The sequence below is a fragment of the Brevundimonas sp. KM4 genome, from assembly GCF_000964075.1.
Taxonomy (GTDB): Bacteria; Pseudomonadota; Alphaproteobacteria; order Caulobacterales; family Caulobacteraceae; genus Brevundimonas; species Brevundimonas huaxiensis.
On the sequence record NZ_JZRG01000003.1, the window covers coordinates 1 to 57671 of the forward strand.

At 68.0% G+C, this 57671-nt stretch carries 49 protein-coding genes (1 of these 49 running past the window's edge); 32 read left to right on the forward strand and 17 right to left on the reverse strand.

Annotated elements, in window-relative coordinates:
- Positions 1–120: 120 nt before the first annotated feature.
- Both VH88_RS00200 and VH88_RS00205 read left to right on the forward strand, forming a co-directional pair.
- Entirely contained in the window at positions 121–495 is a 375-nt protein-coding gene (locus VH88_RS00200; RefSeq protein WP_156146708.1) for a hypothetical protein, read from the forward strand.
- Positions 495–2171, forward strand: a complete 1677-nt coding sequence (locus VH88_RS00205; RefSeq protein WP_045809464.1) for a TadG family pilus assembly protein — start codon at positions 495–497, stop codon at positions 2169–2171. Before VH88_RS00200 ends, VH88_RS00205 begins: the two co-directional genes overlap by 1 nt.
- Positions 2172–2174: 3 nt before the next feature.
- Here the strand turns inward: VH88_RS00205 and VH88_RS00210 are convergent, their stop codons facing one another.
- Positions 2175–3530, reverse strand: coding sequence for a M23 family metallopeptidase (locus tag VH88_RS00210; RefSeq protein ID WP_045809465.1), 1356 nt, complete (start codon positions 3528–3530; stop codon positions 2175–2177).
- A 318-nt stretch (positions 3531–3848) separates the two neighbouring features.
- On the opposite strand from VH88_RS00210, the gene VH88_RS00215 reads away from it, so the two are divergent.
- From VH88_RS00215 to VH88_RS00225, 3 genes are all read left to right on the forward strand, one after another.
- Entirely contained in the window at positions 3849–7067 is a 3219-nt protein-coding gene (locus VH88_RS00215; RefSeq protein WP_082064311.1) for a YdbH domain-containing protein, read from the forward strand.
- Positions 7068–7144: 77 nt separating this feature from the next.
- Positions 7145–7333: a YnbE family lipoprotein gene (locus tag VH88_RS00220; protein ID WP_045809466.1), complete on the forward strand. Its 189-nt coding sequence runs from the start codon at positions 7145–7147 to the stop codon at positions 7331–7333.
- A 33-nt stretch (positions 7334–7366) separates the two neighbouring features.
- A complete protein-coding gene (locus tag VH88_RS00225; protein ID WP_045809467.1) occupies positions 7367–7726 on the forward strand; it encodes a DUF1318 domain-containing protein in 360 nt (119 codons plus the stop codon).
- A 393-nt stretch (positions 7727–8119) separates the two neighbouring features.
- Here the strand turns inward: VH88_RS00225 and VH88_RS00230 are convergent, their stop codons facing one another.
- Positions 8120–9250, reverse strand: coding sequence for a DNA cytosine methyltransferase (locus tag VH88_RS00230; protein ID WP_045809468.1), 1131 nt, complete (start codon positions 9248–9250; stop codon positions 8120–8122).
- Positions 9251–9329: 79 nt separating this feature from the next.
- Here VH88_RS00230 and VH88_RS00235 point away from each other — a divergent pair, with 79 nt between their 5' ends.
- On the forward strand, positions 9330–9806 hold the full coding sequence (locus tag VH88_RS00235; protein WP_045809469.1) for a COG3650 family protein: 477 nt from the start codon (positions 9330–9332) through the stop codon (positions 9804–9806).
- A gap of 71 nt (positions 9807–9877) precedes the next feature.
- Here VH88_RS00235 and VH88_RS00240 read toward each other — a convergent pair whose 3' ends face one another.
- The gene (locus tag VH88_RS00240) at positions 9878–10642 is read right to left on the reverse strand and encodes a LytTR family DNA-binding domain-containing protein (protein WP_045809470.1); all 765 of its coding nucleotides are present in this window, start codon (positions 10640–10642) and stop codon (positions 9878–9880) included.
- 91 nt (positions 10643–10733) lie between these two features.
- Positions 10734–11489 (reverse strand): TetR/AcrR family transcriptional regulator, encoded by a 756-nt coding sequence (locus VH88_RS00245; RefSeq protein WP_045809471.1) that lies wholly within the window; start codon positions 11487–11489, stop codon positions 10734–10736.
- Positions 11490–11666: 177 nt separating this feature from the next.
- Here VH88_RS00245 and VH88_RS00250 point away from each other — a divergent pair, with 177 nt between their 5' ends.
- From VH88_RS00250 to VH88_RS00285, 8 genes are all read left to right on the forward strand, one after another.
- Complete coding sequence (locus VH88_RS00250; RefSeq protein ID WP_045809472.1) at positions 11667–13895, forward strand: TonB-dependent receptor; 2229 nt, start codon at positions 11667–11669, stop codon at positions 13893–13895.
- Between the two features lie 142 nt (positions 13896–14037).
- Complete coding sequence (locus VH88_RS00255; RefSeq protein WP_045809473.1) at positions 14038–15564, forward strand: MFS transporter; 1527 nt, start codon at positions 14038–14040, stop codon at positions 15562–15564.
- 127 nt (positions 15565–15691) lie between these two features.
- Positions 15692–16882 (forward strand): ADP-forming succinate--CoA ligase subunit beta, encoded by a 1191-nt coding sequence (sucC, locus tag VH88_RS00260; RefSeq protein WP_045809474.1) that lies wholly within the window; start codon positions 15692–15694, stop codon positions 16880–16882.
- 57 nt (positions 16883–16939) lie between these two features.
- The gene (sucD, locus tag VH88_RS00265) at positions 16940–17842 is read left to right on the forward strand and encodes a succinate--CoA ligase subunit alpha (protein WP_045809475.1); all 903 of its coding nucleotides are present in this window, start codon (positions 16940–16942) and stop codon (positions 17840–17842) included.
- A gap of 264 nt (positions 17843–18106) precedes the next feature.
- Positions 18107–21118 carry a 2-oxoglutarate dehydrogenase E1 component gene (locus tag VH88_RS00270; protein WP_045809476.1) on the forward strand — a complete coding sequence of 1004 codons (3012 nt, stop codon included), beginning with the start codon at positions 18107–18109 and terminating at the stop codon, positions 21116–21118.
- A 41-nt stretch (positions 21119–21159) separates the two neighbouring features.
- A complete protein-coding gene (odhB, locus tag VH88_RS00275) occupies positions 21160–22728 on the forward strand; it encodes a 2-oxoglutarate dehydrogenase complex dihydrolipoyllysine-residue succinyltransferase (protein ID WP_045809477.1) in 1569 nt (522 codons plus the stop codon).
- Positions 22729–22784: 56 nt separating this feature from the next.
- Positions 22785–23396: a glutathione S-transferase family protein gene (locus VH88_RS00280; protein WP_045809579.1), complete on the forward strand. Its 612-nt coding sequence runs from the start codon at positions 22785–22787 to the stop codon at positions 23394–23396.
- 141 nt (positions 23397–23537) lie between these two features.
- Entirely contained in the window at positions 23538–23900 is a 363-nt protein-coding gene (locus VH88_RS00285; RefSeq protein WP_197070946.1) for a hypothetical protein, read from the forward strand.
- On the opposite strand, the gene prfA is transcribed toward VH88_RS00285, so the two are convergent.
- The gene (gene prfA / locus VH88_RS00290) at positions 23901–24968 is read right to left on the reverse strand and encodes a peptide chain release factor 1 (protein WP_017505440.1); all 1068 of its coding nucleotides are present in this window, start codon (positions 24966–24968) and stop codon (positions 23901–23903) included.
- A gap of 205 nt (positions 24969–25173) precedes the next feature.
- Between prfA and VH88_RS00295 the strand changes: the two genes are divergently transcribed.
- The 3 genes from VH88_RS00295 to VH88_RS00305 are packed head-to-tail and all read left to right on the forward strand — an operon-like array spanning position 25174 to position 27087.
- On the forward strand, positions 25174–25779 hold the full coding sequence (locus VH88_RS00295) for a response regulator (RefSeq protein WP_045809479.1): 606 nt from the start codon (positions 25174–25176) through the stop codon (positions 25777–25779).
- A gap of 57 nt (positions 25780–25836) precedes the next feature.
- Entirely contained in the window at positions 25837–26277 is a 441-nt protein-coding gene (locus VH88_RS00300) for an Rrf2 family transcriptional regulator (RefSeq protein ID WP_045809480.1), read from the forward strand.
- Positions 26278–26310: 33 nt separating this feature from the next.
- Positions 26311–27087, forward strand: a complete 777-nt coding sequence (locus tag VH88_RS00305; RefSeq protein WP_045809481.1) for a sulfite exporter TauE/SafE family protein — start codon at positions 26311–26313, stop codon at positions 27085–27087.
- A gap of 102 nt (positions 27088–27189) precedes the next feature.
- On the opposite strand, the gene ispG is transcribed toward VH88_RS00305, so the two are convergent.
- From ispG to VH88_RS00325, 4 genes are all read right to left on the reverse strand, one after another.
- Entirely contained in the window at positions 27190–28326 is a 1137-nt protein-coding gene (ispG, locus tag VH88_RS00310; RefSeq protein ID WP_045809482.1) for a flavodoxin-dependent (E)-4-hydroxy-3-methylbut-2-enyl-diphosphate synthase, read from the reverse strand.
- Between the two features lie 48 nt (positions 28327–28374).
- A complete protein-coding gene (locus tag VH88_RS00315) occupies positions 28375–29472 on the reverse strand; it encodes a RodZ family helix-turn-helix domain-containing protein (protein ID WP_197070947.1) in 1098 nt (365 codons plus the stop codon).
- 112 nt (positions 29473–29584) lie between these two features.
- A complete protein-coding gene (gene ptsP / locus VH88_RS00320) occupies positions 29585–31843 on the reverse strand; it encodes a phosphoenolpyruvate--protein phosphotransferase (RefSeq protein WP_369796231.1) in 2259 nt (752 codons plus the stop codon).
- A gap of 62 nt (positions 31844–31905) precedes the next feature.
- Positions 31906–33180 carry an aspartate kinase gene (locus VH88_RS00325; protein ID WP_045809484.1) on the reverse strand — a complete coding sequence of 425 codons (1275 nt, stop codon included), beginning with the start codon at positions 33178–33180 and terminating at the stop codon, positions 31906–31908.
- Positions 33181–33236: 56 nt separating this feature from the next.
- Here VH88_RS00325 and ubiG point away from each other — a divergent pair, with 56 nt between their 5' ends.
- Positions 33237–34058: a bifunctional 2-polyprenyl-6-hydroxyphenol methylase/3-demethylubiquinol 3-O-methyltransferase UbiG gene (gene ubiG / locus VH88_RS00330; RefSeq protein WP_156146710.1), complete on the forward strand. Its 822-nt coding sequence runs from the start codon at positions 33237–33239 to the stop codon at positions 34056–34058.
- A gap of 56 nt (positions 34059–34114) precedes the next feature.
- Here ubiG and VH88_RS00335 read toward each other — a convergent pair whose 3' ends face one another.
- Positions 34115–36166 carry an OPT family oligopeptide transporter gene (locus tag VH88_RS00335; protein ID WP_045809485.1) on the reverse strand — a complete coding sequence of 684 codons (2052 nt, stop codon included), beginning with the start codon at positions 36164–36166 and terminating at the stop codon, positions 34115–34117.
- A gap of 121 nt (positions 36167–36287) precedes the next feature.
- Here VH88_RS00335 and mutM point away from each other — a divergent pair, with 121 nt between their 5' ends.
- Genes mutM through VH88_RS00360 form a run of 5 tightly spaced genes read left to right on the forward strand, consistent with a single transcriptional unit; the run spans position 36288 to position 39938 of the window.
- On the forward strand, positions 36288–37151 hold the full coding sequence (gene mutM / locus VH88_RS00340) for a bifunctional DNA-formamidopyrimidine glycosylase/DNA-(apurinic or apyrimidinic site) lyase (RefSeq protein WP_045809486.1): 864 nt from the start codon (positions 36288–36290) through the stop codon (positions 37149–37151).
- 4 nt (positions 37152–37155) lie between these two features.
- Entirely contained in the window at positions 37156–37695 is a 540-nt protein-coding gene (locus tag VH88_RS00345; RefSeq protein ID WP_045809487.1) for a DUF1697 domain-containing protein, read from the forward strand.
- Between the two features lie 3 nt (positions 37696–37698).
- Positions 37699–38142, forward strand: coding sequence for a hypothetical protein (locus tag VH88_RS00350; RefSeq protein ID WP_045809488.1), 444 nt, complete (start codon positions 37699–37701; stop codon positions 38140–38142).
- Positions 38143–38201: 59 nt separating this feature from the next.
- The gene (locus tag VH88_RS00355; protein ID WP_045809489.1) at positions 38202–38990 is read left to right on the forward strand and encodes an enoyl-CoA hydratase-related protein; all 789 of its coding nucleotides are present in this window, start codon (positions 38202–38204) and stop codon (positions 38988–38990) included.
- Positions 38991–39041: 51 nt separating this feature from the next.
- Complete coding sequence (locus VH88_RS00360) at positions 39042–39938, forward strand: alpha/beta fold hydrolase (protein ID WP_197070948.1); 897 nt, start codon at positions 39042–39044, stop codon at positions 39936–39938.
- Positions 39939–39941: 3 nt separating this feature from the next.
- Here the strand turns inward: VH88_RS00360 and VH88_RS00365 are convergent, their stop codons facing one another.
- The 3 genes from VH88_RS00365 to VH88_RS00375 form a co-directional block, all read right to left on the reverse strand.
- A complete protein-coding gene (locus VH88_RS00365; RefSeq protein WP_255360384.1) occupies positions 39942–42104 on the reverse strand; it encodes a protein-disulfide reductase DsbD in 2163 nt (720 codons plus the stop codon).
- Between the two features lie 85 nt (positions 42105–42189).
- On the reverse strand, positions 42190–42630 hold the full coding sequence (locus VH88_RS00370) for an OmpA family protein (RefSeq protein WP_045809491.1): 441 nt from the start codon (positions 42628–42630) through the stop codon (positions 42190–42192).
- A gap of 119 nt (positions 42631–42749) precedes the next feature.
- Positions 42750–43100, reverse strand: a complete 351-nt coding sequence (locus tag VH88_RS00375) for a glycine zipper domain-containing protein (RefSeq protein ID WP_039245790.1) — start codon at positions 43098–43100, stop codon at positions 42750–42752.
- Between the two features lie 142 nt (positions 43101–43242).
- Between VH88_RS00375 and VH88_RS00380 the strand changes: the two genes are divergently transcribed.
- The gene (locus VH88_RS00380) at positions 43243–44181 is read left to right on the forward strand and encodes a diacylglycerol kinase family protein (RefSeq protein ID WP_052689431.1); all 939 of its coding nucleotides are present in this window, start codon (positions 43243–43245) and stop codon (positions 44179–44181) included.
- On the forward strand, positions 44181–45032 hold the full coding sequence (locus tag VH88_RS00385) for a metallophosphoesterase (protein WP_045809493.1): 852 nt from the start codon (positions 44181–44183) through the stop codon (positions 45030–45032). Before VH88_RS00380 ends, VH88_RS00385 begins: the two co-directional genes overlap by 1 nt.
- Positions 45033–45191: 159 nt before the next feature.
- Here the strand turns inward: VH88_RS00385 and VH88_RS00390 are convergent, their stop codons facing one another.
- Positions 45192–46637, reverse strand: a complete 1446-nt coding sequence (locus VH88_RS00390) for an AMP nucleosidase (protein ID WP_017505461.1) — start codon at positions 46635–46637, stop codon at positions 45192–45194.
- 128 nt (positions 46638–46765) lie between these two features.
- On the opposite strand from VH88_RS00390, the gene VH88_RS00395 reads away from it, so the two are divergent.
- A complete protein-coding gene (locus VH88_RS00395) occupies positions 46766–48016 on the forward strand; it encodes a multidrug effflux MFS transporter (protein ID WP_045809583.1) in 1251 nt (416 codons plus the stop codon).
- Between the two features lie 62 nt (positions 48017–48078).
- Complete coding sequence (locus VH88_RS00400) at positions 48079–50031, forward strand: M1 family metallopeptidase (protein WP_045809494.1); 1953 nt, start codon at positions 48079–48081, stop codon at positions 50029–50031.
- 2 nt (positions 50032–50033) lie between these two features.
- Here VH88_RS00400 and VH88_RS00405 read toward each other — a convergent pair whose 3' ends face one another.
- The gene (locus VH88_RS00405; RefSeq protein WP_045809495.1) at positions 50034–50465 is read right to left on the reverse strand and encodes a DUF488 family protein; all 432 of its coding nucleotides are present in this window, start codon (positions 50463–50465) and stop codon (positions 50034–50036) included.
- Positions 50466–50580: 115 nt separating this feature from the next.
- On the opposite strand from VH88_RS00405, the gene VH88_RS00410 reads away from it, so the two are divergent.
- Both VH88_RS00410 and recQ read left to right on the forward strand, forming a co-directional pair.
- Positions 50581–51558 carry a complex I NDUFA9 subunit family protein gene (locus VH88_RS00410; protein WP_045809496.1) on the forward strand — a complete coding sequence of 326 codons (978 nt, stop codon included), beginning with the start codon at positions 50581–50583 and terminating at the stop codon, positions 51556–51558.
- Positions 51559–51643: 85 nt separating this feature from the next.
- The gene (gene recQ, locus VH88_RS00415) at positions 51644–53521 is read left to right on the forward strand and encodes a DNA helicase RecQ (protein ID WP_045809497.1); all 1878 of its coding nucleotides are present in this window, start codon (positions 51644–51646) and stop codon (positions 53519–53521) included.
- Positions 53522–53527: 6 nt separating this feature from the next.
- Here recQ and VH88_RS00420 read toward each other — a convergent pair whose 3' ends face one another.
- Positions 53528–54004: a hypothetical protein gene (locus VH88_RS00420; RefSeq protein ID WP_039245799.1), complete on the reverse strand. Its 477-nt coding sequence runs from the start codon at positions 54002–54004 to the stop codon at positions 53528–53530.
- A gap of 99 nt (positions 54005–54103) precedes the next feature.
- Between VH88_RS00420 and pgi the strand changes: the two genes are divergently transcribed.
- Positions 54104–55711, forward strand: a complete 1608-nt coding sequence (pgi, locus tag VH88_RS00425; protein WP_039245853.1) for a glucose-6-phosphate isomerase — start codon at positions 54104–54106, stop codon at positions 55709–55711.
- 58 nt (positions 55712–55769) lie between these two features.
- Here pgi and VH88_RS00430 read toward each other — a convergent pair whose 3' ends face one another.
- The gene (locus tag VH88_RS00430; protein ID WP_039245800.1) at positions 55770–56192 is read right to left on the reverse strand and encodes a hypothetical protein; all 423 of its coding nucleotides are present in this window, start codon (positions 56190–56192) and stop codon (positions 55770–55772) included.
- 298 nt (positions 56193–56490) lie between these two features.
- Here VH88_RS00430 and groES point away from each other — a divergent pair, with 298 nt between their 5' ends.
- Positions 56491–56778, forward strand: coding sequence for a co-chaperone GroES (gene groES, locus VH88_RS00435; protein WP_017505470.1), 288 nt, complete (start codon positions 56491–56493; stop codon positions 56776–56778).
- Between the two features lie 53 nt (positions 56779–56831).
- Positions 56832–57671: the 5' portion of a chaperonin GroEL gene (groL, locus tag VH88_RS00440; protein WP_045809498.1), read on the forward strand. It continues 807 nt past the right edge of the window; 840 of the gene's 1647 nt are visible here — the first part of the coding sequence; its start codon is at positions 56832–56834; its stop codon lies beyond the right edge, outside the window.

Consider the following 57671-nt stretch of genomic DNA (forward strand, 5'->3'; position numbering starts at 1 on the left):
GAAAACTCAGGGGCACGTCAGTGGGCACGTTCGACAGGTTGGACGCGCTGACATGTGGGGCGATGGCGATCATCACGATCGTTGTTATCGCCGTCGCTCCTTTCCCCCCCCAGGATGGCCATGTCAGCCTCGTGTGATGCGCGGGATGTCGGCCGTAACCGTCAGGTCACCCGTTTCTGGCACGGAGGGCAGCGGCAGAAACATCCAGCGTTTGCCTTTGGCGCGGACCAAGCCGAGGGCGCCCGGGCGGCGATCGGAGGGCTGGACGCGGCCGAGCGCGACGGTCTGGCGCGGCGCGAGGTCAGCGAGGTGGTGCGGGGCGTGGCGCTGAACCCCGATCACACGACCATCGAGGTGAGGGAGGACGCCGGCCGACTGCGGGTCGTCGTGGTTTATGACGCCAGCGACAGCCTGATCATGGCGCTGGGCGGGATGCTGCCGCGTCCGCCGTCCGTTATTCGGCGCTCGGCGGTCATCCATGTGGGCGATTACTGATGAGCGTCCGGGCGCCTTGTCTGCGGCTCCGGTTCGGCGCCGATCGGCGCGGGGCGGTGGCGGTGATCGCGGCGGTCGCGGGCGGTCTGTTGTGTCTGTTCACGGCGGCGGTGATCGACCTGGGCGTTCTGGTCCTGCACACGCGCCGGGTTCAGGGGGCGGCGGATCTCGCGGCGCTGTCGGCGGTGCGAAACCTGGCGCAGGGCGAGGGCGCAGTCTCGCGCGCGGCCCAGGCGACGGTCGAAGCCAATGTCGCGCCCGACGTCTCGGTCACGGTGGCGACGGCGCTGGGCGTCTATACGCCCGATCCGGCCAAGGCGCGCAATGACCGGTTCATGACGGGCGGCGTGAAGCCGAACGCCGCGCGGGTCGAGGTCACCAGCCGGGCGCCGATGTTCTTCACGCCGCTGTTGCTGGGCCGCGATCAGGTGCGGGTCACCCGCCGGGCCACGGCGACGACGGGCGGGGCGACGCCCAAGGCCATGATCTCGATCGGGTCGCGTCTCGCGCGACTGGACGGCGGCGTGGCCAACCAGCTGCTCGGCGGCTTGACCGGCTCCAAGGTGTCGCTCAGCGTCATGGACTATCGTCGTCTGATCGATCTGGACGTCAATCTGCTGGGGTTCACCGACGCCCTGGCGACCGATCTGGGCGTTCAGGTCGGCGACTACGACCGGCTTCTGGCGACCCAGGTCGACGCCGGCCGTGCGCTGAGGGTGCTGGAGCGGGTGGCGGGCGGCCAGGACGGCGGGGCGCTGGGCAAGCTGGCTTCGGCCTCGGTCGGGACAAAGGTCCGGTTGGGCGACCTGATCGGGCTGGAGGCGCGCGCGCCGGACGGGATCCGCGAAGGGCTGGACGCCTCGGTCTCGGCCATGGATCTGGTCATGGCCATGCTGGAGGTCGGGGGCGGGGATCGGCAGGTCGCGCTGAACCTGGGCGTGCCGGCGGGGCTGGCCGATCTGAAGACCAGCCTGGCGATCGGCGAACGGCCCAATCGCTCCGCCTGGCTGACGGTGACGGCCGACGGCCAGCCGATCATCCGCACGGCCCAGGCGCGGCTCTATGTGCGGGCCAGGACGGCGCAATCCCTGTCGAGTCTGGCGCGGGTCGAACTGCCGATTCTGATCGAACTGGCGGCGTCCGAGGCGCGGCTGAAGTCGCTGTCCTGCGATCCGGCGCACGCGGTCGAGGTCGATGTGCGGCCGGGTCTGGCGCGCGCATCGATCGGGGTGGTGGACGAGGCCAGGCTGGGCGACTTTAAGACCCCGCTGGCGCCCCAGCGCGCGACCCTGCTGTCGGTGCTGGGTCTGGTCAGCATCACCGGCAAGGCGGATGTCGAGGCGGCGGACGCCGGTTTCAGGCCGCTGAGGTTCGACGCGGGCGACATCGACGATCAGCGCACCAAGACCATGGCCTCACGCGGTTTCGCCAGCGGGGCGGTGGCCAGCCTGCTGGCTCGGCTGGACGTGGATGTGAACGTGATCGGCCTGGGCCTGGGATTCGGCGACTTGACCAGGGCCCTGGGGCGGCTGCTGGAGCCGCTGGGGCCGGTGCTGGACGGCGCGCTCAATCCCGTGCTGGACCTGTTGGGCCTGAAGCTGGGCGAGGCCGATGTGACGGTCCACGGCCTGTCCTGCCCGACGCCGGGGCGCGCGACCCCGCGTCTGGTCGGCTGACCCTTAGCCGCGGGCGGGACGCAGGCCTTCGGCCGAGGCCTGCTGCATGGCCGGGCGCTTTTGACCGCCCGAGGCGATGATGCGGTCGATGCGGGCCTTTTCGGCGCGGAAGGCGGCGAGGTCGGCGCCGGCCAGTTCGGTGCCCTCCTGGGTCCGCACGCCGGCCGGATTGATCCGCTGGCCGTTGCGCCATAGCTCATAGTGAAGGTGCGGACCGGTCGAGGCGCCGGTCGAACCGACATAAGCGACGATCTGACCCTGGCTGACCCGCTGGCCGGCGCGGATGCCCGAGCCGTAGCGCGACAGGTGGCCGTAGCCGCTTTCCAGACCGTTGTTGTGGCGGATACGCAGCCAGTTGCCGTAACCGCCCCAGCGGCGCGCCTCGACCACCACGCCGTCGGCGGGGGCCACGACCGGCGTGCCGGTTCCGGCGGCGAAGTCGATGCCCTGGTGCATCTTCTTGTAGCCCGAGATCGGGTGCGTACGGAAACCGAAGCCCGAGGACACACGGCGGAAGTTCTGCAGCGGCGTACGCATCATGGCGGAGCGCAGGTTCTTGCCGTTGGAATCGAAGAACTGGGCCTCCTTCGCGCCGGCGGGCTTGAAACGATAGAAGGTGACGCCGCGCAGTTCGGCGTACATCAGGTCGCCCACGTCCACCGTGCGGCCGGCCTCGGTCACTTCACGGTCGAAGACCATGGTGAACTCGTCGGAGGCGCGAATGTCGCGCTGCATGTCGAACTTGGTGGCGAACAGGCGGCTGGCCGAGCGGACGATGGAGGCGGTGGCGCCCAGTTCACGCGCGCTGGCGGACAGGCTGCGCTCGACATCGCCCTTCAGGACGACGGTCTCGTGGGTGACTTTTTCTTCCAGCGAACGCAGGCGCAGGGCGCCGTCGAAGCTGCGCGACACGGTCAGTTGCGACGCCGGGCCGGTGCGCATGGTCAGGCCGATCAGACGAGCGTCGCCCCGGCCGTTGCGCGGTTTGGCGATGGCGGTTTCGAACTTCAGTCCGGCGCGCAGATCCGCCAGATCGAAGGCGTTGGCGACGGTGGCGGCGACGGCGCTGGCTTCTTCGGGGGCGACGCCGGTGCGGCGCACGGCCTGTTCAAAGGTTTCACCACGGCGGATCTGGACGTTGACGGCCTCGGGCGCGGTCAGGCCGGCGGGCGCATTGGCGGCGGCGAAGGCCTTGGCTTCCATGGCCGCCATCTGGGCCGAGGTCAGGGCGGGAACTTCTTCGGCCTGAGCGGGTTGGTAGGCTCGACCAGCGAGCATCGCCACCGAGATTGCAGCCGCCGCCGTAAGCATGTGCGGCGCGAGCCGCATCGGCTGGCGGCGTGGGTCGAACTGAGCCATCGGTCCCCGTCGTATTGCGACGCCTTCGGCGCCAAAGCTTTACTCGTTCTCGAAGATCGCGCCGTATCGCCCGTGGCGCGAAGGCGGTCCTATACCGCGCTTGTCTCATTTTGGAAAGCAGACCGTTACAAACGGTTAACGTGCGTCAGACAAAGCTCGACGGTGCAGGGATCCCGACCGGCCGATTCGCCGTTATCTGGCCCAGCTTGACCGGCAGGAGACGGGCGCCGAAGACCGACCGTCATGCTTTGATCTTGTGCTGGGGACAAGGATGACCAAGGTGGACGGCCCGCTGTTTCAATCACGCGATCGATCCGTTTGACCGACACACCGTCCAAGCCAAAGCCAAAGCCGCAGGCCAAGACCCGTCGCATCCTGCGCGCGGTCGCCGTCGGGATTCTGATCCTGGCGCTGCTGATCGGCGTGGCGGCCGCCCTGATCTATCTCAATCGCCGCGCGGTGGCCCGCAATGTCCTCGTCGGCTGGCTGGACCAGCGCGGGATTCCGGCCGATGTCGAGGTGGAGCGGATCGAGATCGACGGCTTCGTCGGCCGCATCCGCATCGGCGATCCCGACAATCCGGATGTCGTGGTCGAGCGGGCCGAGGTCGATTACGCCGTCGCCCTGCCGTGGTCCAGGTCGGGCCTGGGCGTCACCCCCAGCCGCATCCGCCTGGTGCGACCGGTCGTCCGGGCCAGCTGGAAGGGCGGAAAACTGTCGTTCGGCTCGCTGGATCCGCTGATCAAGGAGTTCACCGGCGGACCGCCGCGTCCGGATTCGCGCGGGCCCCTGGTCCTCGTCGAGGGCGGTCGCGGGCGGTTGAATACGGAATACGGACCGGTCGACCTGCTGGCTGACGCCCGGATCGACGACGGCAAGCTGATGCGGCTGGCGGGGAGGCTGCCGAAGGCCGCGCTGAAGAGCGGGGAGACGCAGGCCCAGGGCCTGACCGGCTTGCTGGATCTGACCACGACCGGCGACCGGATGGCGATCAAGCTGTCGGCCGCCGCCGACAGCTTCACGACAGCGGCGGCCCGAGGGCAGGGGGCGGCGCTGACGCTGACCGGCGACCTGCCCTATCCGGATCTGAAGACGCGGCGCGGCGACGGCCGGGCGGTTCTGGACGCTCGTCTGACGGGCGATCGCCTGGGAACCCCGACGCTAAGCGCCCGCAGCGCCGATGTCGCCGCCCGGTTCGACGGCGTCGTCTCCGGCTGGATCGAAACCTTCCGGCTGGACGGCGAAGTCACCACCGCGCTGGAGGCGGCGGCCGTCGAGGGCGCGGACCTGCGCATCGCCGATGTCGCCGCGACGGCGACGCGCGGCAAGCTGACGGTATCGCGCGACGACGCCGTGCGCTGGCGCATGCAGGGGCCGCTGGCCCTGACCGCCGGTTCGGGACGGACGGGTCAGACGACGATCGGCGGACTGTCGTTGACGTCGCGCGACCTGGCCTTGGGCGGCAAGGACGCGGCCTTCGAGGCGACTGGGCCTTTGAGCGCGACCTTCGACCGTTTCGGTTTCGGCGACCTGGCGCTGAAGCGCGGTCGCGCCGATGTGGACTTGGACGTGGTCAGCGACGGCGGGATTCAGATCGCGGCGAACGGATCGCTTCGCGCCGCGGACGGCGCCTGGCCCCTTTTCGGCGCGGTGGGCGCCGACGACATCGCCGAGCTGGCCGAGATGAAGCGCGCGCTGGGACGCTTCGCCCTGAATGCGCCCGCCGTCCGCTTCGCCACGGGCGCGGCCGGCACGACCGTATCCCTGCCGCGTCCCGTGACCCTGACGCCCGCCAACGGCGGCGTCCTGACGGTGGCTCAGGGTCAGGGCGGCGCCTATCAGGCCGAGCCGGGACGGCTCGGCGGCGGGGCGCTGACCCTTACCGCAACGCGCGGCAAGGGCCTGCCGGAAATGTCCGTCGCGGTCCCGAACTGGCGCCTGACCGACGGCGGGTTCGAAGCGACGCTGGACGGTCGCGCCCGACTGGATTTCGACCTGGCGCGCGGCATCGACGCCCGGACGCGCGGCGTCCTGGCCCTGAACGCCGGCCGGCTGACCTATGCGACATCGGACTGCGTCGACCTGACCGTCGAGCGGCTGGAGCTTGACGAGAACGACGTCCACCAGGTCGCCGGCAAACTGTGTCCCCAGGGCGGTCCGCTATTGACGTCCAAGGACGGCGTCTGGCGCATCGCGGGCGGGTTCAGCCAAGTGTCGGCCGAGGCGCCCTTCCTCGGCATGCGGTTCGCCGACGCCGCGGGCCGTGTCACGGTCGACGGGACCAAGGCGGGCATCGGCCTGACCGCCAATGTGGCCGCCGCCCGTGTCATCGACGCCCTGACGCCGGAACGGTTCGAACCGCTTTCGGCCACAGGATCTGCGACGCTGGCCAACGAACGCTGGAGCGGCGCCTTCGATCTGAAGGGCACGGGCGCGGCCGCCGCCTATGGTCTCGGTCGCCTGACCCTGGCGCACGACGGTCGCACCGGGTCGGGCGGCATCGTCATCACCGCCCCGAACGTGACCTTCGCCGAGCATGGGCTTCAGCCGGCGATGCTCAGCCCGCTCGCCGCCGACTTCCTGCAGTCGCCGGTCGAAGGCGCCGTCAGCTTCGACGGGCGTTTCGACTGGACCAAGGACGCCGAACCGACATCCAGCGGCCATCTGGTCACGCCGGGCCTGGATTTCATCAGTCCGGTCGGGGCGGTGAAGGGGCTGCGCGGCGACATCGTCTTCAGCAGCCTGACACCCCTGATCACCGCGTCGAACCAGAAGCTGACGGCCGACAGCCTGGCCGTCGGCACGGCGGTCACGGCGCTGGATGTGACCTTCTCGATCAACGAGGCCGGGGTGCTGATCGACGGCGCTCAGGTCGTCGCCGGCGGCGGGACCGTCTCGGTCGAGCCCTTCACCGTCCCGCTGGACGCGACCCAGCCCTACAGCGGCGTGATCGTGCTGGACCGGGTGCAGCTTGGCGATATTGTCGCCGACACCGGCTTTGACGACAAGGTTCAGCTGGACGCCGTCGTCTCGGGCCGCCTGCCCTTCATCATGGACCCCAAGCGCGGGCTCAAGATCACCGCCGGCAAGCTGGAGGCCGTGCAGCCGGGCCGCCTGTCGATCAAGCGGGACGTCCTGACCGACGTCGCCGCCAGCGGCGGGGGCGGCGAGGTGTCGGAAAACGTCGTCGAGGACCTGGCCTATCAGGCGATGGAAAACCTGTCCTTCGATCAGCTCAGCGCCGATGTGAACAGCCTGGACGGCGGGCGTCTGGCGGTCCTGTTCCATATTCGCGGCCGCCACGATCCGCCCAAACGCCAGGAGCTTCGCCTGACGATCGGCGAACTGATCAGCCGCCAGTTCCTGAACCGCAAACTGCCGCTGCCGTCCAACACCCAGATCGACCTGACGCTGGACACGACCCTGAACGCCAACCAGCTGATCTCGGATCTGCTGGCCGTCAATCGCGCCCGTCAGGGTCAGCAGGAGGCGACGCCCGCGCCCGTCCCGGCGCCCATTCCCGCGTCTGGCGATTGAACTTCACCATTCAGCGCGCGTTCATTGGGCGGCGTGCTATTAGAGACATCACCCTCGGCCGAACCGGAGCCCATGTCATGATCCACAAGCGCCAACTGGCCGGCCTCGGTTTGGGAGCCGTCGTCGTCGCTCTCGCGGCCTGCGCCCCGACCATCCGTCTTGAGGTCGCGCCGATCCAGATCTACGCCAAGCTGAACGCCGACGTGCGCGTTCGTCTGGACCAGGAGCTGCAGCAGCTGTTGCAGCAGAACCCCAACCTCTTCTGATTTCCCGCTTCTCTCTGAAAGGGACAGGCTGACATGACCTTCCGCAAACTCTTCGTCATCGGCGCCGCCCTCGCGGCCCTGGGCGTCGCGGGCGCCGCCCTCGCCCAGACCAGCGCCCAGAAGGCGCAGATCGACCAGGCCAAGGCCGCCGGCGTCGTGGGCGAACAGGCCGACGGTTATCTGGGCTTCCGCACCCCGACCTCGGACGCCAGCCTGCGCGCCGCCGTGGACGCCACCAATTCCGGCCGCCGCGCCGCCTACGCCCGCAGCGCCGCCGACGCCGGCACCTCGGCGGATGTCGCCGGCGCCCGGATGTTTGAGGCCCAGTTGCTGCCCCGCATCTCCTCAGGCCAATGGTACCGCAACGCCCAGGGCCAGTGGGTCCAGCGCTAAGGCAAAAAAGACCGTCACCCTCGGGCTTGTCCCGAGGGTCCACGGCGGGTCAGGCACGATCTGCGAGGCCTCAAGCCTTCTCGGACAGCCCACCCGTCCTATTGTGCGAAAAGAAACGCGGCCTTTTCAGTTCATTAGGCCGCTGGATCGTCATCTTCCTTCGCGCGACCCCAGACCGGGTTATGATGCCGGCCCGGTCTTTGAAATCGCCATCCGCACGACTTGGACTCGTTGGGCTGTTTTTCGGAGTCCAACTTCACTGAGGGAATTGCACTTTCTTATAGGGGTGCAATTAAACGCCGAGTTTTATTCCATCAAAAACAATATGCTGACGTGAGATTGCACGCATTGCACCCTTTTTCGTCGGGGTGCAATTCCGCCGCCGTCGCCCGATTAGGCCGCCGCGCGCCGATCCAGCAGCGCGGGCAGCAACAGCCCCTCCGCCAGCGCCCTGACCACCGGGACGGCTACCGCATCGCCCATCAGCTTCAGTGCCGCACTTTCGCTCGACGGCAACCGATAGTCGTCAGACACGCCCATCAGCCGCGCGGCCTCGCGCCCGGTCAGACGCCGAACCCGCGCCAAGCCCCGATCGCACACCACCACATATTGCCGCGACGAGCCGCCGGCCGGCGTCCTCAGGCATCCGGCCAGACCATCGAACCGGATTTCCAGCCGCTGGACCTTGCGGCCGTTCTCGGTCCGCACCCGGCGATAGGCGGCGCCGACGCAGCGCTGGCCAGACGCCAGGGCCGACGCGATCCGGGCGCGGTGCAGCGGCGCGGTCAGGGCCAGGATGGCGTCCGCATCATCTAGCCAGCAGACGGCGTCGTCGGGCTCCAGCATGGCCGCCAGGTCCAGATTGCGCTGCGACGGCGCAGGCAGCGACCACCACGCCCAGGCCGCCTTCACCGCCTCGGGCAGCCGCGCGTGGGCGGCGACCAGACGCGCTGAATGGAAGGGCTGGGTCGGACCGGCCGCGCGCGGGGCCTCGCCCTGACTGGCCACGACGAAAAGACGCGGGCGCGACTGGGGCAGCCAATGGGCGGCGTCCATCTCCAGCGCGCCGACCGTATAGCCCGCCTCGACCATCGCCGTGCAGACGGCCGCGAAATCTCGCCCCACTTCGGTCCCGGGCCCTGAGGTCAGCAGGCCGATGACGTTCTCCAGCACGATCACGCGCGGGCCGCGTCCCTCGGCCGCCAGCCCCTGCATCAGCCGCCAGAAGCCCCAGAAGGCGCCGGACCGCCCAGCCTCCAGCCCGCGGCGCGCGCCTGCCAAGCTGACATCCTGACAGGGCGACGAGGCCCAGGCCATGTCCGGCCGCCCCGGCAGATCGTCGACGGTCAGGCTCCAGACATCGCCCTGACGAAACGGGGTATGCGGATGATTGGCTTTGAAGGCGCGCGCCTTGGCCGCGTCCATGTCGTTGGCGAAGACGGTGTCGATGCCGGCGGCGGACAGTCCCAGCCCCGCCAGACCGCCCCCGGCGAAGAACTCGAATGCGGTGGGGCGAATCGACATGGGATCAGCATAACCCAGCCGCGCCCCTTGACCGAGGGCGGCGGGGACCTCACCTGCGCCCGAACCAAAAGGAGCCGTCATGCGCCTCATTCCGCTCGCCGCCGCCCCGTTCGCCATCGCCCCAATTGTCATCGCCCTTGCCGGCCTCTCGCTCAGCGCCTGTTACGACCGCGAGGAGTCCAAGCCCAAGCCGGCGCCGCAGCCCCAGGCCGCCGTCACCCTGGGCGGCGTCGATCTGGGCCAGCCGGTGCGGGCGCTGGGGACCGAACCCTTCTGGGGCGTGGAGATCACGCCGGACGCCCTGATCTACACCCGCGTCGATCAGCCGACCCAGCGCGCGCCGAACCATGGCGCGACGGTCCAGGGCACGGTCGCAACCTTCGCCAGCTCGACCAATCTGAACAAGGCGCTGAACGTCGTGCTGATCGCCACCGAATGTTCGGATGGCATGAGCGACCGAACCTATCCGCTGACGGCCAAGGTCGAGATCGGCGACGACGAACTGACCGGCTGCGCGGCGCCCGCGTCGATGCTGACCACCCAGCCCGCGCCCTAGCGCGTGATCGTTTCGGATCGGGGCGCAACGCGGCCCCGTCCGAAGCGTGAATCATGCGCTCAAAGAGAGCGTCACCACCATTCGGCGTCGCGCAGCATCCGGGCGTAGCGGCGGCTGACCGGGGCCGACAGGCCGCCGTCCAGCGTCAGGGTCGCGCGCCCGTCGCCGCGTTCGACGGCGCGCACCGCCTCACGCGCCACCCACCAGCTGCGGTGCGTCTGGGCGCCCTCCAGCCCCTCCAGCTCTTCCACCGCGTCGGACAGCCGCATCAGGATCAGGTCCGATCCCCGGTCGGTGTGGATGCGCAGATAATGGTCCTCGGCCTGCACCGCTCGGATCGTCGCGCCTTTCAGCTTGATCGGCAGACGGTCCAGAAACCGAACCGGGCGGGACGCTGTCTCGGGCGGCGCCGCATGGGTCTGGACCGGCACGGCCCGCCCCAGAAAGACGTTCAACGTCGTCACCGCCGCCGTGATGACCACGACGGGCACGACCAGTTCCGGCAGCACCGCCAGCGGATAGAGTCTCTGGGCGAAGAACAGGCCCGTCGCCGCCCAGACCAGCACGCACAGCGGCCCGGTGATGATTACGACCATGACCGCGATGCTCAGCCACGGCCGCTCGTCCGAATCCAGAAATCGGCTGACCACGACGCCGCACAGATGCCCCCACAGTCCGCCCAGCACCATGACCAGCACCCAATAGGCCAGCCGCACGGGCAGCGACGCGCCTGCGCTGCCGAAGGCGCCGGTCACCGCCAGAAAGACGCCTGCCAAAACGGCGACGATGAGACCGCGCAAAAAGGTGCGGCGGCGGTCGGCGGCAGGGGCGGTCATCGGGGCTTTCACGGTCGGAAGATCGCGCCTTGAAACCACGATTTTCGGCCGGGCGAAAGTCGGGCGCGCGATAGCGCCCCGGCGTGACCGATCAGCCCTGGCGCGGGGTCATTCCCGCCACGGCGCGGAAACCGGCCGCCGCGAACCGGACCATATAGTCGCCGGCCGTCTCAAGATCGCCGGACCGCGCCCGCCCGTTCGACAGCCGGTCCAGCCGCCCCGTCTCGCCCAGCGTCAGGGTCAGGGCGCCCGACAGATTGTGATAGCCCCAGTACAGATCGACCTCGCTGGCGCCCGGCAGCACCTTGGCGATCAGCTCGATCAGCCGGTGGATGGCCGGGTCGAAATAGCGCGCCATCGTCTCGCCGCCGAAGCTGGGGTTGGCGTTGGTCTGGGCCACCAGGGCGGAATAGTGTTTCCAGCCCGGTCCGCCCTTCAGCGACCATTCGAACGGCGGCCGCAGGAAGGCTTCCAGCAAGCCCTCCAGCGTCATGTCGTCGCCCGCCGTCTCGGCATAGCGATCAATGGCGGCGACACGGTCGTCGTTCCAGACCTCGGCCCGGCGCAGGAAGACCGCGTCGAACAGCTCGCGCTTGGCCCCGAAATAGTAGTGAACCAGGGCCGTATCGACGCCCGCCTCGCGCGCCACCTCGCGGATGGTGACGCCGTAGAAGCCGTGTTTGGAAAACAGGTCCTCGGCCGCATCCAGGATCAGATCACGCGTCTCGCCCGCCGCCTTGGCCTCGGTCTTGGGCGGCCGGCCGCGCCGCGCCGGGGCAGCACCCGCCGCCTTGCGGCGCGCGGCGGCGACGGGGCGGGGAAGGGTGGCGGCGTCCGGCTTGCTCATCCGGCAAGGCTAGGCGCACGACCGCGACGGTGCAACGGCGCCACGGTCGGCGAGGCAAGTGACGCTGCGTCAGTCCAGTGTTTGACAGACGGCCGAAACCGGGTAGGTTCCGTGAAAATCATTGAACGCTGAATAAAAGCGTCCATCGGGCTGGAAACGACAAAGGGGTCTAGGATCATGAACCGTCATGTGAAGTGCGCGCTGCTGGCCGGCGCGGCGTGGGGCGTGCTTGCGGGGGCCACGGTCGCCCAGGACGCGGAGGCCGCAGCCCAGGCGGCGAATGCAGATCAGAGCGCGGCGACCGTCGACGACATCGTCGTCACCGCCCGCCGGCGCGACGAGCAGCTGAAGGACGTGCCGATCGCCGTCTCGGCGCTCAGCGCTGAACGGCTCGAACAGACGGGCGCCGTCAACATCACGGCTCTGCAGCAGCAGACGCCGAACGCCACGGTCCAGATCGCGCGCGGCTCCAACTCCACCCTGATCAGCTTCATCCGCGGCGTCGGCCAGCAGGATCCGCTCTGGGGCTTTGAGCCGGGCGTGGGTCTATACGTCGACGACGTCTATGTCGCCCGTCCTCAGGGCGCGGTACTGGACATCTTCGACATCTCGCGTATCGAGGTGCTGCGCGGACCGCAGGGCACTCTGTACGGCCGCAACACCATCGGCGGCGCGATCAAGTACGTCACCAAACGTCTGGGGCAGGACCCCAGCCTGACCGCCCGCGCCGAGGTCGGCGCCTATAACGAGCACAACTTCCTGCTGTCGGGCTCGGTGCCGGTTGGCCAGACCTTCGCCATCGGCGGCGCCGTCGCCACCTACAATCACGACGGCTACGGCAAGAATCTGAACACGGGTCAGGACCAGTACGACAAGGACGTCACCGCCTATCGCGCCAGCGCGGAATGGACGCCCAACGACAAACTGTTCTTCCGCCTGGCCTGGGACCGGGTCGAAGACAACTCCAGCCCCCGCCACGGCCACCGCGAGGTCACCTCGACCGATGGCCTGTGGCGCGCACCGGCCGGCAAATACGACACCTACGCCGGCATCACCGGCGAACAGAAGGTCGTGACCGAGGGCGTGGCCCTGACCGGCGAATACCGGGTCAACGACATGCTGACCCTCAAGTCGATCTCGGCCTATCGTTCGGGCGACACGGCCACCATCATCGACTTCGACCAGACGCCGAACCCGACCCTGGATGTGCCGGCTATCTACGCCGACCATCAGTTCAGCCAGGAGTTTCAGGCCCTATTCACCGGCGAGCGCTGGTCCGGCGTGGCCGGCGTCTATTATCTGGACGGCACGTCGTCAGGCGTCTTCGACACCATCGCCGGCAACCTGGGCCTGTCGATTGCAGCGGCGGGATCGGTGGACACCAAGTCCTTCTCGATCTTTGGCGACTTCAGCTATGATCTGACCGATCGTCTGCACCTGTCGCTGGGCGGCCGTTACACCCGCGACGACAAGGACGCCGCCGTCCTGCGCCAGTTCTATCTCGGCGCCACGCGCAGCCCGCTGACCGGCGGCACGCCGCGCGCGGTCTTTGCGACCCGCACCAACTATACGGCCTCGGACACCTTTGAGAAGTTCACGCCGCGCGCCAGCATCTCGTACGATTTCAGCGACGAGATGACCGGCTACGCCTCCGTCAGCCAGGGCTTCAAGTCGGGCGGCTGGGACATGCGCGGCGACGCCGCCCTGGTGCCCCAGACGGTCAACGGCTATCAGCCCGAGACGGTCACCACCTATGAAGTCGGCCTGAAGGGCTCGGCCTTCGACCGCCGCATGAACTTCGCCTCGGCGATCTTCTATTCGGACTACAAGGACCAGCAGATCACGACCCAGCAGGTGGCCACGCCGCCCGCCGTCGGCATCGCCTCGGTCGTCGACAACGCCGGCGCCTCGACCATCTACGGCTTCGAGCTGGAAGGCTCGGCCTATCTGACCAGCGACATCACCGCCAACTTCTCGGTCGGCTATCTGAAGAACGAGTTCGACGAGTTCATCACCCGCATCACCGGCACCCCGGTCGATATCTCGAACACGCGCGAGCCGCAGAACTCGCCGGAATGGTCGGCCTATTACGGCATGACCTGGCGCGGCGACATCCTGGGTGGTGAAATCCGCGTCACCCCGTCGCTGTCCTACCGTTCGGACTACCACCTGTTCGACACCCCCGATCCCATCCTGGATCAGAAGGGTTACGTCCTGGCCGACGCCAGCGTGGTCTGGACGGCGCCGAGCAAGCGCTGGGAGGTCGGCCTGTTCGGTCGCAACCTGACCGACGTTCGCTACAAGGTCGGCGGCTACAGCTTCCCGGGCGCGACCTACAACAACTCGATCAGCGCCTTCTACGGCCCGCCGACCACCTATTCGGCGCGCCTGACCTATCGCTTCTGATCTCCATTCCTAACGCCTGACGACGAGGGGCGGCGGTCTCCGGGCCGCCGCCCCTTTTCGCTCCGCCAGGCCTATTTTGCACAGGGCGGACTTGCGGCTAGGCTCGCCTCAACAAACAACAAGACGCCGAGGGGAAACGCCGATGACGACGGAGACGCTGACGGTCCAGGAGGCGCGGCCCGAGCGGCCTGAGCGGCCCGGCTATCGCTACTATGTGCTGGCGGTGCTGATCCTGATCTACATGCTGAACTTCCTGGATCGCCAGATCATCGGCATACTGGCCGCGCCGTTGAAGGAAGAGTTCGGCATGTCCGACAGCCAGTTCGGCCTGTTGGGCGGCATCGCCTTCGCCTCGGTCTATTCGACATTGGCCATTCCCCTGGCCTGGCTGGCGGATCGGTTCAGCCGGGTCTGGATCATGACCGGCGCCCTGGCCGTCTGGTCGGGCTTTACCGCCCTGTGCGGCATGGCCGGCTCGTTCGGCCAACTGTTCCTGTGCCGGATGGGCGTGGGCATCGGCGAGGCGGGCGGCGTGGCTCCGGCCTATTCGCTGATCGCCGACTACTTCCCGCCCCATCAGCGCGCGCGCGCCATGGCGGCCTTCGCCTTCGGCATTCCGCTGGGCATGGCGGCGGGAACCCTGGTCGGCGGCCTGCTGGCGGCGACCTACGGCTGGCGCACCGCCTTCATCGTCGTCGGCCTGCTGGGCGTGCTGGTCGCGCCCCTGCTGCGTCTGACGGTGCGTGATCCCAGGCGGGGCGGCGCAGACGCCATCAAGACCGAGGCTCAGGTCGCGGCCCTGACAGCCGCGCCGGTCGGCACGGACCGGGCCGGCAAGATCGCCGCCCAAATCATGCTGGGCCTCGGCGCCGGTCTGCTGATCCTCGGCGCCTTGAGCTGGCTGATGGGCATGTCGCTCGGCAATCCGCTGGTGCTGGCGTTCGGCGGCCTGCTGGCGGTGGTGATCGGCGTTTCTCTGATGATCGCGCGTCGCACCGCTTCGGTGGTGATCAGGAAGCCCAGTTTCTGGCTCCTGGGCCTGGGCGCGGCCTCATCGTCGGTCTGCGGCTATGGCGTCGCCGGCTGGCTGCCGCTGTTCTTCATGCGCAGCTTCGACCTGACCCTGAAACAGACCAGCATTTATTATTCCGGCATCGCCCTGATCGGCGGCATCCTGGGCATCTGGCTGGGCGGCATGATCGCCGACAAGCTGTCCAAGAAGGGCAAGGGCGCCTATCCGCTGACGCCCGCCGTCGCCTTCCTGATCTCGGCGCCGTGCTTCATCCTGGCGATGAACTCGCCCTGGCTGATCGGCCTGGTTCTGCCCGGCGGCGGCAGCCACGTTCAGCAGCTGACCCTGGCCTTCCTGATCTTCCTGTTGCCGACCGGATTGAACCTAGCCTGGCTGGGCCCGATCACGGCGGCGGTCCAGCATCTGGTGCCGGCGGCCATGCGCTCGACGGCCTCGGCCCTGTTCCTGCTGCTGAACAATCTGCTCGGGATCGCGGTCGGCTTCTACTATTTCGGCTGGATGAGCGACCTGCTGGCGCCGCGCTTCGGCGAGGAGAGCCTGCGCTGGGCCATCTATACCGGCATGGGGTTCTATGTGCTGGCCGCGATCCTGCTGATCGGGGCGTCGCGCACCCTCAAGAAGGACTGGGTCGACTAAAGGGGGGCTGTGGACGCTTGCACCTGCGAAGGCGAAGCGCTCAAGCAGGCCGAAGGCCGGTAGCGCAATGCAAAAGAGCGGCCTATAAGCCCCGCAACTCTCCCAGCAGCGGTTGCGACGGTCCCCCATGAACATTCACGAATATCAGGCCAAGCAGGTCCTCAAAGGCTTCGGTGCCCCGGTCGCCGAAGGCGTCGCGGTGACGTCGGTCGATCAGGTCGAGGCGGCCGCCAAGTCGCTGCCCGGCCCGCTCTATGTCGTGAAGTCGCAAATCCACGCCGGCGGCCGCGGCAAGGGCAAGTTCAAGGAACTGCCGGCCGACGCCAAGGGCGGCGTTCGCCTGGCCTTCTCGGCCGAGGAAGCCGTCGCCCACGCCAAGGAAATGCTGGGCAACACCCTGGTCACCGCCCAGACGGGCGACGCTGGCAAGCAGGTCAACCGCCTCTACATCGAGGACGGCGCCGACATCGAGCGTGAATTGTACTGCTCGCTGCTGGTCGACCGCGCCTATGGCCGCATCGCCTTCGTCGTCTCGACCGAAGGCGGCATGGACATCGAAACCGTCGCCCACGACACGCCCGAGAAGATCCAGAACATCGTCATCGACCCGAGCGCGGGCGTAACCGACGCCGACGTCGCCGCCATCGTCGCCGCCTACGGCCTGACCGGCGCCGCGGCCGAAGACGCCAAGTCGCTGTTCCCCGCCCTGTACAAGGCCTTCGTCGAGAAGGACATGGACATGCTGGAGGTGAACCCCCTGATCGTGATGAAGGACGGCCACCTGCGCGTTCTGGACGCCAAGGTCAGCTTCGACGGCAACGCCCTGTTCCGCCACGATGACATCAAGGAACTGCGCGACGAAACCGAAGAAGACGCCAAGGAAATCGAAGCGTCCAAGTGGGACCTCGCCTACGTCTCGCTGGACGGCAACATCGGCTGCATGGTCAATGGCGCCGGGCTCGCCATGGCGACGATGGACATCATCAAGCTGTACGGCAAGGAGCCGGCCAACTTTTGCGACGTCGGCGGCGGCGCCGGCAAGGAGAAGGTCGCGGCGGCTTTCAAGATCATCACCGCCGACCCGAACGTCCAGGGCATCCTGGTCAACATCTTCGGTGGCATCATGAAGTGCGACGTCATCGCCGAGGGTGTGGTCGCGGCCGTGAAGGAAGTGGGCCTGAAGGTGCCGCTGGTGGTGCGTCTGGAAGGCACCAACGCCGAACTGGGCAAGAAAATCCTGAACGAGTCGGGCTTGACCATCCAGGCCGCCGACGACCTCGACGACGCCGCCCAGAAGATCGTCGCGGCGGTCGGCTAAGGCTTCGGCCTTACTCGCCACCGCCCCGCTGACACATCGAATTCAGAGCACAGACCCATGTCCATTCTCGTCGACAAGAACACCAAGATCATCGTCCAGGGCCTGACCGGCAAGACCGGCGGCTTCCACACCGAACAGGCGCTGGCCTATCACGGCACCCAGATGGTCGCCGGCGTGCACCCCTCCAAGGGCGGCACGAACTGGACCGGATCGCACGGTGAGAGCCTGCCGATCTACGCCTCGGTCGCCGAAGCCAAGGACGCCACGGGCGCCGACGCCTCGGTGATCTACGTCCCGCCGTCGGGCGCGGCCGCCGCGATCATCGAAGCCATCGACGCCGAAATCCCCTTCATCACCTGCATCACCGAGGGCATCCCGGTGATGGACATGGTCAAGGTCAAGCGTCGCCTGGAAGGCTCCAAGTCGCGCCTGCTGGGCCCGAACTGCCCCGGCATCCTGACGCCGGACGAGTGCAAGATCGGCATCATGCCGGGCAACATCTTCAAGAAGGGCTCGGTCGGCATCGTGTCGCGTTCGGGCACCCTGACCTATGAAGCCGTGTTCCAGACCACCAACGAAGGCCTGGGCCAGACTACGGCTGTCGGCATCGGCGGCGACCCGGTCAAGGGCACCGAATTCATCGACGTGCTTGAGCTGTTCCTGGCCGACGAGGAAACCACCTCGATCATCATGATCGGCGAAATCGGCGGCGGCGCGGAAGAAGACGCCGCCCAGTTCCTGATCGACGAGGCCAAGAAGGGCCGCAAGAAGCCGATGGCCGGCTTCATCGCGGGCCGCACGGCGCCCAAGGGTCGCACCATGGGCCACGCCGGCGCCGTCGTCTCGGGCGGCAAGGGCGATGCGGAATCCAAGATCGCGGCGATGGAAGCCGCCGGCATCCGCATGTCGGAATCGCCCGCGCGCCTCGGCAAGACCTTGGTCGAAGTCCTGAAGGGTTAAGCCTTTCCAAGTGCGCGCTGCGCGCGGGCGCTATCGCTTGCCGCGCGGCGGCTCGCTGCTTGAGCGCCTTTTCGGCATCAAAAATGCCGTGTGACGCATCGATGGACGCCCTCGGCTCAGGCCGGGGGCGTTTTTTCTTGGGCCTGCGACCAATTTCCTACCAAATTGCCCCGTTTCGGTCATGACCCGTCAGGAAACGACGCCTATATGACAGGCGCGCCCCTCACGGAGATGTGTCCGTCGGGGCCCAGGGATTGCGAAACGATGGCGGACGATGCCGGTCGGCTGAACCAGGTCTTTGCCGAGACCTCATTCCTTTACGGGTCCAATGCGGCCTACGTCGAGGAGCTTCAGGAGAAGTGGGCGAAAGACCCCGGCTCCGTCTCCGCCGAATGGAAAGCCTTCTTCGACCAGCTGCGCGACAACGCCGCCGTGGTGACCGCCTCGGCCGGCGCCGGCAGCTGGGGTCGCGGCACAGCGACCGAACCCACGGAGGAGACCGGCGTCTTCGACGGTCGCTGGCCGGCGCCGAAGCCCGATCCCAAAAAGCCCGGCGCTGCGCCGGCTGCTGCGCCCAAGGCCGCGCCCGCCGACGTCTCGGCCGATGCGATCCGCGCCGCCGCCCACGATTCCATCCGCGCCCTGATGCTGATCCGCAGCTATCGCGTGCGCGGGCACCTGCAGGCCAAGCTGGACCCGCTGGGTATCGAACAGCCGGTCGAGAACCCCGAGCTGACGCCCGAGTTCTATGGCTTCACCGGCGCCGATCTGGACCGCCCGATCTTCCTGGACGGCGTGCTTGGTCTTCAGACCGGCACGATCCGCGAAGTGCTGGAGATTCTGAAGCGCACCTACTGCGGCAACATCGGCATTCAGTTCATGCACATCGCTGAGCCCGAGGAGAAATCCTGGCTGCAGCAGCGGTTCGAAGGCGCCGACAAGTTCGAGCAGAACGCCTTCTCCAAGGAAGGCAAGCTGGCCATCCTGTCCAAGCTGATCGAGGCCGAAGGTTTCGAACGCTTCCTGCACAAGCGCTTCCCCGGCACCAAGCGGTTCGGCCTGGACGGCGGCGAGGCCATGGTCCCCGCGCTGGAGCAGGTCATCAAGCGCGGCGGTTCGCTGGGAGTCGATGAAGTCGTGCTGGGCATGGCCCACCGCGGCCGCCTGAACGTGCTCGCCGCCGTGATGGGCAAGCCCTACAAGGTCATCTTCCACGAGTTCCAGGGCGGCTCGGCCGTGCCGAGCGACATCGAGGGTTCGGGCGACGTCAAATATCACATGGGCGCCTCGTCGAACCGCGAGTTCGACGGCAACCACGTCCACCTGTCGCTGACCGCCAACCCGTCCCACCTCGAGATCGTCAACCCGGTCGTGCTGGGCAAGGCGCGCGCCAAACAGGCGTTCGACATTCGCGAGGCCAACGAGGGCGTGCCCGAGGGGCAGTGGGCGCTGGACCGTTCCAAGGTCGTGCCGCTGCTGATCCACGGCGACGCCGCCTTCGCCGGCCAGGGCGTGGTCGCGGAGTGCTTCGCCCTGATGGGGCTGAAGGGCTACCGCACCGGCGGCACGCTGCACTTCGTCATCAACAACCAGATCGGCTTCACCACCAGCCCGCGCAACTCGCGCTCGTCGCCCTATCCGTCGGATGTGGCCCTGATGGTCCAGGCGCCGATCTTCCACGTCAACGGCGACGATCCCGAGGCGGTCGTCTTCGCCGCCAAGGTGGCCACCGAATACCGCCAAAAGTTCCACAAGGACGTGGTGGTGGACATGTTCTGCTACCGCCGCTTCGGCCACAACGAAGGGGACGACCCCACCTTCACCCAGCCGCTGATGTATTCGAAGATCCGCGCCCAGCCCTCGACGCGCGAACTGTATTCGCAGCGTCTGGTCGCCGAAGGCGTGATCAGCCAGGCCGAGGTGGACGCCGAGGTCGAGCGGTTCGAGAAATTCCTCGACGAGCAGTTCGAGGCCGGCAAGACCTGGTCCGCCGAAAAGGCCGACTGGCTGGACGGCCAATGGCAGGGCTTCCAGTCGCCCAAGGACGAGCTGCGCGGCGACACCGCCGTGCCGCTGGCCAAGCTGACCGACCTGGGCCATCGCCTGACCACGATCCCCAACAGCGTCGACATGCACAAGACGCTGAAGCGCGTCATCGACGGTCGCCGCGAAGCCGTCACCTCGGGCCAGGGCCTGGACTGGGCCACGGCCGAGAGCCTGGCCTTCGCCTCGCTGGTCGATGAAGGTTTCCCGATCCGTCTGTCGGGTCAGGATTCGGTGCGCGGCACCTTCTCGCAGCGTCACTCGGGCATCATCGATCAGACGACCGAAGAGCGCTACATCCCGCTGAACAACCTGCGCGAAGGCCAGGCCAATTTCGAGGTCATCGACTCGGCCCTGTCCGAAGAGGCGGTGCTGGGCTTCGAGTACGGCTATTCGCTGGCCGACCCCAATACGCTGGTCATGTGGGAAGCCCAGTTCGGCGACTTCGTGAACGGCGCCCAGGTGGTGATCGACCAGTTCATCAGCTCTGGCGAACGCAAGTGGCTGCGCATGAGCGGCCTGACCATGCTGCTGCCGCACGGCTATGAAGGCCAGGGACCCGAACACTCCTCGGCCCGTCTGGAGCGCTTCCTGCAGGCCTGCGCCGAAGACAATATGCAGGTCGCCAACTGCACCACTCCGGCCAACTATTTCCACATCCTGCGTCGCCAGATGCACCGGCCGTTCCGCAAGCCGCTGATCCTGATGACGCCCAAGTCGCTGCTGCGCCACAAGAAGGCGGTATCCAGCCTGGCCGATCTGGCCGAAGGCTCGTCCTTCCACCGCGTCCTGCACGACGACGCCCAGACGCGGCCCGAGATCGCCGGCATCACGATCAAGGCGGACAAGGACATCCGCCGCGTCATCCTGTGCTCGGGCAAGGTCTATTACGACCTGCTGGACGCGCGCGAGAAGAAGGCCAAGGACGGCCAAGCGGTGGACGACGTCTACATCCTGCGTCTGGAACAGTTCTATCCGTGGCCGATCCAGTCGCTGCGCAAGGAACTGGCCCGCTTCCCCAACGCCGAACTGGTCTGGTGCCAGGAAGAGCCGAAGAACATGGGCGGCTGGACCTTCGTGGATCCGTGGCTGGAGCTGACGCTGGACAAGCTGGACGTGAAGGCCAAGCGCGCCCGCTACGTCGGCCGTCCCGGCTCGGCCTCGACCGCCGCCGGTCTGATGAGCCGGCATCTGAAGGAACTCGAAGCCTTCACGACCGAAGCCTTCGCCTGATACACGTACAAAAGACCGACTAGAGACGAGCTGGACCTGACATGGCCGACATCCTGACCCCCGCCCTCGGTGAATCCGTCACCGAAGCCACCATCGCAAAGTGGACCAAGAAGGTCGGTGATCCGGTCAAGAAGGACGAACTGCTGGTCGAGCTGGAGACCGACAAGGTCTCGCTGGAGGTCGTCTCGCCCGCCGACGGCGTGCTGGGCGACATCAAGGCGGCCGAGGGCGACAATGTCGTTCCCGGCACGGTCCTGGGTTCGGTGACGGAAGGCGCGTCCGCCGGCGCCGCTCCGGCCGCTGCGCCGGCCCCCGCTCCTGCTAAGGCCGCCAAGCCTGACGCCAAGGCCGCGCCGGCCGCCGCTGCTCCGGCCGCCGCCGCCGCGATCGACATCACCGTGCCGGTCATGGGCGAGAGCGTCGCCGAAGGCTCGATGGGCAAGTGGGTCAAGAAGAACGGCGACACGGTCAAGAAGGACGAACTGCTGGTCGAGATCGAGACCGACAAGGTCGCGGTCGAAGTCTCCGCCCCGGCTGACGGCGTTCTAACCATCGCCGCCGACGAAGGCGCGACCGTCACGCCGGGCCAGAAGATCGGCTCAATCTCAGGGTCGGGCTCGGGTTCGGGTGCTGCGAGCGCGCCCGCCGCCGCCTCGGCTCCCGCCGCAGCCGCTCCGGCTCCCGCCGCCGCCCCGGCCAACACCGGCTCGGCCCAAGTCTCGGCCGCCAAGAACGAAACCCTGTCGCCCGCCGTCCAGCGCGTGGTCGGCGAGCACAATCTGGATCCCAAGGCCATCAACGCCACGGGACCGAAGGGCAACATCACCAAGGCCGACGCCATCGCCGCCATCGGCCAGGCCTCGGCTCCGGCCCCTGCCGCCGCTGCGCCGGCCGCCCCGCGCGCCGACCAGCCGCGCGAAGAGCGGGTGAAGATGACGCGCTTGCGTCAGACCATCGCCCGTCGCCTGAAGGAATCGCAGAACACGGCCGCCCAGCTGACCACCTTCAACGAGGTGGACATGACCAACGTCATGGCCCTGCGCGCCCAGTACAAGGACGTGTTCGAAAAGCGCCACGGCGTGAAGCTGGGCTTCATGTCCTTCTTCACCAAGGCCGTCGTCGCGGCCCTGCATGAGATCCCGGCCGTCAACGCTGAGATCGACGGCACCGACATCATCTACAAGAACCACTACGACATCGGCGTCGCCGTCGGCACCGACAAGGGTCTGGTGGTTCCTGTACTGCGTGACGCCGACACCCTGTCGCTCGCCGGCATCGAAAAGGGCATCGGCGCCCTGGGCAAGGCCGCGCGTGACGGCTCGCTGACCATGGATCAGATGCAGGGCGGCACCTTCACCATCACCAACGGCGGCACCTATGGCTCGCTGATGTCGACGCCGATCCTGAATGCGCCTCAGTCGGGCATCCTGGGCATGCACAACATCGTCCAGCGCCCGATGGCCATCAACGGCGAGGTCAAGATCCGCCCGATGATGTATCTGGCCCTCAGCTACGATCACCGCATCGTGGACGGCAAGGAAGCCGTGACCTTCCTGGTCCGGGTCAAGGAACTGCTGGAAGATCCGGCGCGGGCCCTGCTGGACCTCTGATTTCCTGAAAGGCGGCGATGATTTCGTCGCCTTTTTCTTTGGTGCGAGGCGCGACCATGCTGACCCTCTACGCCGCGACCGGATCCTGCAGCCGGGCCAGCCATATTGCGCTGGAAGAGTCGGGGCTGGCCTATGAGGTTCGTCTGGTCGATTTCGCCAAGGCCGAGCAGCGCGAGACGGCCTATCTGGCGATCAATCCCAAGGGGCGCGTTCCTGCGCTCGCGACCGATCAGGGCGTCCTGACCGAGAGCCCGGCCATTCTGGCGCACATCGCAGCCCTGTCGCCGCCCGGCCTCTTGGCGCCGAGCGATCCCTTCGCCTTTGCGCGGATGCAGGCGTTCAACCTCTTTCTGGCCACCACCATCCACGTCGCCCACGCCCACGGTCGTCGCGCCGCGCGCTGGAGCGACGATGCCGCCGCCCAGGCGTCGATGGCGGCCAAGGTCACGCAGAACATGCGCGACGGCTTCGCCCGGATCGAGGCGGACCTGACCGGCGAATGGGCGATGGGCGACGCCTATACGGTCGCGGACCCCTATCTGTTCACCTTCGCCGGCTGGCTGGAAAGCGACGGCGTGGACATCGCCGCGTTCCCACGCGTCCAAGCGCATTTCGAGCACATGAAGGCGCGTCCGGCGGTTCAGCGCGCCCTGGCCGCCAAAGCTTAGCGGGCGCGCTCGCAGACCAACGGTTGTGTCTAATTTGCGCCGGTCGTTAACGATCCGAATCGGCGCCGCATTTTCCCTGATTACAAGCGCCGAAAATGGCGCCTTATTTCGGACATGGAGTGGGCGGCGCGCGCGATAGGGATGTTCTACGTCTTGGGCGGACTGATGCTTTTGTATCAGGCCTGGCTCAACTGGCGTCTGCAACGGGCCTTGGCCGGCGTCATCGCCGTTCCCGCTAACGATCAGATCGCAGACGGCGTGATCGCCCTGGGCGGCGTGGTGGTGCTGATGTCGGGCGTCGCGCTGGCGGCGCTCAGCGCTTGGGCCGTGGTCGCCTTCCTCGCCGGTTGGGCGATCCAGGCCGCCTATCTGCTGTGGGTCAACCGCGCCGATCTCGACAGCCCGCTGGCCAGCGGCCGGTTGAAGTCAGTGCATGCCTTCGCCGCCTACACCGCCGTCACCGGCGTGGTGCTGTGGCTGCCGCTGACCGGCGTCCTGGGCTGATCAGCCGAACTCGGCTTCCAGGTCGGCCAGACGCGCCGCCTGGTCCTCGGCGATCAGGGCGTTCAGCAGCGGATCGATATCGCCTTCCATGATCTGGGGCAGGCTGTGCAGGGTCAGGTTTATGCGGTGATCGCTGACCCGCCCTTGCGGATAGTTGTAGGTGCGGATCCGTTCCGACCGGTCGCCCGAACCGACCTGGGACTTGCGGCTGTCCGAGCGGGCCAGGTCCTTGGCCTGGCGCTGCATGTCGTACAGGCGCACGCGCAGGTTCTTCATCGCCTTGTCGCGATTGACGTGCTGGGACTTCTCCGACGACGTCACCATGATGCCGGTGGGCAGGTGGGTGATGCGCACGGCGGAATCGGTCGTATTGACGTGCTGACCGCCCGAGCCCGACGCGCGGAAGGTGTCGATGCGGATGTCCTTGTCGTGGATTTCGATCTCCACGTCCTCGACCTCGGGCAGGACCGCCACCGTCGCCGCAGAGGTGTGGATGCGTCCCTGCGACTCGGTCGTCGGCACGCGCTGCACCCGGTGAACGCCGCTCTCGAACTTCAGCCGGCCGAACACGCCTTCGCCCGTCACCGTGGCGATGATCTCCTTATAGCCGCCGGCGTCGCCCTCGGTCGCGGAATCCAGCTCGATCCGCCAGCCGCGCGTTGAGGCGTAGCGCGAATACATGCGGAACAGATCACCTGCGAACAGGGCCGCCTCGTCCCCGCCGGTGCCGGCGCGCACTTCCAGAACGGCCGAGGCGTTCTCGTCGGCGTCGCGCGGGGCCAGCAGCAGGGCGACCTCGCGTTCCAGCTCGGGCAGCCTGTCGGTCAGCGCCCGCAGCTCCTCCTCGGCCATCGCCGCCATTTCCGGGTCGGCCGTCATGGCCTCCAGGTCCGCCATTTCGGCGCGCGCCCGGGCCAGGCCCTGGACCGCATCGACGACGGGCTTCAACTCGGCGTGCTCCTTGGACAGCCGCACGATCTCGGCGCCGTCGGTCGCCGAACCCATGCGCGCCTCCACCTCGTGGAAACGGTCGAGCACCTGATCGAGACGGGCCTGGGGCAGTCGCAAGAGGGAAAGGTCCTGAGAAAAAGCGGAGCGCCGTCCTTACCCGCCGGGGGCCGTCGTGTCGATTGCAAGCCGTGTCGGGGCGTGGACCGGCGCCGGCGCCGCGCTTGTGATCGGCGATAACGGCCGGGTCACGATGGCGTCAGTCGCGGTGACGCAATCGGCTCAAAGCCATTAGTTGAGGCCGAACAACCTTAAGGAGGACGCCATGTTCGATCGCCCGCCCCCGTCGCACCCCGACGCCGCCGAGGTCGCCGAAAGCGTCGATCGCCTGTGCCGCCTGTACGACAGCCGTCTGGCCGAGACCGGCGGCGACCTGTCGCCCGAGGACGCCCGCGAACTGAGGGCCATGGCCGCCATCTATGATCTGGACACCGACCGCCCCTCGACCGATGTCTGGCGCGACCTTCGCGCCGTCGTCACCCGCCAGGTGCCGCTTGACGCCACGGCGCCGGCCGAGGTCGAGCTCCTGACCCTGCTGGTGGTCGAGGACGATCCCGACGCCGCCGCCTCGCTGACCGAACTGTTGACCGAGGCGGGTCACAATGTCGTCGGCCCGTTCCACAGCGCCGCCGCCGCCGAGGCCGCCGCTGCGCTGCACAGCATCGATGCGGCCTTGCTGGACATCAACCTGTCGGGCGAGATGACCGGGGTGGAACTGGCCCGCGTCCTGACGGATCGCTGGGCCGTACGGGTCATCTTCATCTCCGGCGATGTCGCCGCCGCCGCGAAGAATGCGGACATGGCCGAGGCCCTGGTGCTGAAACCCTATAACGGCGCGCAGATTCTGGAGGCGGTGGCGCGCCTCGCCTGAGGGCCGGATCCAGATCCCCCAGCTTGCGTCGGCGGCTCAGCCGGGCGATCACGGATCATGCTGTCGAACCGGTCTCGCTATGCTCTGCGCGCCATGGTGCATCTGGCCGGTCTGCCGGACGGTGGTCCCGCAACCATCGCCGAGATTGCCGAGGCGGCGGCGGCTCCGCGAAAGTTCCTGGAGGCCATTCTGCTGGATCTGCGCCGTCGGGGTCTGCTGGCCTCGAAGCGGGGCAGGGCGGGCGGCTATGCGCTGGGCGCGCCCGCCGACGCCATCAGCTTCGCCGATGTCATCCGCGCGCTGGAAGGCCCGCTGGCCCTCGCGCCCTGCGCCTCGCGCACCGCCTATGGTCCATGCGAAACCTGCCCGGATGTCGAGACCTGTCCGTTGCAGCCTGTGCTTCAGGACGGGCGCGACGCGATCGCCGCCGTCTTCGAGGCGCGAACCCTTCTGCAAGCCGCCGTCACTTCTTCTCCTATTGACCGACTAGGGAAATAGCCCGCACCGTTCCCCCACGTTTCAGAGGCCGTCATGCAAGATTTCCTGCTCTTCCTCGCCGTCGGTTTTCTGGCCCAGATCGTGGATGGGGCGCTGGGCATGGCCTATGGCGTGATCTCCTCCACCGTCCTGCTGTCGTTCGGTGTGCCGCCCGCGACGGCGTCCGCCAGCGTCCACGCCGCCGAGGTCTTCACCACGGCGGCCTCGGCCGGGTCCCATACGGTCAACAAGAATGTGAACTGGAAACTGTTCGTGCCGCTGGCGCTGGGCGGCGTCGTCGGCGGCGGCTTCGGCGCCTTCGTCCTGACCAGCATCGACGGCGATCTGCTGAAGCCCTTCATAACCACCTATCTGGCCGTCATGGGCATGGTGATCATCTGGCGCGCCACGCGTCAGACGCGCGAGCGGATCTTCCCGCGCAAGTTCGCCGGCCCTCTGGGTCTGGTCGGCGGCTTCTTCGACGCCATCGGCGGCGGCGGCTGGGGACCCACGGTCACCACCACCCTGGTCGGCACGGGCCAGGATCCGCGCGTCTCGATCGGCACCACCAATACGGCGGAGTTCTTCGTCACCTCCGCCATTTCCGCCACCTTCCTGGTCGCCCTGCTGACCGGACATTGGCAGGAGGCCGAGGGCTTCTCGACCCACGCCATGGCGGTGCTGGGCCTGATCCTCGGCGGCCTGATCGCCGCCCCCTTCGCCGGTGTCATCGCCCGCATCGCCCCGCGCCGCGCCCTGACCTACGGCGTTGGCGCCGTGGTGCTCCTGTCCGCCGGCTATCAGGCTCTGCGTCTGTTCAAGGTGATCTGAAACGCAAAACGGCGGCGGGCTCGCACCCGCCGCCGATCCGATTTCGACTTTGATTTAAGAATACCGTCGGCATCGCCACCCCGCATAGGCGGCTTCCGCAGCCTACTCCGCCGCCTGAAGCGCCGCCGCGCGGGCGGCGTCCAGTTCGGCGGCCTTCTGTTCGACCAGATCGACGATGTGGTCGATCATGCCGTCATTGGCCTGTTTGTGGGCGATCTTGCCATTCAGATAGATCATGCCCGCGCCCTTGCCGCCGCCGGTGAAGCCGATGTCGGTATAGAGGGCCTCGCCCGGTCCGTTCACGACGCAGCCGATCACCGACAGGCTCATCGGCGTCGAGATATGGGCCAGCTTCTCTTCCAGCAGCGCCACCGTCTCGATGACGTTGAAGCCCTGACGCGCGCAGGACGGGCAGGCGATGATGTTGACGCCCCGGTGGCGCAGGCCCAGCGACTTCAGGATGTCGAAGCCGACCTTGATCTCCTCCACCGGATCGGCGGCGAGCGAGACGCGGATGGTGTCGCCGATCCCCGCCCACAACATCGACCCCAGGCCGATGGCGGACTTGATGGTGCCGGTGCGCAACGGCCCCGCCTCGGTCACGCCCAGATGAAGCGGGCAGTCGATCGCCTCGGCCAGCTGCTGATAGGCGGCGACGGTCAGGAAGGGGTCGGACGCCTTCACCGAGATCTTGAACTCGTGGAAGTCGTGGTCCTGCAGGATGCGCGCGTGGTTCAGGGCGCTCTCGACCATGGCGTCGGGGCAGGGCTCGCCGTATTTTTCCAGCAGTTCCTTCTCCAGCGAGCCGGCGTTGACGCCGATCCGCATCGAACAGCCGTTATCCTTGGCTGCCTGGATCACGTCGCGGACGCGGTCGGCCGAACCGATGTTGCCCGGATTGATGCGCAGGCAGGCGGCGCCCGCCTCGGCGGCCTCGATGCCGCGCTTGTAGTGGAAGTGGATGTCGGCGACCAAGGGAACCTTGGCCTCGCGCACGATGGTCTTGAAGGCGGCGGTCGATTCCACGTCGGGGCAGGAGACGCGCACGATGTCGGCGCCGGCCTCTTCCAACTGACGGATCTGGTCGATGGTCGCCGCCGCATCCGTCGTCGGCGTATTGGTCATCGACTGGACGCTGATCGGGGCGTCGCCGCCCACAAGAACGGAGCCGACGCGGATCTGGCGGCTCTTGCGACGCTCGATGTGGCGCCAGGGTCGGACGTGGGTGTGGTCGCTCATGGGAGCATCATATAGGCCGATGATGACGGCGGGACCACGGCCGACGCATCAGTTCGGCGCAGGGGCGGGTGAAGAGGGCGCTGGCGCGGGGGAGGGCGTCGCCCCTGGCGTCGCGGTCGCCTGGGTCCGGGCCTGGGCGGCCTGGGCCTGGGCGCGCGCTTGCGTGGCGGCCAGAGCCTTGGCCGCCTGGTCCGCGCGGCTGTTCAACTGGGCCAATGGCGTCAGCACGCCGGCCAGGGGTCCGCCGTATTCGCCGTTCAGGAAGACGTCGAAGGCGGCCGGGTCGGACACGTCCACCGTCGCCGCCACGCCGATGGGCGCGCGCCAGGCCTCGCCCGGCGCCATCTGGCGCGCGAACAGGGCCTGTCCGTCGCCCAGCCGCACGACCAAGGCGCCGGCCGTCTTGGCCTGGATCACCACCATCGAGGCGTTGGCCGCGGCGCCATAGACCGCCCCGCGTGGGTTGAACGCCTTCTGCACCGGCTCCGGATTGGCGGCGGCGGCGATCACGGCCGGATCGGTCGGATCGACCCCGGTCAGTTCGGCTTCCAGCCCTGGTGTGATGTACAACGCCGGCGTCGTCTGGTCGGGCGGGGCGGACATGGGCGCGCTGAGCGCGACCTGCGGATCGGGATCGGCCGCCCCGGTCCAGGCCGTGGGCACGGCGGCGATATCGGACGGATGGGCGGTCCGATGCAGGCTGGCGCGCTGGAACACGTTCCAGCCGATGACGGCGACCACAACGGCGGCGATGCCGGCGACGATGCGCGGCGAATGGCGTTTAACGTCCTCGAAGGCGATGCCGATGGGCGCCTTCAGCGGCACGGAGGTGTCCGGGCTCTCGCGCTTGAACCGCTCGACGGCGGTCTGTTCGTCCAGCGCCAGAGCCGAGGCGTAGGCCCGGACATAGCCCAGGGCGAAGACGCGCGAGGGCAGGGACGACCAGTCGTTCTGCTCCAGGGCGGTCAGGAACCGGCGATGCACCTTGGTCTCGGCGGCCAGCTCGGCCGGCGATTTGCCCGACCGCTCGCGGGCGGCGCGAAAGCCGTCGCCCAGGGTCGCGGCGTCGACGAAGGCGGCCGTCGGATCGGGCCGGTCCGCAAGGCTTTCGATCGCCTCGGGGGCGACCCCCGCATTCCGCGCCATGACGCCTGACCCCATGTCCGGGAAACACAGCGCCGACGCGCCGTCTACAGGGCCCGAGATAGACGATTGCGCGCCGACCAGCAACGCCGCCTATTCGTCCAGACGCCTGCGATCAGACGGCGACGTTCAGCTTGCGGGCCAGGGATTCGATCTCGTTTCGGACCGAGCCGGTGGACAGGTTCAGCAGATTGGCCATGCCGCGCCGGGCCGCATTCAGGTCCGCCGACAGGATCATCCGCTTGACCGGCCCGACACCGCCCGCCGGCGCCGACAGTCGGGTGAAGCCCAGCACGATCAGGGCGAAGGCCTCCAGCGGCCGCCCCGCCAGCTCGCCGCAGATCGAGACCGGCGTGCCGGTGTCGGCGCAGGCCTTCTGGATGGTCTGGAGCGCCCGCAGGGTCGGCGGCGACAGCGGGTCATAGCGGTCCGACACCAGCGGATTGGTCCGGTCGGCCGCGTACATATACTGGAACAGGTCGTTGGTGCCGATGGAGACGAAATCCGTCAGCCCCAGCAAGGCGTCCAGATGCCACAACAAGGACGGGCATTCGACCATCGCCCCGACGCGCAGCAGGGCGGGCAAGGCGCGCCCGCGACGCCGCGCCCAGGCGCATTCGATATCCACCAGCTCGCGCGCGGCCCGGAACTCGTCCACCGTCGCGATCATCGGGAACATGACGCGCAGCTCGCGCCCGGCCCCCGCCGCCAGCAGCGCCCGAAGCTGCATCCGCAACAGCGACGGCCGATCCAGACCCAAACGGATGGCGCGACGGCCCAGCGCGGGGTTCTCTTCGCGCTCGGCCTCCAGATACGGCAGGACCTTGTCGCCGCCGATGTCCAGGGTGCGGAAGGTGACGGGTTTGTCGCCCGCCGCATCCAGCACCAGCTTGTAGAGCGCCGTCTGGGCGTCCAGCCGGGGCAGTTCGTCCGAGACCATGAACTGGAACTCGGTGCGGAACAGGCCGATGCCCTCGGCGCCCGTCTCGATCATGTTTTCCAGATCGACCGCTAGGCCGGCATTGGTCAGGACCGTGATCCGCTGCCCGTCCAGGGTCACGGCCGGCACGTCGCGCAGCTGGGCGAACTCGGCTTGGCGCTGTTCGCGCACGGCCATGCGCGACTGCACCGCCTCAAGCATGTCGGGGCGGGGACGCAGATAGGTCTCGCCGGTCTCGCCGTCGGCGATGACCATGTCGCCTTCCGACAGCCTGTCGCGCAGGCCCATCAGACGGCCGACGCACGGTATCTGCAGCGCGCGCGCGACGATGGCGGCGTGGCTGGCGGCCGAGCCCTCTTCCAGCAACAGCCCCTTCAGCTTGTCGCGCGGATATTCCAAAAGGTCGGCGGGGCCCAGGTTGCGCGCCACCAGGATGGCGTCGTCGGGCAGTTCGCGCTCGCCCGGCTTGTCGCCCGCCAGCACCCGCAGCAGCCGGTTGGCCAGGTCCTCGAAGTCGTGCAGCCGCTCGCGGATATAGGGGTCGCGCGCCTGGGCGAAGCGGGCGCGGTGTTCATTCCTGACCCGGTCCACCGCCGCCTCGGCCGTCAGACCGTTCCGCACCGCCTCTTCCAGCGACCGGTTCCAGCCCCGGTCGTCGGCGAACATCCGATAGGTTTCCAGCACCTCGAACGACGGACCGGCCAGACCCTGACCCTTGTCCAGCATGACGTCCAGACCGCTCTTCAGCGTGGCCAGCGCCAGCTTCAGCCGCGCCTCCTCCATCGCCGGGTCGTCGGACAGCAGGCGTTCGGGCGCCAGCGGCGCCTCGTGCAGAACCACATGGCCGAAGGCCAGGCCGTCGGCGAACTTCTGGCCCTTCAGCCGTTCGGGCCGGTGCGGCGCCAGCTCCACGTCGCGCAGCTCGTCCAGCGCCAGCAGCTCGCCGGAAGACACCGTTTCGGACAGGACCATGGCGATGGTCTGAATGTCCTCGACCTCTTCCTCGTCATAGCGCCGCTCGGTGCGGTTCTGAACGACGAGGACGCCGATGGCCCGGCCGCCGCGCAGTAGGGGGGCGCCTAGGAAGGCGTGATAGGGGTCTTCGCCCGTCTCGGGACGATAGGAGAAGGAGGGATGCGACGGGGCGTCCGACAGGCTGATGGGCTGGGCCATCCGCGCCACCTCGCCGACCAAGCCCTCGCCGGGCCGCAGCCGGGTGTTGTGCACGGCGTCGGGATTCAGACCCTCGGTGGCGAACAGCTCGAGCTCGCCCGACGCGCGACGCAGATAGATGGAGCAGACTTCGGCGACCATGGACCGGGCGATGATCTTGACGACCATGTTCAGCCGGTCCTGCGCCGGCGTCACGCCCGCGCCGGCCCCGCCCAGAGCCTCGCGGATCTGGCGCAGGAGGATCCGGGGTCCTCTGGTCATCGCGCCGCCTGCCGGCATCATGTCTCCCGCGCCCCGGCGCCTAGGCGCCTTCTGAAATCACCCTATACCGCGTCCAGCCCATATGCCGAATGCAGGGCGCGAACGGCCAGCTCGGCATAGGCGGCGTCGATCAGCACGCTGATCTTGATCTCGGAGGTCGAGATCGCCTGGAACTTCACGCCCTTGTCGGCCAAGGCCTTGAACATGGTCTGGGCGACGCCCGCATGGCTGCGCATGCCCACGCCGACGACCGAAACCTTGGCCACGTCCTCGTCGACGCGGATTTCCTCGAAGCCGAGCTGCTCCTTGGCGGCGGTCATCAGGTCGGCGGCGCGCACGGCGTCGCGACGGCCGGTCGTGAAGGTCAGGTTGACGGTTCCGGCGGTGCGCGACTGACTCTGCACGATCATGTCGACGTTGACGTTGGCCTCGGCCAGGCGCGTGAAGACGTCGGCGGGGGCGTCCACCCGGTCGGACAGGCCCAGCAGGGTGATGCGGGCCTCGTCACGGCTCATGGTCACACCGGACACGATACGTTTTTCCACGATCTCCTCCTCGTCGCAGATCAGGGTTCCACCCTTGTCGGGCATGACGCCATTCGCGTCGGGTTCGATAAAGCTTGAAAGGACGCGGACCGGGACCTGTTTGGCCATGGCCAGCTCGACCGAGCGGGTCTGCAGCACCTTGGCGCCCAGGGACGCCATTTCCAGCATCTCTTCGTAGGACACCTTGGCCAGACGGCGCGCACGGTTCTCGATGCGCGGATCGGTCGTATAGACGCCGTCCACGTCGGTATAGATGTCGCAGGGGCAGCCCAGGGCCGCCGCCACGGCGACCGCTGAGGTGTCCGAACCGCCGCGCCCCAGGGTCGTGATCTTGCCGTCCGACGTCACGCCCTGGAAGCCGGGCACGATGGCGATCTCGCCGGCGTCGACCGCGGCGCCCAGTTTTTCGCCAGGAATGTCGATGATGCGGGCGCGGGCGTGGGCGTCGTCGGTCAGGATCGGCACCTGCCAGCCCATCCACGAGCGCGCGTTGAAGCCCATGTTGCGCAGCGTCGCGGCCAGCAGGCCCGAGGTCACCTGTTCGCCCGAGGCGACCACCACGTCGTATTCGTCGTCGCTGAGCGGCAGACCCGCAGCGGCCGGTCCGGCGCCGTCGGTCCAGGCGACCAGTTCGTTGGTCTTGCCCGCCATGGCGGAGACGACGACGGCGACCTGTTTGCCCGCCGACACTTCGGCCGCGACGATCCGCGCCGCACGGCGAATGCGTTCGAGGTCGCCCATTGAGGTGCCGCCGAACTTCATCACCAGTCGTGTCGTATCGGGCCGCGTCATCGTGGCGTTCCGCCCCCTGCTTGCGTGAAAGGGCGCGAAGGTTCATCCCTCGCGTCATGACCGCTTCTAACGGCGCCGCTCCGTCTCGCCTACCCCAACAGGGGCATGGTTTTTCGCAAAATTCGCCCGAAACGGCGTTCGGCGCATCGATCGACCCCGCCGACGTGGCGCGCTTCTCGGCCCAGGCGGCCGAATGGTGGGATGCGCACGGGCCGTTCGCGCCGCTGCACCGCTTCAACCCGGCGCGGCTGGCCTTGATCCGCGACCAGCTTTGCACGCGGCTGGGCCGCGATTCCAGGGCGCGGGCGCCCTTCGAAGGTCTGACCCTGCTGGACGTGGGGTGCGGCGGCGGACTTATCGCCGAGCCGATGCGGCGGATGGGCTTTGACGTCACCGCCATCGACGCCTCGTCCGAGAACATCGGCACCGCCCGCGCCCACGCCGACATGGTCGGCCTCGATATCGCCTATCGCGCCGCCACGGTCGAACAGATCGAGGCGGAAGGGGCGGGGCCGTTCGACGTGGTCCTGACGATGGAGGTGATCGAACACGTCGCCGATCCCGAAGGCTTCGTGCGCGCCTGTTCGCGCCTGGTCCGGCCGGGCGGGGTGATGATGGTCGCTACCCTGAACCGCACGCTGAAGTCGCTGGCCCTGGGCAAGGTGGCGGCGGAATACATCCTGCGCTGGGTTCCCGCCGGCACCCACGACTGGCGCCAGTTCCTCAAGCCCGACGAAATCCGCACGATGCTGGCCGCCGAGCCGGTGTCGGTCGAGGGACCCTATGGCTTGAACTACGACCCGCTTCACGACCGATGGAGCCAGACCGACGATGCGGGCATCAACTATATGATGGTCGCGACGCGGAGCGCCGCCTGAAATGCAAAAGGCCGCCCGAAGGGCGGCCTTTCTTTCTTTTTGATTGGGCTTTGCCCCTAGACCTTCGAAGCCCGGCTGCGGGTCCAGGCGTACAGGCCGAACACCGCGACGGCAAAGCCGACGATGCCTGCCAGCATGGCCGGCCAGGCCGAACCCTCGGGCAGCATGGCGAAGGGCGCGTCGTCCCTGGTCGCCACGATGACGCCGGCGGTGAAGACGCCGAACAGACTCTCGCCCACGATCAGGCCCGAGGCCAGCAGCACGCCCATCCGCCGCGCCACGTCGGCGTAGCGCGTGGACGAGACCGCCTTGTCGTAGATCCATCCGGCGACGGCGCCGATGACCAACATGGTCGTCACCGCAGCCGGCAGATAGAAGCCGATGCCGACGGCCAGCGGCGGCAGCTTGACCTTGCCCTTGGTCGCCTTCGACACCACGGCGTCCAGCACGATGATGACCACGCCGATCGCCGCGCCCAGACCGATCAGGTCCCAGCGCAGATCGCCGCCGATGACGCCGCGCGCCAGGGCCGAGATCAGGGTCGCCTGGGGCGCCGCCAGGGTCTTGGCGCCTTCCACGATGGCGGGCGGGCCGCCTTCGAAGCCGAAGGCCTGGTTCAGCAGGTTCAGGATGAAGGGGATCACCAAGGCGCCGGCGCCGACGCCGACGATCAGCGCGACCTGCTGGCGCCACGGCGTGGCCTCGACCAACTGGCCCGTCTTCAGGTCCTGAAGGTTGTCATTGGCGATGACGGCGACGGCGAAGACGACCGCCGTCACGATCAGGGCGAAGGCGATGATCGACGGATCGGCCGGCACGCCGGCGACGGCCATGACGCCCAGCATCAGCAGCGAGGCGATGACGATGGCCAGGATGCCGACGCCCGACACGGGGCTGTTCGACGAGCCGATCAGACCGGCCATGTACCCGCAGATGGCCGCCACGGCGAAACCGGTCAGCACCACATAGACCAGGCCGCCGATCACCAGGAGCGGCGTCGAGCCCGCCAGCGCCGGGGCGCTCTGGGCGAACCAGGCCAGAAGGCCGGCGATGCCGACCAGGCAGGCGACCGACACGCCGCCCACCAGTTTGATCGGCAAATCTTGTTCGGTGCGCTCAAGCACCTCGCCGTGGGCGCGTTTGGCGTTGGCGGCCAGCGCCGAGGTCAGGCCGCCGATCAGCGGACCGGCCAGTTTGATCAGGGTCCAGATGGCGGCGACCCCGATGACGCCCGCGCCCATGAAGCGGACCTCGCGCGCCCAGACGGTGGTCGCCAGCTCCTCGGCCGGCGCGCCGGCGGGCAGGGTCGAGGCGATCGACGGAATGCCGTGCGCCGTCAGCCAGGCGACTGTGTCCGGACTGGTCAGGATCGGCACGGCGATGGCCCAGGCCAGCACCAGGCCGAACAGTTGCGCCAGACCGACCGTCAGGCCGATCAGGTGACCGGCCCCTAGCAGGGCGAACTGCATGCCGAAGCCCATGCCCGTGGCCCCGCCGCCCAGCGCGGCCGGCAGCTTGAAGAACTTCGCCGCCTCGCCCGCAAAGACCCGACCCGCGACCAGCAGGGCGTAGCCGGCCGACACCACGGCGCCGGCGACCACGACCCACAGGCCCGACTTGTTCTCGCGCACCGCGCTTTCGGTCTGTTCGGCCCCGCGCGAGCCGACCTTCAGCACCTCGGCGGCGGCGACGCCTTCGGGGTAGGGCAGGCCGCCGCCCGTGACCAGCGCCCGGCGCAGCGGGATCGAGAAGGTGACGCCCAGCACGCCGCCCAGAATGCAGATCGCCACCGACTGCCAGAACGGAAACTCCAGCCACCAGCCGATCATCACCAGGCCCGGCAGGACGAAGATGATCGAGCTCATGGCCCCGCCGACCGAGGCCACGGTCTGGACGGTCATATTCTCCCAGATGGTCGAGGTGCGGAACGCCCGCAGCACCGCCATCGAGATCACCGCCGCCGGAATGGCCGAGGCGAAGGTCAGGCCGACCAGCAGGCCCAGATAGGTGTTGGCGGCGGTGAAGATCACCGCCAGCAGGCAGCCCAGCACCAGGGCGCGGAGCGTAAGTTCTAGCCGGCCCTTCGGGGCGGCGGCGGCGTCTGTCATATGCGCGGTCCCACGTTTGCGCGGACGTAAGCGCATTCTGTCGCAGGCGGCAACTGGTCGCGGTCAGATGCGAGCGCCCCCGCCGCTTGGCCCCGCGACCCTGACGGGCTAGGACCGGCCCATGCCCGAACTTCCCGAGGTCGAAACCGTCCGACGCGGCCTGACGCCGGTGCTGGAGAGCGCGCGGCTCTCGCGGGTCCGGATCAACCGGCCCGACCTGCGATTTCCCTTCCCCGCGCGGTTCGTCGAACGACTGGAGGGGGCGACGGTCCTGCGGGTGGACCGGCGGGCCAAATATCTGCTCATGCCGCTCTCGACCGGCGAGACCTGGATCACCCACCTGGGCATGACCGGCCGGTTCACTCTGGACGGCACCCTGCTGGGCGAGTTCGAGGAGGCCGCGCCGATCGCCGGCAAGCACGAACATTTCAGCGGCTGCGCCATCCGCGATAGGGCGGCGACCCGCATCGGGTACGCCGACGCGCGCCGGTTCGGCTTCATGGGCCTGATCTCCACCGATCAGATCGAGACCCATCCCTGGTTCGCCGGCCTGGGGCCAGAGCCGCTGGGCAACGGCTTTTCCGGCGCCCATCTGGTCGAGGCCTTCGCCGGCAAGAAGCAGAACATCAAGGTCAGTCTGCTGGATCAGCGGATCGTCGCCGGTCTGGGCAATATCTATGTGTGCGAGGCCCTGTACCGCGCCCGCATCTCGCCCCTGGTCGCGGCCGGATCGGTGTCGAAGGCCCGGCTGGAGCGTCTGGCGACCGAGGTCCGCAATGTGCTGAACGACGCCATCGAGGCGGGCGGCTCGACCCTGCGCGACTTCGCCAACGCCGAGGGCGGCCAGGGCTATTTCCAGCACCGCTTCGACGTCTATAGCCGCGAGGGCGAGCCTTGCCGTGGTGAGAAATGCACCGGCGTGGTCGCCCGCATCGTCCAGGGCGGCCGCTCCACCTTCTACTGCCCCTCCTGCCAGAAACGATAGGCCCATGAGCGAACGCATCTGCCTGTTGCGCGGCGTCAATGTGGGCGGGGTTAAGGTCCCGATGGCCGAGCTGAAGGCCATCGCCGTCGAGGCCGGTTTCGCCAACCCGCGCACCCTGCTGGCCAGCGGCAATCTGGTGATCGAGAGCGACGCCGACCCAACCGATGTCGAGGCTCAGCTGGAAGAAGGCATCGCCGCCCACTTCGGTCGCCCCATCGAGGTGATCGTGCGCACGCCGCCGCAATGGGCGGCGCTGATGGCCGCCAATCCGTTCGCGGATCAGGCCAGGATCGACAGCTCCAAACTGCTGGTCATGGTGATGAAGGCCGGGATCAAGGACGGGGCGGTCGAGGCCCTGCGCGGCTTCGCGGCCGGCGCCGAGCGAGTCGAGCCGGTCGGCGGAGACCTGTTTTTCTGGCACCCCGACGGCCTGGGCCGCTCGAAGATGGCGGAAAAGGCCCAGCCGCGCCTGATCGGCGTCGGCACCGGCCGCAACTGGAACACAGTGCGGAAACTGGCCGCCATGGTCGGGCTGGAGGACTGAACGATGCGCAAAATCCACCTGTGGATCAGTCTGATCGTCGGCGTCCTGGTCTGGGGCGCCTATTTCGTCCACTTCGTCCAGGGTTTGCGCGCCGGCGATCTCGGCGACCTGATCTGGTGGTTCGTCGCCGCCCTGGTCGTCGCCGCCGTCGCCGAGGCCGCCGCCACCGGCCTGATCGCGCGTCTGTTGCGCCGTCGCGCCCGCGTGCTGGACGAGGGGCCGACGCTTCAGGCGGCGCTGAAGGCGGGCCATATCGCCCTGATGCTGCTGGTGGGCCTGGTCCTGATCTCGGCGCTGGTCCTGGCCCTGTCGTCCGTCTTCGGCTGGACGCTGGACCTGTCGGGCGCGCGGGGTCAGGTGATCGCCGCCAATCTTCTGCTGGGCATGGTCGTCGTGGTCGAACTGGTCCGCGCCGCCCTGACCTTGGCGCTGATGCCCCGACGATAGCGCCTGCGCTAGCGGGCCCCGCCGCGCGCCTGTATGACCGCCGTCAAAGGAGACCAACCATGGCCGACGCCTATTCCAACCTGCTGATCGAACGCCACGCCGACGGCTATGCGGTGGTGACCCTGAACCGGCCCGAGGCTCTGAACGCGCTGAACGCGGCCCTGTTCAAGGATCTGGCCGACTTCCTGGACAGCGTCGAGCATGACGACAGCGTGCGCTGCCTGATCCTGACCGGCGCGGGCGAAAAGGCCTTCGCCGCCGGCGCCGACATCAAGGAGATGGCGGACCAGACGTATGCCCAGATGTACACGGGCAACTATTTCGCCCTCGGTCACGACCGCATCACCCGGTTCAGAAAGCCGATCATCGCCGCGGTGAACGGCTTCGCCCTGGGCGGCGGCTGCGAACTGGCCATGCTGTGCGACTTCATCGTCGCCTCGGACAAGGCGAAGTTCGGCCAGCCCGAGATCAACCTGGGCGTCGCGCCGGGCATCGGCGGGTCCCAGCGCCTGACCCGACTGGTGGGCAAGTCCAAGGCCATGGACATGGTCCTGACCGCCCGGATGATGGATGCGGCGGAAGCGGAACGCGCCGGCCTGGCCTCGCGCGTCTTCCCGCACGACACCCTGCTGGACGAAACGCGCAAGATCGCCGCCAAAATCGCCTCGCAAAGCCCGCTGGCGATCATTGCCAATAAGGAGATGGTCAACGCCGCGCTGGAGACGACCTTGACGCAAGGAGTCCAGTTCGAACGCCGCCTGTTCCACTCCCTGTTCGCCTTCGAGGACCAGAAGGAAGGCATGTCCGCCTTCGTCGAAAAGCGCAAACCCGAGTTCAAGGGGCGATAGGTCGCACGCACGCGTCAACCGATCGCCGTGATCGGGCGTTAGGGGCGGATGATGATCCGCCTTCTCGCCTCGCTGCTTGCAACCCTGTTCGTCCTCGCCCCGGTCGCCGTCCAGGCCAAGGTGCAGTCACAGGCCGCCCCGGCCTTCAGCTCCAGCCGCATCATCGTCGAGACGCGCGGGCGGGGGCCGGACATCATCTTCATTCCCGGCCTGGGTTCGACCGGCTCGGCCTGGCGGTCGACGGCGGATCGGCTCGATAACCGCTACCGGGTGCATCTGGTCACCCTGCGCGGCTTTGGCGAGACCCAGATCGGCGACAATGTCAGCGGCGGTCTGGCCGGCCCCGCCGCCAGCGAGATCGAACGCTACATCCGCGAACAGCGCATCGATCGTCCCGCCGTGATCGGCCATTCGCTGGGCGGCCAGATCGCCCTGCGCGTCGCCGCCGATATGGGCGACCGGATCGGGCGCGTCATGGTGGTCGATTCCTCGCCCTTCTTCCCGTCCCTGATCGATGCCCGCACCACATCCGATCAGGTCGAGCCCCTGGCCCGTCTGGGCTATCAGGCCCTGCTCCTGTTCGGCGATCAGGCGCTGAAGTCCCAGGTCGCGGCCTTTGGCGTGGACATGGGTCTGGCCGGCGACATGGTGTTCGAGGGGCTGGGGCTTCAGGGCGGCGACCGGCGCGTCCTGGCTCAGGGTCTGTATGAGGCCCTGACCGTCGATCTGCGCCCCCGCCTGTCTGAGATCACCGCCCCGGTCACCGTCGTCTATGGCTGGACCCGCAATCCCGAGGCACCGCGCAACCGGCTGGAGGGGCTGTATCGCTACGGCTTCGAAGGCTTGCCGCGCACGGCCCGGTTCGAGCGGATCGAAGGCGCCGAACACCAGGTGATGATGCAGCAGCCGCAGCGGTTTCTGGCGGCGGTGCAGCGGTTCCTGAGCTGACGCTCAATCCTTCAGCGCATCCACGACCACGCCCTCGGTCAACAGCTGCGGCAGGATTTCCGGATCGGCCCGGCCCGGTCGATACAGCAGATACAGCGGCACGCCTGAACGCCCATGCGCCTGAAGCTCGCGGGTGATGGCGTCGTCGCGCCGGGTCCAGTCGCCGACCAGATAGGCGGCGTTCGCTTCGCGCATCGCCTTGGCGACACGCGGCGAAGACAGGGCCGCGCGTTCGTTGATCTTGCACGTCACGCACCAGTCGGCGGTCAGATTGACCAGCACGGGTCGCCCCGACGCGGTCGCTGCATTCACCGCCGCCGCCGACCAGGGCTGGGCCGCCAGCGGGCCGCTGTCGCCTTGAGGCGCGGCGTCCATATCTCGCGCCGCACCGGCCGCAACGCCTGCCAGGCCCAGCGCCAGAACGCCGATGACGATCGCGCAGATCGTGGTCAGCATCGACCGTTCATCACGCTGGCGCGCCGCTTGCGCCAGGCCCGTCAACCAGGCCGCCAGAGCCAGCAGCAGCGCCGCTGTCAGCAGCAGGCCCAGGGCGTCGACGCCGCCCTGCCGCGTGAACACCCACAACAGCCACAGCGCCGCCCCATACATGGGAAAGGCCAGCAGACCCTTCAGCCGCTCCATCCAGACGCCGGGTCGCGGCAGGCGCGACAGCAGGCCGGGCGACAGGCTGACCGCCAGATAGGGCAGGGCCAGACCCAGCCCCAGCACCAGGAACACGGCCAGCGCCATCGGCCAGGACAGGACCAGGGCCGCGCCGAGCGCTGCGGCCATGAAGGGCGCGGTGCAGGGCGCTGCGACGACCACGGCCAGAACTCCGGTGAAGAAGGCGCCTACCGCACCGGGCAGGCGCGACAGGGGGCCGGACCCCGCGTTCTGCAATCCGGCGCCCACATGGAAGACTCCCGACAGGTTCAGCCCGACCAGCAGCATGACCAGGGCCAGGGCCGCGACCACGCCCGGCGACTGAAGCTGGAAACCCCAGCCGATCGCCTGACCCGCCGCCCTCAGCGCCAGCAGGGCGCCGGCCAGAACCAGGAAGCTGACCAGCACCCCGGCGGTGAAGGCCAGGCCGTCGCGCCGCGCCCGCGCCGGATCATGCGCCGCCGCCGACAGCGACGCCGCCTTCATCGCCAGAACCGGGAAGACGCACGGCATCAGGTTCAGCACCAGCCCGCCCAACAGCGCCAGACCCAGCGTCTGAAGGAAGACCAGAGCGCCGGTTCTCGCCGGCGTGGGCGTGGTCTCGTCCAGCGGCTTCAGCGCCGCGCCGCCTTGGGCGCCCGCCAGAGGCGCGCCCGGCTCCGCCGTGACCTCCCAGGCGCCCTTGTCGGTGGCCAGGACCCCGCTCAGCGCCGTCTGCGTGGCATCCTTGCCGGCCGTCAGCGTCAGGGTCAGGCCGTTCGGTCCCCGCTGGCCCGACTGGGTCGCCGCATGGTCGATGCGCCCGCCGTCGAAAGGATAGAAATAGACCTGTCCGATGTCGGCCCCAATCAGCGGCCCGCCGGTGGCGGTCAGAATCAGTTGGCCGCCCTGACGCGTGACGCGCGCCTCGATCCCGGCCGGGCGCGGCGCGGTTTCGACCAGCCGCTCGATCTCTTCACCCCAGGGCTTGGCCAGGGGCGCTGCGCCCTCGCGCACCGGCAGGGCCAGCGACAGGGTCATCGGCTCGGGCACGCACATCTGGTCGCTGCACACCAGGAACAGCACATCCGTCGTCAGGGTCAGCACTTCGCCCGGCCGCTCCGTCGGCGGCACATGGATCGGTACGGGCAAGAGCACCGCGCCCGAATAGCCGTAGTTCATCAGGCTCATCAGCCGCTGGCGGCTGGGCAGGGGCCACAGGATCGGATCGGCGCTCACCCCGGCGGGCAGGGTCCAGATCAGGCTGGTCGCACCGCCGCTGTCGCCCGGATTGCGCCAATAGGTGTGCCAGCCGGGCGCAATCTTCTGGCGCACCGCCACCACGGTCGTCGAACCGGGCGCGACCCATTGCGACATCGGGACCAGTTCGGCCTCGATCCGCTCGGTCCGCTGCGGCCCGAAGGCGACGACGCCCGTTGGCTGGCTCTGCACCGGCTGGGCGACGGCCGCCGAAATGCCCGTCAAACTGAACAGTAGGCCGAGGAGAAGGGCGAAGAGGCGCAAACGCGTGTTCCGGCAGGCGAGGGGAGCGCCGCAACCTAATGCGTCACGCGTCCCCGCGCCATCGCTGCGCCCGCCCCCGCGTCGATCAGCGCGGATAGGCCTCGTAGATCACCTCCGCACGGCGCCGCAGCGGTTCGTCATTGCCGGCTGCGGTCGTGGCGCCCGCGTCGCCTGCGGCGTTCAGCTCGAAGATCGGCGCCGGCATGCCCGCCTGGGTCAGCGCCTCGACCACCGTCCGGGCGCGCCGCTGCGAAAGGTTCAGATTGGCTTCGGGCGTCCCCGTGGCGTCGGCTAGGCCCACCACGCGCACCTTGCGCACGTCGCAATCCTTGGCCTTGCTCGCCGCCGCCTTCAGCACCATCGCCGCCGGCTCGGTCAGCCGCGCCTGGTTCTCCAGGAAATAGATATCGAAACGCCCCGGCGCGCACAGCGATTCGCCCACCACCAGCGCCTCGCGTTTGGGCATCGGCGCGCACGCCGCCAGCACGCCCACGGCCGCCACGGCCAGACCCATTGATCGCTTCATCTCAGCCCTCCTCCGGCTCGGCCGGCCCATTACGCAAAAGAGGCGGCCCGTCGTCTGACAGGCCGCCTCTTCAACCTAACGCCGGTCGCGGACCTTCGCGACCGGCATTTGATCACTGATCAATAACGGCGCTGACCGTTGTCCCAGTAGCACTCGTCCTGACGGTTGTCGTAGCAGTAGTAGTAGCGACCTTGGCTGTCGCGATAACGCTGCTGGTTGTTGCGGTCCTGGTTCGAGCCGCGGATGGCGCCTGCGGTGCCGCCCAGGGCGCCGCCGATCAGGGCGCCGGTCGCAGCGTTGCCGCCGCCGACGTTGTTGCCGATGATGGCGCCGGCGACGGCGCCCAGGCCGGCGCCGGTGGCGCCTTGGCGGACGGTCTCGTTCGAGCCGTTGTTATAGCCGTACGGGTCGCTGGCGCAGGCCGAAGCCAGCAGGCCGGCGCCGGCAATCGCGATAATCGCCTTTTTCATGATGAATTCCTTTGTCCCTGGGTGTTGGCCCCTGTGGGCAGCAAACGTGTCCTCGCGGCATAGGTTCCGCGTCGACAAACTGCATCGGCAACTATGGTGACGCTTGGGCGGAACGACGGCGTCTGCGGGGCGTTCGGCCGCCATGACTGATGTCGCTGCTCCCGATACGCCCGAAACAGACGTGCGCTGCGCGCCGTCCACTCGCTCTCAGATCCGGCACGTCGTGATGCTGGTCAATCCGCTGTCCGGCAGCGTCGGACCGCGTGCGGCGGGCGAGGCCGAGGCGATCCTGGCCGACTATGATCTGAAGGCCGAGGTGATGACGCTGGGCGGCGGCGACTTCGACAAGACGATCGCCGAAGCCTTTGACGCCAAGCCGGATGTGATCTTCGTTCTGGCCGGCGACGGCACGGCGCGCTCGGTGGCGTCCAAGGCCAAGCCGGACGGTCCGATGATCGCGCCCCTGCCGGGCGGCACGATGAACATGTTGCCCAAGGCGCTTTACGGCACCGCCGACTGGAAGCTGGCGCTGAAGCGGGCGCTGGAGGAGGGCGAGCCCCAGGCCGTTTCCGGCGGCGAGGTTCAGGGCGAATACTTCTATTGCGCCGCCATTCTGGGATCGCCCGCGCTGTGGGCCCCGGCGCGCGAGGCGATGAGGACCGGCAAGATCAAGCTGGCCTGGCAATATGGCCGTCGCGCCCTGAAACGCGCCTTCTCGGGTCGCCTGCGCTTCACCCTGGATGGCGGCGAGAAACGCCGCACCGAGGCGCTGGTGCTGATCAGCCCGATGATCTCCAAGGCGATGGAGGATCCCATTGGACTGGAGGCCGCGGCCATGGACCCCAGCGACACGACCCAGGCCTTCCGCCTGGCCGCGACGGCGCTGTTCAGCGACTGGCGTCAGGACCCGGCCGTCTCGACCCGCCCGGCGAAACGGATCGAGGTGCGCGCCCGCTCCAAGATTCCGGCCGTGATCGACGGCGAGCCGTTGCTGCTGAAGCCCGAGGCCGTGATCCGTTTCGTGCCCAAGGCTTTCAAGGCGCTGGCGCCCAAACCGCCCTCGGCCGAGGACAGCGTCTGATGGGACGCGTTCTTCAGTTCTCCGACGTCCATTTCGGCTGCGAACACAAACACGCTTGCGCCGCCGCCCTGGAATACGCCCACGCCACGCCGAACGATCTGGTGCTGATCACTGGCGACATCACCCAGAAGGGGTTTCCCGACGAGTTCAAGGCGGCCGGCGAATGGATGCGGGCCATGCCCGAGCCGCGCTTCGTCATCGTCGGCAATCACGACGTGCCCTATTGGGACGCCATCGCGCGGGTCTTCCATCCCTGGCGGGCGTTCGAGACCGCGACCGGCTTTCCAGCCCACGACGGCCAGTTCTGCAGCGATGCGGTCATGGTGCGCGGCGTCGTCACCGCGCGCGGCTGGCAGGCGCGGCCCAACTGGTCAAAGGGCGTCATCGATCTGGATCAGACGCGGCGTGCGGCCGAGGCCCTGCGTCAGGCGCCGATCGGCGCGCTGCGGATCCTGGCCTGCCACCATCCGCTGATCGAGATGGTCGGCACGCCCATGACCGGCGACGTCAAGCGCGGCGACGAGGCGGCGCTGATCTTCGCGGAGGCCGGCGTCGATCTGATCATGACCGGCCACGTCCATGTGCCGTTCGCCATGCCGATCCCGCTGGCGGACCGCTGCTCCTACGCCGTCGGCTGCGGGACGCTGTCGCACCGCGAGCGCGGCGCGCCGCCCGGCTTCAACCAGATCGACTGGGACGCCAAGACCATCACCGTGACGGCTCTGGCCTGGGATGGAACCAGCTATCGCTCGCACCAGGTCTGGCGCCTGCCGCGCCGTCAGGACACCCGCAAGGCGAACACCGCGCCCAGCCCGGTCGAGCCCGGCGAACTGGAGAAGGCGGCGGTCTGAGCTTGTCTCCTCCCCATTTTATGGGGAGGTGGCTCGAAGCGTAGCGCAGAGACGGAGGGGTTCTTTGCCGCCTCACAAACGCCGGCCGGATTTCAAGAGCCCCTCCACCACGCTTCGCGCGGTCCCCCTCCCCACGCTGTGGGGAGGAGACGGTTGGGATCACCGGAACGGCGGCTCGTCGAAGGCGCGCAGTTTGCGCGAGTGCAACTTTGAGCCTTCGCTGCGCATCAGATCGACCGCCTGGATGCCGATCTGCAGGTGTTCGGAGATCGAGCCTTCGTAGAAGCGGTTGGCCTGACCCGGCAGTTTGATCTCGCCGTGCAGCGGCTTGTCCGACACGCAAAGCAGCGTGCCGTAGGGTACGCGGAAGCGATAGCCCTGGGCCGCGATGGTGGCGCTTTCCATGTCGATGGCGACGGCTCTGGACTGGTTGAAGCGCAGGGCCGACTTGGAATAGCGCAGCTCCCAGTTCCGGTCGTCGGTGGTGACGACGGTTCCGGTGCGCAGGCGCAGCTTGACCTCGTCGCCCGGCATGCCGCTGACCGACTTGGTGGCGTCATAGAGCGCGCGCTGAACCTCGGCGATCGACGGGATCGGAATGTCGGGCGGCAACACCGCGTCCAGCACGTGATCGTCGCGCAGATAGGCGTGAGCCAGCACATAGTCGCCGATGGTCTGGCTGGCGCGCAGACCGCCGCAGTGACCGATCATCAGCCAGACGTGCGGGCGGGTGACGGCCAGGTGATCCGTGATCGTCTTGGCGTTGGACGGGCCGACGCCGATGTTGACCAGGGTCACGCCCTTATGGCCCGGCGCGGTCAGGTGGTAGGCCGGCATCTGGTGCTTCTTCCAGGCCGTGTCGCTGATCGCCGCTTCGGGATTGGGCGTATCGCGCGTGATCACCACGCCGCCGGCGCAGGACAGGGTCTGATACGGCGAGCCGGGCGTCCGAAGCTGTTCGATGGCCCAGCGCACGAACTCGTCGACGTAACGATTGTAGTTGGTGAACAGGACATAGGACTGAACGTCGTCCACCGGCGTGCCGGTGTAGTGTTTCAGCCGCGCCAGTGAGAAGTCGGTCCGCAGGCCGTCGAAGTGCGACAGGGGGAAGTCGCCGCCCATCTCGAACAAGCCGTCGGCGATTTCGTCGCCGATATGGGCCAGGTCCGTGGTGGGGAACCAGCGTGCCAGGGCCGCCGTCATCGACCGGTCCAGCGCGACCTCCAGCCCGTCGGTTACATAGGGGAAGGGGATCTCCTGGCGCGACACGCCGACCTCGAAGGTCGCATTGTATTCCTGCTCCAGCAGGCCCAGCTGTTCGGTCAGATAGGGGCGGAACAGGTCCGGTCGCGTGACCGTGGTCGAATAGCTGCCCTGTCTCGACAGCCGGGCGTAGGCGCGCGGCTCCAGATCCTGGGGGCGATCCCCGTCCCAGCGGATGCGAAGTTCGGGATAGGCGAACACCCCTTCGGCGCGTTTGACTGGATCGGGCCGCGCGCCGGTGTTGACGAAATCCCGCACGGCGTCGCGCAGATTGGTCACGGATTGGGTGTAGAGGGTTTCGAGGCGGTCCAGCGCCGCCTGTGCTGTCATCTGTTCTGTCATGACTTCCTCTAGCGAAGCTTCGCGGCTTTGGCGAGGCGCCGCCCGTTTAAACCCGATTTCGCTGCATTGCAGCAATTTATGACGGGCGTGCGGTTGCGGATCGGAGCGTGACGGCGCATCTGGCCCGGATGTCTTCTTCCCTTGCGTCAGCGCCCGCCAAGAAGGAGCTCGGCTTCGTCGAGTTCGTCTGTCTCATCGCCCTGATGATGGCGCTGAATGCGCTGGCCATCGATTCCATGCTGCCGGCTCTGCCGCACATCGGCGCCGACCTGAAGGTGGCGACCGACAATGACCGGCAATGGGTGGTGACGGCCTATCTGCTGGGCTTCGGCGGGGCGCAGCTGTTCTACGGTCCGTTGGCGGATCGGTTCGGCCGAAAACCCGTCCTGCTGTTCGGCGTCGGCGTCTATGTGATGTTCAGTCTGCTGGCGACCCTGGCGCCGACCTTCGAGACGCTGATCATGGCCCGCGTCGGTCAGGGTCTGGGCAGCGCCTGCACCCGCGTGCTGGCCGTCTCCATCGTACGCGATCGGTACGAGGGGCGCACAATGGCGCGGGTCATGTCTTTCAGCTTCCTGGTCTTTCTGGGCGTGCCGATCCTGGCGCCGTCGCTGGGTCAGATGATCATGCTGGTCGGGCCGTGGCGCTGGATCTTCGCCGGGCTGGGCCTGATCGGGGTCGGCCTGATCGTCTGGGCGTCGGTGCGTCTGCCCGAGACGCTGAAGCCCGAGGATCGGCTGCCAATCCAGGTCAAGCGGCTGGCCTCGGCCTACAGGATCGCCCTGACCGATCGCACGGCCGTCGGCTACACCCTGGCCATGACGGCGATCACCGGGGCCCTCTTCGGCTTCATCAACTCGTCGCAGCAGATCTTCGCCGACGTCTTCCACGCCGAGGCGGCGTTTCCGGCCATCTTCGCCCTGATCGCGGGCGGCATCGCCGTGGCCTCGATCGTCAATGCGCGACTGGTGGTGAAGCTGGGCTCGCGCAGGATTTCGCATACGGCCCTGATCGGCTTCACCAGCATCGCGGCCATCCATGCGGTGGTGGCGATCAGCGGTTATGAATCGATCTGGACCTTTGCGGTGCTGCAGACGCTAACCATGTTCTGTTTCGGCCTGATCGCAGGCAATTTCGGATCGATGGCCATGGAGACGATGGGCAAGATCGCGGGCACGGCGGCCTCGATCCAAGGCTTCATCTCCACCATCGTCGGCTCGCTGCTGGGCTTTGCGGTGGGTCAACAGTTCAACGGCACCACCATTCCGATGTCGGTCGGCTTCACTCTCTTCGGCTTGGTCGCCCTGGGCTGGGTGCTGTTCGCCGAGCGGGGACGGCTGTTCCGGGCCCATCACGCGCCGGTCGCCGCCAAGGCTTGATCTTTTTCGCGTTTCCGCGCGTTCTCCGGGCCAATCGTCAAGATCAGCCCAGGAAAACCTCGATGACGCGCAAAGCGCTCGGTCTCGTCTCCGCCCTCGCCCTGGCCGCCGCCATGGGTCTGAGCGCCTGCTCCACCACGACGGGAGGGTCGGCCATGACCCCGCCCGCCATCGCCCCGGCGCCCGGTCCCGAGGCGGTGGACGTCCACACCCATGCCCGGCCCGAGATCGCCCGTGTCGTCGATGTGGCCTTGGACCTGACCGCCGACTTCAACGCCAGGACCCTGGCGGGCACGGCGACCCTGGACATCCTGGCGATCCCGGGCGCCAATGAGATCGTGCTGGATATCCGCGACCTGGACATTCAGGACGTGCGCGATGCGGCGGGCCAGCCGCTGCGCTATGTGGTGGGCGACAACGACCCGATCCTGGGCCAGCCGCTGACGGTCTATTTCCCGGCTTTCGCCGCCAATGAGCGGCGCAAGATCACCATCCGCTATTCGACCCGCCCGAATGCGGCGGCGCTGCAATGGCTGAGCCCCAGCCAGACGGCGGGCGGACAGAAGCCCTATCTGTTCAGCCAGGGCCAGGCGATCCTGACCCGCACCTGGGTGCCGACCCAGGACAGCCCCGGCATCCGCCAGACCTATTCGGCCCGCATCACCGCGCCTGAAGACCTGACGGTGGTCATGAGCGCCGATCATCTGACGCCGAACGGCGAGCGAGCTGCAAACGGCATGAAGACCTGGCGCTTCCGGATGGATAATCCGATCCCGCCCTATCTGATCGCGCTGGGCGTCGGCGATATCGCCTTTGCGCCGTTCGACGGCCGCACCGGAGTCTGGACCGAGCCCAGCCGCCTGCGCGCCGCCCAGTGGGAACTGGAACCGACCGCCCAGATGGTGACGGCGGCCGAGAAGCTGTACGGCCCCTATCGCTGGGGCCGCTACGACCTGCTGGTCCTGCCGCCCTCCTTCCCGTTCGGCGGGATGGAGAACCCGAAGCTGACCTTCGCCACCCCGACCATCATCGCCGGCGATCGCTCGCTGGTGTCGCTGGTCGCGCACGAACTGGCGCACTCCTGGTCGGGCAATCTGGTCACCAATGCGACCTGGAACGACTTCTGGCTGAACGAGGGCTTCACCGTCTATTTCGAGAACCGGATCATGGAGTCGGTCTATGGTCATGACCGCGCCATGCAGGAGCAGGTGCTGGGCTGGGACAGCCTTCAGGACACGCTGAAGTCCCTGCCGGCGGCGGACACCCGCCTGCATCTGGACCTGAAGGGCCGCGATCCCGACGACGGCATGAACGACATCGCCTATGAGAAGGGCGCCCTGTTCCTGCGGACCATCGAACGCACCGTCGGGCGGGATCGGTTCGACGCCTGGCTGCGCGGCTATTTCGACCGCAACGCCTATCGCCCGATGACCACGGCCATGTTCCTGCAGGACATCCGCGACAATCTGATCAAGGGCGACGCGGCGCTGGAAAGCCAGTTGCAGATGGACGCCTGGGTCTATCAGCCCGGTCTGCCGTCCAACGCCGTCGCGCCGATGTCCCACGCCTTTGAGCCGGTCGATGCGGCCGCCGTCGCCTTCTTCAAGGACAAGGGACTGGCCTCGGCCATTCCGTGGGCGGACTGGAACACCCAGCAGCGCCAGCGCTTCCTGGGCTGGCGTCCCGAGGGCCTGCGGACGGGCGCCGACTGGCTGACGAATGCGCAGCTGGCCGATCTGGAGCGCACGCTGAACCTGGCGAACGAAGGCAACGCCGAACTGACCTTCGCCTGGCTGCAGATCGCCCTGGCGCATCGCTATCAGCCGTCGGTCGCCACGGCCGAGAAGTTCCTGACCAGCCAGGGCCGTCGCAAGTTCGTCCTGCCGCTGTTCCAGACCCTCTGGAACGAGGGCGACTGGGGGCGCGGCAATGCGCGACGCATCTACGCCGAGGCCCGGCCGCTGTATCACCCGGTCACCAGCGGTTCGGTCGATCAGTTGGTCGGACGGCCGTAAGCCTAGAGGTCCACGACCGCCACGCCGGTTTCTTCCGACAGTCGTTCCGCCAGGACGGCGCGGTGGCAGCCGGCGTGGTCGGCCTCGAAGCAGAGCAGGGCGACGGGTTTGTCGGCCGCCAGCGCCTTCAGTCGCTCGTACTCGATCTGCGCCTGGGGTTCGGCCAGGTGATCGGCGAAGATGGCGCGCATCTCGTCGACACGGCCCTTGCGCGCCGCGTCACGTCCCGTCTTGGGCGTGCCAAGCCCGCGCAGGTGGACATAGTCGATCCCTTCGGCCTTCAGGCTCTCGCCCAGGATCGTCTTGGAAAAGCCGGCGCGGCGGGATGCGGCGACCGCGCGGACATCGACCAGGGTTTGCACGCCGGCCGTCTTCAACCGCGCGATGACGGCGGCCTGGGTCGCGCCCTCGTAGCCAATGGTGAAAAGCTTCATCCGCCTCAGATGGGCGGCCGCGCGTCGAACGCCAGCGTGACCGTGAAGGCCCGCGTTGCGGTGCGGCGCCCTATCGTCTATCCCGCCGAAACGGATTTCGACTGGAGCTTTCCCCATGGCTGACCTCGCCCCCGGCGTCGTGACCCTCTTCGGAGGTTCGGGCTTTATCGGGTCGCAGGCGGTGCGCGCCCTGGCGCGTCGCGGCTGGCGCATTCGGGTCGCGGTGCGCAACCCGGTCCTGGCGATCGAGATCCAACCGCTGGGCGATCCCGGACAGATCCAGTTCATGCGCTGCGACATCACCAACCCGGCGGATGTGGCGCAGGCCGTGCGCGGCGCGGACGCCGTCGTCAATCTGGTCGGCGTGCTGCATGACGCAGGCGGCAAGCGCGGCTTCGACGCCGTTCACACCGAGGCGGCCAAGACCATCGCCGAGGCCGCCAAGGCGGCGGGCGTTGAGCGCCTGGTCCAGATCTCCGCCATCGGCGCCGACGCCGCCAGCCCCTCGGCCTATGGTCGCACCAAGGCCCAGGCCGAGGCGGCCGTTCGCGCCGTCTATCCGGATGCGGTGATCCTGCGTCCGTCGCTGGTCTTCGGCGCGGGCGACAGCTTCCTCAATCGCTTCGCCGCCATGGCGACGATGGCGCCGGCCCTGCCGCTGATCGGCGGCGGCGAGACCCGGTTCCAGCCGGTCTATGTCGGCGATGTCGCCGAGGCCATCGCGCGCGGCGTGACCCGCGCGGACGCCGCTGGCCGCACCTACGAACTGGGCGGGCCGAGCCTCTACACCTTCCGCGAGGTGCTGGAGCTGGTGCGTCGCGAGACGGGCCGCGACCGGATGCTGGTTTCGGTGCCCTTCATCGTCGCCAAGCCCCTGGGTTCGCTGCTGCAACTGAGCCGCTTCGTCGGCCTGACCCCGCCGCTGACGCGCGATCAGGTGTTGATGCTGGAGAAGGACAATGTGGTCGCCGCCGATGCGTTCGGCCTCAGCGATCTGGGCATCGACCATCCGGCCGGCATGGCGGCGATCGCCCCGTCCTATCTGTGGCGCTACCGCGTCGGCGGCCAGTTCGCCGAAGCGCCCGCCCACTAAAACCCCTTCCCTCTGACGCCGCCGCTGGTCGCCTTCGCGGCCGGCGGCGTCTTCTGTTTGGGAACAAAGAGTGCACAGCTTAAGGATGCCGGCCACGCGCCCCCCGTTCTCCACCACCGACACGCCTGACCTGAACGACGCGCGGGCGCTGCTGGCGCGCGTCTGGGGGCACGCCGACTTCCGGGGACTGCAAGGGCGGGTTGTCGAGCAAATCCTGTCGGGCGGTGATGTGCTGGCGGTCCTGCCGACCGGCGGCGGCAAGAGCGTCTGCTATCAGATCCCCGCCATCCTGCGCCCCGGACTGGGGCTGGTGGTGTCGCCGCTGATCGCCCTGATGACCGATCAGGTCGAGGCGTTGAAGCAGCAGGGCGTCGCGGCGGCGCGGCTGGATTCCGGGGTGTCGCTGGACGAGCGTTCGGCCATCTGGGCGGCGGCGCGGTCGGGGGAGCTGGACCTGCTCTATGTCTCGCCCGAAGGCCTGGCGGCGGGCGCCATGATGGACCGGCTGGCCGAACTGCCGCTGAGCCTGATCGCCATCGACGAGGCCCACTGCGTCTCGCAATGGGGTCACGACTTCCGGCCCGACTATCGCAACCTGGGTCTGCTGGCAGAGCGGTTCCCCGACGTGCCGCGCATCGCCGTCACCGCCACCGCCGACGCCCGCACCCGCGACGACATCCTGCGCTCGCTGCGGCTGGAAGAGGCGACGGTCTTCGTCGACAGTTTCGCGCGTCCGAACCTGCAATTGTCAGCCGAGCGCAAGGAGAGCGCGTCTCGGGCCAAGACCGATGCGCGGGTCATCGAACTGGTGCGCGAACGGCGGGGCAAGTCGGGCGTCGTCTATTGCGGCAGCCGCGACGGCTGCGACCGCGTCGCCCAGGCGCTGCGCGACGCCGGGACCAACGCCATCGCCTATCACGCCGGCATGGACACTAAGGAGCGCGACCGCCGGCTGGAACGCTTCCTGGCCGAGGAGGGCGCCGTCATGGTCGCCACCATCGCCTTCGGCATGGGCGTGGACAAGGCCGACGTCCGCTTCGTCATCCACGCCGATCCGCCGGGCAGCCTGGAGGCCTATTGGCAGGAAATCGGGCGCGGCGGTCGCGACGGCGAACCGGCCGAGGGCATCACCCTGTATGGCCCCTCCGACATCGCCTGGTCCCTGCGTCGTCTCGACAGCCGCCCGATGGCCGAGGAGGTCAAATCGGTTCAGGTGCGCAAAACCCGTCAGCTGTTCGCCATGCTGGACGGCGCCGTCTGTCGCGCCCAGGCCGTGCGGCGATACTTCGGCGAGCATGACGCCCAGCCTTGCGGCGTCTGCGACATCTGCGGCGACCCGCCCCAGCTTTATGACGCGACCGTCCCGGCCCAGAAGGCGCTGGCGGCGGTGCAGCGGCTGGGCGGCCGGTTTGGGAGGGGCCGCGTCGTCGATCACCTGACCGCCCGCACCAAGGACGTGCAGCCGTGGGAGCAGCAACTGTCCACCTGGGGCATCGGGCGCGAGATTTCGCTGAACAGCTGGCGCGAGATCGTCGATCACCTGCTGTTCGAAGGTCTGCTGGTCGAGGATCCCAACGACGGCAAGCCGCTGGTCGGGCTGGGCGATCCCGAGGCGGTGCGCGCCGTCTATCGCGGCGAGCGCCAGATCGAGGTGCGTCGCGCGCCGCTGAGGGCCGATACCGCCCCGCGTCGTCGTGATCGATCGGGCGAGGGGCGCAATGCGGCGCTGGAGACGATGGACGCCGATGTCCGCGCGCGGTTCGAGGCCTTGCGCGCCTGGCGCCGCGACCGCGCCTCGGAACAGCACGTCCCGCCCTATGTCATCTTCCAGGACCGGACGTTGCTGGAGATCGCCCACGCCGAGCCGGGCGACCTGAACAGTCTGGGCGCCATTTCCGGCGTCGGTCAGTCCAAGCTGGATCGCTACGGCAAGGGCGTGCTGGAGGCGCTGGCCGCCCTCTAGAAGGCGTCAGACTTCCGGCTTGGGCGGGGCGGTGATGACTTCGACGTTGTCGTTCAGCAGATAGGACAGTTCCGACAGGGCGACCGCGCGTTCGGCCGGGTTGGCGGCGGCCTGAACGGCCTGAACCTTCTTGGGCATGTCCTCGGAAATGCCGCGCAGGATGCATTTCAGATCGCCGTCGGTGCCGCGTTCCTTCAGGATCAGGTGGCCCTGCATGTCCAGGGCGGCCAACTGTTCGGCCTGGGCCTTGAAGCCGGTGAAGGCCTGGCTGGTGAAGAAGGCGGCGTCGTCGGCGGCCTTGGCGGCGGCCCAACCATCGACCACGGCCTTCAGGCTGGCCGAGCGCGAGATGATGTCGGCGAACAGCGGCTCACCCGCCACCGAGACCGGCGCGCCGGGCGCGGCGGCCGGCTGTTCGGCGGCCAGGGCGACGGACGGATTGGACATCGCCAGGGCGATCGTGAGAGCAAGGCCGCAGGACATGGAGGTGACTTCCTGTTTCAGCGTCCGCTGGGACGTTGAACCTGAATACGCCCCAGCCGTAAACGAGTGTTTACCCTGTCATTCCCGATGGAGACGACGATGACCCGCGACGCCGCCTGGACCGCCTTCGACCAAGCCGCCGCCGAGGCTGCCTCCGCGCGGATCGTGGATCAGTTCGCCGCCGATCCCGACCGGCTGGCGCGGATGTCGGTCGAGGCGGCGGGGCTCTATCTGGACCTGTCGAAACAGAGCTGGACCAAGGCCGCCTTCGACGCCTGCCTCGATCTGGCGAGGGCATCAGACGTCGAGGGACGTCGCGCGGCCCTGTTCGCCGGCGAGGCCGTCAATCTGACGGAAGGGCGGGCGGTGCTGCACCCGGCCCTGCGCGCCGCCCCGGGCGCCGACTTCAAGGCCCTGGGCGAGCCGGTCTCGGCCGAGGTGGACGCGGTGCGGGCGGACATGAAGGCCTATGCCGACGCCGTGCGCTCGGGCGCCGAGGCGGGCGCGACGGGCAAGACATTCGAGGCGATCGTCCATGTCGGCATCGGCGGGTCGGACCTGGGGCCGCGCGTGGTCTGGGACGCGCTGCGCCCGCTGGACCCGGCCATCGACCTTCGCTTCGTCGCCAATATCGACCCGCGCGATATGGCCGAGGCGCTGACGGGTCTCGATCCCGAGACCACCCTGGTGGTGGTCGTGTCCAAGACGTTCACGACGCAGGAAACCCTGGCCAACGCCGAGGCCGCCAAGGCCTGGCTGGCGGCGTCGCTGCCGGCCGAGGGGATGACCAGACACTTCATCGGGGTGACGGCGGCGCCGGACAAGGCGGCGGCCTTCGGCTGCGGTCGGACCTTCGCCTTCCGGGACTGGGTCGGCGGGCGCTATTCCCTGTGGTCGGCGGTCAGCCTGTCGTGCGGCATCGCCCTGGGCTGGGACGTGTTCGAACGGATGCTGGCGGGCGCCGCAGAAATGGACGCCCATTTCGTCTCGGCGCCGCTGCAGCGGAACGCGCCGATCCTGCTGGCCCTGGCCCAGGTGTTCAACGTCGACGGCCTGAACCGGCCCGCCCGCACCGTCGCCCCCTACGCCCATGCCCTGCGTCGTCTGCCGTCCTTCCTGCAGCAGCTGGAGATGGAGTCGAACGGCAAGCGGGTGCATCGCGACGGTACGCCGGTGACGCGCCAGACCTGTCCCGTCGTCTTCGGCGAGCCCGGCACCAACGGCCAGCACGCCTTCTTCCAGCAGATCCATCAGGGGCCGGAGGTCGTGCCGGCCGAGTTCGTGATCGTCGCCAAGACGCATGCGGACGCGCCGGAATCGCCGCTATGGTCCAACGCGCTCGCCCAGGGGCAGGCCCTGATGCTGGGCAAGACGACCGAGGCCGCCAAGGTCGAGGGCTTGGCTCAAGGGTTGTCGGAAGAGGAGGCGACGCGCCTGGCGTCCCACCGCACCTTCACCGGCAACCGTCCGTCGACATCGATCGTCATGGAGCGACTGACGCCCGAGACCCTGGGCGCGCTGCTGGCCCTGTATGAGCACAAGACCTTCGTCGAGGGCGTGATCTGGGACATCAACAGCTTCGACCAGTGGGGCGTCGAACTGGGCAAGGTCCTGGCCAAGGCGATCCTGAAGGACGTGGACGCGGGCGGCCCCTCGGCGGACCTGGATCCGTCCACGGCAACCCTGATGACGCGGTTGATGGGCTGACGCGATAAGGGCCCGTCCTTGCGGACGGGCCCTGCCGATCACCTAGACTGTCAAACGCTTACCAGCGGCGGTCGTAACGGTAGTCGCGATCGTTGCGATAGTCGCGGCGGTCATAGCGCGAGTCGTAACGGCGGCCGTCGTAGCGGTAGTCGTAGCCCGAGCGGCTGCGATCGATGCCGTGCTCGCGCTCCCAGTGGCCCTGGTTACGGTAGCACCGGCCGCCGCGGTAGTATTCGCAGCCCGAGCCGCGGTTGGAGGCCACAGCACCCAGAGCCGCACCGGCAAGCGCGCCGCCCGCGATATAGCTGCCATCGCCGTTGCCATAGATGGCGCCGGCCAGACCGCCCACGGCGGCGCCGATCAGGGCGTTACGGCCGGTGTTGTCGCGATCGCGCGATTGGGCGGAAGCCGGAGCGGCCATCAGGCTCAGGGCCACGACGGGGGCGGCGGCGACCGCAGTGATCTTCAGCAGCTTGGACATCTTGGTCTCCTTCTTTCGTTGCCGAACTGCATTCCAGAGCGGGGAAGGCATCCAGCGTTGAGGCTGTTCTATCGCTCCCAGTTTGAACGACCCCGGAGGTCGGCATTCATTTTCGGTTCATTTGTCACAGAGAATTCGCGCCGCGATAGAGACGCGCCGCTTGACGATGCCAGCGCCTCTGCCTAACTCCCGCCCGCGTTAGCACTCTCGCTGGTTGGCTGCCAAAACGGCGATCGCGAGAGCGCCGCACACCGTTTCAAAAACGCCCCGATCCGGGGGTTTTACAGGGAGAAGTCCGATGGCGTTCCGTCCGCTCGGCGACCGCGTGCTGGTCAAGCGCGTTGAAGAAGAATCCAAGACCAAGGGTGGCATCATCATCCCCGACACCGCCAAGGAAAAGCCTCAGGAAGGCGAAGTCGTCTCCGTCGGCCCTGGCGCCCGTGACGACCAAGGCAAGGTCAATGCTCTGGAGCTGAAGGCCGGCGACCGCATCCTGTTCGGCAAGTGGTCGGGCACGGAAGTGAAGATCGACGGCGAAGACCTGATCATCATGAAGGAATCCGACGTCCTGGGCGTGCTGTCCTAAGCACCCGACGTCCGACGTTCTTCAATCAATCCATATAGATAGGAGCTGCCCGCATGGCCGCTAAAATCGTACAGTTCAACACCGACGCGCGTGACAAGATGCTGCGCGGCGTCAACGTCCTGGCCAACGCCGTCAAGGTGACCCTGGGTCCCAAGGGCCGCAACGTCGTGATCCAGAAGTCCTTCGGCGCCCCGCGCTCGACCAAGGACGGCGTTTCGGTCGCCAAAGAGATCGAGCTGGAAGACGCCTTCGAGAACATGGGCGCCCAGATGATCCGCGAAGTCGCTTCGAAGACGAACGACAAGGCGGGCGACGGCACCACCACCGCAACCGTCCTGGCTCAGGCCATCGTGCAAGAGGGCCTGAAGGCCGTCGCCGCCGGCATGAACCCGATGGACCTGAAGCGCGGCATCGACAAGGCTGTCGGCCTGGTGCTGGAAGAGATCAAGTCGAACTCCAAGCCGGTCTCCAACAACTCGGAAATCGCGCAGGTCGGCACCATCTCGGCCAACGGCGACTCGGAAATCGGTGAGCTGATCGCTCAGGCGATGGCCAAGGTCGGCAACGAGGGCGTGATCACCGTCGAAGAAGCCAAGACCGCCGACACCACCGTCGACGTCGTCGAAGGCATGCAGTTCGACCGCGGCTACCTGTCGCCCTACTTCATCACTAACGCAGACAAGATGGAGGCTGTCCTCGAAGAGCCGCTCATCCTGCTGTTCGAGAAGAAGCTGACCTCGCTGCAGGCCATGCTGCCGATCCTGGAAGCCGTGGTGCAGTCGGGCCGTCCGCTGCTGATCATCGCTGAGGACATCGAAGGCGAAGCCCTGGCGACCCTGGTCGTCAACAAGCTGCGCGGCGGCCTGCGCGTCGCCGCCGTCAAGGCTCCGGGC

Bases quoted from the DNA above. Each gene is read 5' to 3' on its own strand.
- VH88_RS00200 (WP_156146708.1), top strand. From the start codon at position 121: ATGTCAGCCTCGTGTGATGCGCGGGATGTCGGCCGTAACCGTCAGGTC.
- VH88_RS00205 (WP_045809464.1), top strand. From the start codon at position 495: ATGAGCGTCCGGGCGCCTTGTCTGCGGCTCCGGTTCGGCGCCGATCGG.
- VH88_RS00210 (WP_045809465.1), bottom strand. From the start codon at position 3,530: ATGGCTCAGTTCGACCCACGCCGCCAGCCGATGCGGCTCGCGCCGCAC.
- VH88_RS00220 (WP_045809466.1), top strand. From the start codon at position 7,145: ATGATCCACAAGCGCCAACTGGCCGGCCTCGGTTTGGGAGCCGTCGTC.
- VH88_RS00225 (WP_045809467.1), top strand. From the start codon at position 7,367: ATGACCTTCCGCAAACTCTTCGTCATCGGCGCCGCCCTCGCGGCCCTG.
- VH88_RS00230 (WP_045809468.1), bottom strand. From the start codon at position 9,250: ATGTCGATTCGCCCCACCGCATTCGAGTTCTTCGCCGGGGGCGGTCTG.
- VH88_RS00235 (WP_045809469.1), top strand. From the start codon at position 9,330: ATGCGCCTCATTCCGCTCGCCGCCGCCCCGTTCGCCATCGCCCCAATT.
- VH88_RS00240 (WP_045809470.1), bottom strand. From the start codon at position 10,642: ATGACCGCCCCTGCCGCCGACCGCCGCCGCACCTTTTTGCGCGGTCTC.
- VH88_RS00245 (WP_045809471.1), bottom strand. From the start codon at position 11,489: ATGAGCAAGCCGGACGCCGCCACCCTTCCCCGCCCCGTCGCCGCCGCG.
- VH88_RS00250 (WP_045809472.1), top strand. From the start codon at position 11,667: ATGAACCGTCATGTGAAGTGCGCGCTGCTGGCCGGCGCGGCGTGGGGC.
- VH88_RS00255 (WP_045809473.1), top strand. From the start codon at position 14,038: ATGACGACGGAGACGCTGACGGTCCAGGAGGCGCGGCCCGAGCGGCCT.
- sucC (WP_045809474.1), top strand. From the start codon at position 15,692: ATGAACATTCACGAATATCAGGCCAAGCAGGTCCTCAAAGGCTTCGGT.
- sucD (WP_045809475.1), top strand. From the start codon at position 16,940: ATGTCCATTCTCGTCGACAAGAACACCAAGATCATCGTCCAGGGCCTG.
- VH88_RS00270 (WP_045809476.1), top strand. From the start codon at position 18,107: ATGGCGGACGATGCCGGTCGGCTGAACCAGGTCTTTGCCGAGACCTCA.
- odhB (WP_045809477.1), top strand. From the start codon at position 21,160: ATGGCCGACATCCTGACCCCCGCCCTCGGTGAATCCGTCACCGAAGCC.
- VH88_RS00280 (WP_045809579.1), top strand. From the start codon at position 22,785: ATGCTGACCCTCTACGCCGCGACCGGATCCTGCAGCCGGGCCAGCCAT.
- VH88_RS00285 (WP_197070946.1), top strand. From the start codon at position 23,538: ATGTTCTACGTCTTGGGCGGACTGATGCTTTTGTATCAGGCCTGGCTC.
- VH88_RS00295 (WP_045809479.1), top strand. From the start codon at position 25,174: ATGTTCGATCGCCCGCCCCCGTCGCACCCCGACGCCGCCGAGGTCGCC.
- VH88_RS00300 (WP_045809480.1), top strand. From the start codon at position 25,837: ATGCTGTCGAACCGGTCTCGCTATGCTCTGCGCGCCATGGTGCATCTG.
- VH88_RS00305 (WP_045809481.1), top strand. From the start codon at position 26,311: ATGCAAGATTTCCTGCTCTTCCTCGCCGTCGGTTTTCTGGCCCAGATC.
- ispG (WP_045809482.1), bottom strand. From the start codon at position 28,326: ATGAGCGACCACACCCACGTCCGACCCTGGCGCCACATCGAGCGTCGC.
- VH88_RS00315 (WP_197070947.1), bottom strand. From the start codon at position 29,472: ATGGCGCGGAATGCGGGGGTCGCCCCCGAGGCGATCGAAAGCCTTGCG.
- ptsP (WP_369796231.1), bottom strand. From the start codon at position 31,843: ATGACCAGAGGACCCCGGATCCTCCTGCGCCAGATCCGCGAGGCTCTG.
- VH88_RS00325 (WP_045809484.1), bottom strand. From the start codon at position 33,180: ATGACGCGGCCCGATACGACACGACTGGTGATGAAGTTCGGCGGCACC.
- ubiG (WP_156146710.1), top strand. From the start codon at position 33,237: ATGACCGCTTCTAACGGCGCCGCTCCGTCTCGCCTACCCCAACAGGGG.
- VH88_RS00335 (WP_045809485.1), bottom strand. From the start codon at position 36,166: ATGACAGACGCCGCCGCCGCCCCGAAGGGCCGGCTAGAACTTACGCTC.
- mutM (WP_045809486.1), top strand. From the start codon at position 36,288: ATGCCCGAACTTCCCGAGGTCGAAACCGTCCGACGCGGCCTGACGCCG.
- VH88_RS00345 (WP_045809487.1), top strand. From the start codon at position 37,156: ATGAGCGAACGCATCTGCCTGTTGCGCGGCGTCAATGTGGGCGGGGTT.
- VH88_RS00350 (WP_045809488.1), top strand. From the start codon at position 37,699: ATGCGCAAAATCCACCTGTGGATCAGTCTGATCGTCGGCGTCCTGGTC.
- VH88_RS00355 (WP_045809489.1), top strand. From the start codon at position 38,202: ATGGCCGACGCCTATTCCAACCTGCTGATCGAACGCCACGCCGACGGC.
- VH88_RS00360 (WP_197070948.1), top strand. From the start codon at position 39,042: ATGATCCGCCTTCTCGCCTCGCTGCTTGCAACCCTGTTCGTCCTCGCC.
- VH88_RS00370 (WP_045809491.1), bottom strand. From the start codon at position 42,630: ATGAAGCGATCAATGGGTCTGGCCGTGGCGGCCGTGGGCGTGCTGGCG.
- VH88_RS00375 (WP_039245790.1), bottom strand. From the start codon at position 43,100: ATGAAAAAGGCGATTATCGCGATTGCCGGCGCCGGCCTGCTGGCTTCG.
- VH88_RS00380 (WP_052689431.1), top strand. From the start codon at position 43,243: ATGACTGATGTCGCTGCTCCCGATACGCCCGAAACAGACGTGCGCTGC.
- VH88_RS00385 (WP_045809493.1), top strand. From the start codon at position 44,181: ATGGGACGCGTTCTTCAGTTCTCCGACGTCCATTTCGGCTGCGAACAC.
- VH88_RS00390 (WP_017505461.1), bottom strand. From the start codon at position 46,637: ATGACAGAACAGATGACAGCACAGGCGGCGCTGGACCGCCTCGAAACC.
- VH88_RS00395 (WP_045809583.1), top strand. From the start codon at position 46,766: ATGTCTTCTTCCCTTGCGTCAGCGCCCGCCAAGAAGGAGCTCGGCTTC.
- VH88_RS00400 (WP_045809494.1), top strand. From the start codon at position 48,079: ATGACGCGCAAAGCGCTCGGTCTCGTCTCCGCCCTCGCCCTGGCCGCC.
- VH88_RS00405 (WP_045809495.1), bottom strand. From the start codon at position 50,465: ATGAAGCTTTTCACCATTGGCTACGAGGGCGCGACCCAGGCCGCCGTC.
- VH88_RS00410 (WP_045809496.1), top strand. From the start codon at position 50,581: ATGGCTGACCTCGCCCCCGGCGTCGTGACCCTCTTCGGAGGTTCGGGC.
- recQ (WP_045809497.1), top strand. From the start codon at position 51,644: ATGCCGGCCACGCGCCCCCCGTTCTCCACCACCGACACGCCTGACCTG.
- VH88_RS00420 (WP_039245799.1), bottom strand. From the start codon at position 54,004: ATGTCCTGCGGCCTTGCTCTCACGATCGCCCTGGCGATGTCCAATCCG.
- pgi (WP_039245853.1), top strand. From the start codon at position 54,104: ATGACCCGCGACGCCGCCTGGACCGCCTTCGACCAAGCCGCCGCCGAG.
- VH88_RS00430 (WP_039245800.1), bottom strand. From the start codon at position 56,192: ATGTCCAAGCTGCTGAAGATCACTGCGGTCGCCGCCGCCCCCGTCGTG.
- groES (WP_017505470.1), top strand. From the start codon at position 56,491: ATGGCGTTCCGTCCGCTCGGCGACCGCGTGCTGGTCAAGCGCGTTGAA.